The following is a 56,527-nucleotide window of genomic DNA, read 5'->3' as shown; positions in this document are numbered from 1 at the left end:
TTCAAGGCGATCAACGACACCTATGGGCATCCCGTGGGCGACGTGGTGCTGCGCGCCGTGGCGCAGGCCTGCCGCGAGCACCTGCCGCCCGGAGCCTTGATCGGGCGCATCGGCGGCGAGGAGTTCGCCGTGCTCCTGCCGGCCACCTGCCTGGAGGGCGCCTCCGCCCTGGCTGTGGCCGAAGCGCTGCGCGTGAGTCTGGCCGAGCGGCCGATCCGCGAGCTCCCGGCGCCGATCACCGCCAGCTTCGGCGTGGCGCTTGGGTCGGCGTCCATGGAGAGCGCCGAAGCCTGGCTGGCGCGGGCCGACGTGGCGCTCTACGCCGCCAAACGCACGGGTCGCAACCGTAGCATCCTGGCCGAAGCGGCGTGACGGGGGGCGATCCTCGGCTGGCGCCGCTGATGCGGGAGGCGGATCGCGTTCTCCTTCGCCAGCTCACGGTGCGGGCCGACAGCCTGGGGGCGTTGCGCGACAAGCTGCAGGCGCTCGAGGTGGTCTTGGCGACGAGCGGCGAGACGACCGCGGACAGCGGGCTCGTGGCGGAAATCCGGCGTTCGGACGTCTGTGCGCTCATCGTGCGGGAGCTGCGCCGCGACCTCGACCAGCTATCCTGCATGGAGCCGCCGCCCGCCGCGTGAACGCGGCGGCCGCCATCACCGCAGGCTGATCAGTTGGGGACTGCGAAGCGATGATCGGCCAGGCTGCGGGCCTGCGCTTCATCGACGGCGGGGCTGAACAGGAAACCCTGGCCGTCGCTGAAGTTCAGCTGCCGGAGCCAGCGGGCCTGGTCGGCGGTCTCGATGCCTTCCGCGGTTAGCTTCAACCCGAGCCCTTCGCCAAGCGACGCCACCGCCCGCGCGATCGCTTCCGATTGCGGGTCGACGCCGGCGTCGCGCACGAAGCTCTTGTCGAGCTTGATGCGGGCGAAGGGGAAGGCGCGCAGGTGGGAGAGGGAGGAATAGCCCGTCCCGAAATCGTCCAGGACCATGGTGACGCCCAGCCGCTGCAGGGCGCGGAGCTTGCGCAGGTTCTCGGAGTCGGTTCGCAGCGGCAGAGACTCGGTGATCTCAAGCTGCAGCCGCTCCGGCGGGAGGCCGGTCTCCCGCAGCGCGCTCTCCACGTTCTGCACGAGGCCTTCCAGGGCGAACTGGACGGCGGACAGGTTGATGGCCACCGCCACATGCGGTGGCCAGGCCATGGCGGCGCGGCACGCCTCGCGCACCGCCCATTGCCCGATCGGAATCATCAGTCCGCCGGCTTCGGCCCCCTCGATGAGACGGGCGGGAGGCAGGCTCGCGAGCCTTGGATGGTCGCAGCGCAGGAGGGCTTCGAAGCCGGTGACGACCCCTGTGCTCAGGTTCACCAGCGGCTGGTAGGCGAGACGCAGCAGCCCCAGGTCGAGCGCCTGACCCAGATCGGCCTTCAGCGCCCGGGTGGCGGCCAAGGCGGCCGCCATCGCCTGGTCGAACACGCGGCAGACGCCGCCGCCGGCCGCCTTGGCGCGATAGAGCGCCACGTCGGCGGCCTTCAGCAGCGCCTCGCTGCCCACGCCGTGGTCCGGCGCGAGCGCCACCCCGACGCTGCCGGCGATCACCACCCGCCCCCCATCCACCTGCACCGGCTGGTTGAGAAGCTCGATGATCCGCGCCGCCAGGGCCGTGGCCTCGCTGGGCGGGAGGCTCGGGCGGATGACGGCGAACTCGTCTCCGCTGAGGCGGTAGATCGTGGTCTGCGGGTCCAGCATCAGGCGCAGCCGGGCCGAGACCGCCTGCAGCACCTCGTCGCCGGCCGCGTGACCCAGGGTGTCGTTCACCTCCTTGAAGCCGTCCAGGTCGAAGTAGAGCAGGGCCAAGGTCTCGTCGGGCAGGCGATCGCGCAGCGCCTCGGCCATGCGTTCCCCAAACGCCAGTCGGTTGGGGAGGCCCGTAAGGCTGTCATGACGCGCCGCATGCGCCAGCTGCTCGGCGGCGGCCCGCCGCTCGTCTTCCGCCGCCCGACGTTCGCTGACATCGCGGAAGAACAGGGACAGGCCCTCTGCCGAAGGGAAGGCGCGCACCTCGAGCCATTTGCGCAAGGGGCGTACGTAGGTTTCGAACTGCACCGGCTGGACGTTGCGCATGGCGCTCGTGAGCTGCGTCACCAGCTCGCTGATCTCCTCGCTGGCGAACAGGGAGGCGAGCGGCATGCCCAGCCGGATGCGCCGCGGCCGAAGCCGGGCGCTGGCGTTGCTGTTGAAGTAGGAGACCGCGCCCTCACGATCGATGACGATCACCGAGTCGCCGGTGCTCTCCAGGACCTCGCCCAGGCGGTGGGCCGTCTGCGCCAGGCGGGCTTCGACGACCTTGCGCTCGCTGATGTCGATCACGGCGCCCACGTAGCCCAGGAGGGCGCCCTGGGCGTCGCGCCGCGGCTCCCCAACGTCCAGCACCCAGATCCAGTCCCCCTGGCGGGTGCGCAGCCGATACTCCAGCCGGATCTCCCGCTGCCCGCGGATCGCCGAGTGGTAGGCGGCGGTGACCCGGGCCACATCGTCGGGATGGGCCATGTTCCAGAATCCGCCGCCACCCTCGGCGGCTGCGGCCGCATCCTGTCCGGTGATTTCGGTCCAGCGCCGGTTGATAAAGGTGAGCCGGCCCTGGGCGTCCGTCGTCCAGATCACCACGGGCACGTCGTTGGCCAGGCTGCGGATCTCGTCTCGGCGGCGCGCGAGGTCCAGCTCAGGATCGTCCTGCGCCTCGGGCGGCGGCTCGGTCTCGGGTCCGGCGTGAGGGAGCTTCACAGCGCGACTAGGGTTCGCGCCCCCGCGGAAGTCAATGGCTTCACGTCGAGCGGCCCGCGGCGGACGGCCCGGGAGAGGCGTCGCACAGGATGGGAAGCGGGCGCGCTGGGCGCGCCGCCCCGGCCTCACGGCGCAGGATGCGCCCCGGTGCAGGTGAACGCCGCGGCTTGTCGCCACGCGGCGCTCTTCGATGGCTGCCATGGGCGACGCGCGACGCAGCACGCGTCGAGGGCAGGGGGGAAAGAGCCCGGGGACGGCGCGCATTGGACGGCTCCGGCGACGTCTGGCGCCGAGCACGCGCTATGGGGCGGCTTGAGAGGGCCGCCGAACACGGCTACGGCCACCGTGATCCTCACGGGGCCGCTCACCGGGCCAGGATCACCCGGCGACGAATACCGAGGGCTGTTGTGCCGACGCAAACAACCGCATCCGCGACGGGCGGCCGCTCGGGGTGGCGGACCGCGTGACTCGTCTGCCTGGCTTCTACTGGGTTCGCCTCGACCGAGGCGGAACCTGGCAGCCGGCCTTCACGCGTGACGGGCGCTGGTGGGTGATCGGCTCCGACCGCGTGTTCCTGCAGGTTGCGGAGATGGGAGACGCGATCGACGTCTGCGAGCGGCGCTTCGGGCCCCCGGCGGCGGGACTGTCACAGGGGCGTGCCTCGTCGCGGTAGGGTCATCCGAAGCCGGGCTCGCGCGCCTGGCGTGCGGCCAACAGGATAAGGCGCCGCCCCACGACCTCTGCGCGACCTCCGGCCACCCTTCTTCGCCTTGCGCTAAATCAAGGCGCGCCCCGCTGAGCGGGATCATAGGTGCGGACAGGAGGGGCCCATGTCGTCAGAGTCCGTGCACCAGTTGCTTGGCATCGCGATCTTCGTGGTCATCGCCGGCCTGGTCCTGTTCTTCTTCGATCGCCCGCGGCCTCGCGCGATGCTGCCGCAGCCGCCGAGCGACGACGAGGTGCGCCGCTTCGGGCGCGCTCTGGACGTGGAACTCGGCGGGGAACGCCGCAACTCGGGGGACCGCAGCTTCCAGACGATTTCCGACGAGCGCCTGGAGCCGCTGCTGGATGCGTTCGTGCAGCGGGCGCACGAGCACGGCTGTCAGGCCTACTACGACCGGCATACCGACGCCGACGGCGCCGCCTATCGTCTGGAAGTCAGGCGGCCGGATCACCCGGCCGGTCAGCCGCTGCCCTACCTCTCCCTTTCGGCGGGGTCGTCCGGCAAGGTGTCGCTGCTTTACGGCGGCGTGTTTCCAGGGCCCGCGGATCACAACCACCTGGACCCGGAAGTCGGCTGGCGCGAGGTCGCCTGGGCTGATGTGGACGATGAGCTTGTCGCCTTCGCGCGCAAGGTTTTCGCCCGTCCGCACTGAGGCCTTCGCGGACGGGCCTGTGGTCTTCAGTCGTGGCTGGAGCGTTCGCCAGTCCCTGCCGCCGGATGGACCAGGCTGTCGGCGACCAGGTCAGCGAGGAACATCGTCAGCAGGCGCTCGGTCGGACGCTCTTCCTTTGGCTGCGCATCAAGGGCCTCCAGGGCGCGCCGGAGCCGCGCGAGCGATCCCCCGGGCAGCAGGCGCTCGCTCAGCGCCATGGCGGCGTCAAAGGAGGCGGTGAAGCGCTCCACGGCGAAGGTGTTCCACCGGCCGTTCTTGTAGCGGCGTACGGCCATGCCCGGCGCCACGGACGCCTTGAGCGAGGCTTCACCGGGCAAGGGAAAGGCGCAGCGGATCGCCACGTCCAAGGCGCGGTCCGGCCCGCTCGCCTGCCGCAGAGCCGCAGGAAGGTCAGCCAAGGGGGTCATGCGTTACGCCGTTCCAGCCGGTCGGCGCCCACCTTAGCCGCCAACCGGCGCCCGGTGTCGGCGACCGGTGTGGCGGGATTTCCCTCTGGTGCGGACGTCATGGTGTCGCCTCCGGCTGGCGTCCGACCATAGCCGTTGATCGGGCGGGCTGAAACACGTGGAGGCGCGGCGGACCACCGCGGCTGCGAGACCATGCGGGAACCGACCTGTACCCGGCGGGCCTCTGCGCCTGGGGCGCCGCCGGAACGTGGCAGGCCGTCGTCTGCCGCTCCGCCTCACAGCGCGCGGCGTGCGGCGCAGAGCCGGGAGGCTACAGGGGCGCCAGGTGCGACGCCCGCAGCAGGTCGCTCTGGCGGTAGGGATCTTGCCGCTGGGCTGCCAGCGCCGCGCTGGTCCAAACCAGTCCCGAGACTTCCCGCGCCAGGGCGGCGCACGCGCCCCAGTTCAGCACCCGCACCTCGGCGCAGCGCCGAAAGCCGGGTCCCTCTCGGATGTGCGTCGCATTGAGCGCCGGCGCGTGCGCATGGACGAGCAGGATCTCGGCGGCGCTCAGGTCCAACGCCCAACGCTCGCGCGTGATCGTCTCACTCCCCACCATGCGGCCGACGTACACGTCCAGCAGATCGGGGTCGGTGTCCCCCGCATGGCTCCACGGCTGCTGTGAGATGCGCATGGCGAAGGGCTGATCGATCGCCTGGCCGATGAAGACGAGGCTGCGCCCATAGACAGGGTGCTGCGCGTACACCTGGTAGAGGCCGAAGTCGGTCTCCACGCTGCTCAGGTGATCGATCTTGCGGCCGTGCCGATGGCTCCGCGCCAGCTGAAAGGGGCCATCCCATCTGAGGTGCACCAGCCGCTCCGCCACTCACCGCACTCCCCGATCGCAGGCGCGCCAGACTGGCGAGGGCGCGGGTCCGCCCGGCGCATCGTTCCCGCCCATCCCGTTCCGCGCCGCCGCCAGCAACAGCTTGAGCTCGATCTCTGTCTCTTGGCTCGCCGCCTCAATCCAGTCCGACAGCCAGCGACCTTGCGCCAGGACACAGCCGATCACCAGTTGGGAGGTCCGGGGGTCGTCACGTGCGGCGGACAGGGCCGCGAGCAATTCGTCCGCGAACAGCCGGGTTTGCCGCTGGTAAGCGCGGCTGAGCTCGGCCACGAGCCGCTGGCGCGCGAGCAGTTCGGCGGTCTTCTGCAGCGTCTCAAAATCCGCCATGTGGAACGGCTCCTCGCGGGCAGCCATGGCGCGTCAGGGGAGGGCGCACGTCAAGAGGCTCGACGCCATTGCAGGAGGTCGGCGCCGTTGTCGGCGCTTTCACGATCCAACTGCCGGCGGAGCTTCCTCCCGCGCTCGAGCCAGTTGTCGCGGTCTCAGGGCTCTTACTTCGTGATGCGCCCCGCCTTCCCGGTGCAGACGGAGGCCTGGGCGAGCGCCTCGTCTAGCGCTGCGTCGATCTTGCTGAGCAGTTCGTCGCGAATAGCATCCACGTGCGGATCGGATCCGTCCATAGCGGCAATCGCCGCACGCGCCTCCGCCAGCGCCCGTGCGCGTTCCTCATCTGGTGTCTTGGTCCGAAGATCGCTGGCGAGCGCACTGCAAAGAGCAATCAGCTGTGCGTTGGCCCCCCGCTCCCGCAGCTTCTCCCAGCAGTAGGTCAACACATCCTCCAAGCGTTCTCTCTCGGAACCATGTTTTCCGCTTAGAGCAAGTCTAGCAATGTCCTTCGCGATGTCCGCTCGCGATTGGGAGCCCAGCCTGTCAGCCATGCGCGCCTCCAGCGCAAATTCGGTGAGCAGGGCGCCGATGCATTGAGCAGAACTGCCAACGTTTTGGGCGGTGGGCCGTCCTTCGGCGCCTAGCAAGCAGGTTTGTGTCTCCAGCGGGTAGCCCCGGTCTCCCTCTCCGGCGCGCGCCCAATGCCCGCTAGAGTAAGCTTGACAGGGAATCGCAACTTTCGCGAGGGGCAATCGTCTGCGTCGCTGCTGCCGCCCTGCATGGAACGGCTGTTGACGGGCGTGGGTCGAGGCTCCGCCCCTCGCGTCTCGCCAGGTCAGAGGCGGCGTCGACGTTCTTCGATGGCGTGCGGTCGGCGGGGCTGGCGCCCTCTGGAGCCGCGGGCGGTCGCAAGCCGGCGTCAGCAGACGGCGCAGCGCCGTCGCCGCACGTTCCGTTCAGCCGTGCGGCGTCGGGCGACGTCGGGTCTGCGCCGGCGAGCGTCGCGGCGAGGCGCGGGCGGTGATCAGCTCACGGGCGACCAGCGTGGACCGCTCTCGGGGTGGTCCCACTCGCCCATGGGCTCGAGGGCCTCGCCTGAGCCGCGGGCGACCGACACCCGCCAGCCCCGATGCGGAATTCTGCCGGCTTCTGCGATCACCGTTGCATCGTCCGGGCCGTCGAAGCGTACGGGAAGCTCACGGCCCTCGGGGGTGATGATCACGATCGTATAGTCGCCCAAAGCCGCGCCTGCCTTTCCGAGCGCCCCGGCTGTGGCCAAGGGCGAGGGGCGGCTTGTCGCCGCCGGAGGCGTGTTGGGCAAGGGCATGGCTGACGGATTGCGCGATTAAGTCTGCGGCCAATCGGCTCAGACGCCAATACGCTCTCAACCGGCTGTATCTGGCGGTCCTCCTGAGCAGAAGGAGCAGTGACGGCGTGAAGCGCTTGTGCGTGGAGGCCAGACGAGAGGAATGGTTGGGAGGTGGCGGGGAGCGTGCACAGACTGGCCTGCTCGCCCCCCGCTTGAGCCCCCGGTTTGCCCCTGGCGGCTCGGGGTTCACTGTAGCGCGGCGCTGGGTGGTGTCCAGGGGCGGCCGCGGCTCCGGGCCGGTGTATGGTGACATCGGTTCTACTCGACTGCGGACGGCTATGGCGTTGCGCGCCTCCAGAGCCGAGGCTGGCAGCGTGCCTGGTCAAGGCTCTCATGCGTGGCAGATTAGCGGAGGGACCCGGCGGACCCGGCCGCCAGTTGTAGCTAACCCATGAGCCTGCCGCATCGGGAGTTGGCGCTTCGATTGACGATGTGGTCGAGGCGAGCTTGCTCGCGGCCGCCTCGCCACCGTCACCGCGCGCTGCGAAAGGCGGGCGCCGAGGACGCAGACTACGATCGTGGCCTCGATGTGGTGCGCAAGGCGATGCAGAGCTCGTCGCGTAGCAGATCCTCGGCCAGACCGCCCCTCGTGCGCGGCAATGTACAGAGCGTGATGGCGGGCGGGTGCCGCAAAGTGAGCTCGGAGCAAAGGTAACTAGCGCGCAAACTGGCAAGCGCGGACAGTGATCACGGACTCGCGGCGTCCTACGCCTGGATCCAGCCCCGGTGCGCCGAGCACTGTACCGCGTACCGGCGCCGTCGATGCGCTCACCAGGTGAGAGGCGACGCGGTTTGCAGTCCATGGCGCCGGCCAGAGGAGGCAAGCTAAAGCACTTGTGCGCACCCTGACCTCAATCGTGCTGTGGAGCCCAAGCCGCTGTGACGCGCAGCCGCTCGGCAACGCACGTTTCAGAAATCCTCACTCGGCTGTAGCAGCGCCGAGGTGGAGGCCGGCTGTGATGCATTCGAGGCCGCGACGTCTGGCGCCAACAACGAAGCTAAGCTGCAGCCAGAGCCCAACATCGATCGCAGGGTGACCACGGCGAGCTTGACCGGGAGCTGCTTACATCTCGGCCTGAGGCTGCGGCTGCCCTGCGCCGGAGCTAGTCTCCCGGAGCTGCAGCGCTCGGGCTGCGGCTTGGTAAACCCCCGTGGCACGATCCTCGTTGTTTAGTAGCGCCCCGTCGGGTCTGAATATGATCCCTGTAGTTCACTGGCCACGGGTTGCTTGGGCTGTATCAGCCCCGCTTTTGTCCAGCGCGGTAGAAGCCGCTTGATGAGGTAGTGGAAATCCGGCGCTTCCTCGGGACCACAGGTGAAGGGTCGGTGCTCCCACTCGTCTTGGATCAATGTGGCAAGCGCGCGGTAGGAGCGCTGCAAACCCGCGCGTTCCGCCAGCATGGTGTTCAACCAGTCCACGGTCAGCGCGTGCCAGACGCCCGCCTCACGCACGATCTGCGCGCCGCGTCCACCGGATCGAGTGGCCTCGCCGGAAGCGGTGGTACTGAGCTTGCTTGTCTTCACCCGACCCCTCCTGTGATGGTTGCGCGCCGTCGGCAGTGGAGGGGCAACCCAACGCCGATTCCTATAGTACAGGTGGGGCAATGGCCTACGGGGTTGGCGGAGCCACCACCATTGTGTCGCAGCGCCGTCTATAGGGCTTCGACGTCACCTTTTGGCCCCGCAGCCTTTCGGCCAGGCCCGCTGCGAACCGGCCTGGCGCCTTTGTCGAAGAAGGAGCTGCGCGGTTCCTGCCGCTCCTTTCGCTGCAGTCACCCGCACGCGGTATTCACAGACGAGCCGCGCAGGGGATTCCATCAAACGGGGGCAGCAGTTCGATTAGCTATAGACGTGCGCAATTGTGGATTGGATCAAGATGGCAAGACTGACGCAGCAGATACGATGCGCTTCGGGTGCTGCCTGGCGCAAATCTTTCCGCCGTTAGACGCGGGCGCCCACCGCAAGGCAGCCGATGGCCTCCAGACCGAAGATGAGTGAGCCGAGTTGCATCGAGCTCATCATCTTGCCGCTACGGGCAAGCTGCAGCGCTTCGTCGATAGCACACCAGCGGTTGCGGATCGTTTCGGTGGGATCGGGGGCTTGCTCCGCCGTGATCCGGACGTTGCGCAGCACCACAGTGTGCAGCTTGTTGTTGTGCGTTGCCGGGTTTGTGGACCAGGCGGGCAGCACGGCCACGACGTCACCCTCCGCCCCGGTCTCTTCTTTGAGTTCGCGCATGGCCGTGGCTTCTGGCCCGGCATCGCCCGGATCCATTCGGCCGGCGGGCAGTTCAAGGCAGACTTGGGCGAGGCCATGCCGATACTGCTCGATTAGAAGCACTTCGTCCGAGGCGTTGATCGCCACCACGTGCACCCAGTCCGTGTATTCCAGAACGTAATAGGGCGAGACCTCCTCTCCGGTAGCTGTGACGCAGTCATCAGCCCGCAGACTGATCCAGCGATCACGGACGAGGTGGCGCGAGGAGCGGGTCTTCCAGGGCGGTAGGTCAGTCATGGCTATACCCCTCTCACTCGCCGTCCAGCGCGTGGGGCGCGCCACCAGCCGTCGAGCATAGAGGTAGTTGTTGCGGCGCGCACAGAAGGCGTATGTCGAACTGATGGCGAAGCGGACACTGTACTTCCTCCGTCATGGGGAAAGCGACTGGAACGTTGAACGGCTTTGCATCGGGCAATTCGACCGACCGCTTACGGAACGAGGCCGAGCGCAGGCGCTTGCGGCGGGTGCGCGCTGCCGTTCTCTGGGCCTCGAGTTGATCTTTCACAGTCCGCTCTCGCGGGCGGCCGACACCGCACAAGCGATCAGCCAGGCCACAGGCGCCCGGCTACAGGTCGAGCCATCCCTGATCGAGGCAAACTTGGGAGAGAAGCAGGGCGCTCGGGAGGATCTGGAGGGGGATCCCTTCTTCCAACGCTGGTTGGCCGGTACGCAGTTCCAGGGCGCCGAGACGTTCGCCGCCCTGCGCCTCCGCGCGAAGCGATCTATGCTGACCTGCTTGGCGAGGTGTCCGTTGGAGGCTGGCGCCCCTCTGATTGTGGGCCACTCCGCGTTTTTCCGTGCGCTCTGTGTGCAGATGAAGCGTTTACCGATCGCTGCCGAACACTGCGTGCCGTACCAGCTTGAGATCGAAACCGAACAACCATAGCCCGCCAGGTCCCAATGTTTGGCTCCTGCCAGCCGGTTCGGCTGACCTGCCGCGCGGAAACAGCTAAGTCTCTCCCCGCCGCAGCCGGAGTGACGCATGAGCTTGAAGACACCTGTCGCCAGCCGGGCGGAGCTGCTGGCTTGCCGTGTTGTCTATCAGGGCTGGGCCAGCATGCTGGTCGCCACAATCAGGGATGCCAACGGGGCAATCTATGATCGGCATGCCGAGCATCATGGCGAGTCCATTTGCGTGTTGCCTTACGACCCGGAACGGCGGGTGGCGCTCCTCATCACCCAGGCTCGTGCGCCGGTGCTGATAAATGGCCATCCGCCGGTCCTGGAACCCATCGCCGGTCGCATCGAAGGCGACCGGCCCGAAGACTGCGCCAGACGCGAAGCCCTGGAGGAGGCGGGGGTGGCTCTCACCACCCTTGAGCCGATCGTCAACCTATTCACGCTACCTGGCGTCTCAACCGAGCGATCTCACCTGTTCCTGGCGGCCTACAGCGAGGCCGATCGAGCGACGGCGGGTGGAGGCCTCCCTCACGAGGACGAGTTCATCGAGGTACATGAGATGCCGCTGCTGCAGCTGAGGACGATGGCAGCGAGCGGCGAGATTCTCGACGCCAAGGTCCTGATCCTGATCCAGGCGCTTCAGCTACGCCGCCCGGAGCTCTTCAGATAGCTACGCCGCCACACGGCCTATGCTGGTGTAGGCAAACCCCAGTCGCCGCACATCGTCCGGCTTGTAGATGTTGCGCAGGTCCACCAGCACCGGCTTGTTCATCAGCAGCTTGATGCGGTCGAGGTCCAGCGCCCGGAACTGGTCCCACTCGGTGATGATCACCAGGGCGTCGGCGCCTTCCGCCGCCGCATAGGGGTCGTCCTTGAACTCCACGTCCTTCAGCATGTGCCGGGCCTCGTGCCCCTCGGGGTCGAAGGCCTGGACCTGGGCGCCGGCGGCCTGCAGGGCCGGCACGATGTCGAGGCTGGGCGCATCGCGCATGTCGTCGGTGTTCGGCTTGAAGGTGAGCCCCAGCACGCCGATCGTCTTGCCCGAGAGGCTCTCGCCGTTCACCGCCGTGATGACCTTGCGCGCCATCGCCTTCTTGCGGGCGTCGTTCACCCGCACGGTGGTCTCGATCAGCTCGACGGGGGAGCCGGCGTCGCGGGCGGTCCGCACCAGGGCGAGGGTGTCCTTCGGGAAGCAGCTGCCACCGTAACCGGGGCCGGCGTTGAGGAACTTGGAGCCGATGCGGCCATCCAGCCCGATGCCGCGGGCCACCTGCTGCACGTCGGCGCCCACCGCCTCGCAGAGGTCGGCGATCTCGTTGATGAAGGTGATCTTCATCGCCAGGAAGGCGTTGCCCGCGTACTTGATCAGCTCGCTGGTGCGCCGGCCGGTGAACTGGATCGGCGTCTCGTTCAGATACAGCGGCCGGTAGAGCTCGCGCATCACCGCCCGGGCGCGCTCGTCGTCGGTGCCCACGACCACGCGGTCGGGGCGCTTGAAGTCCTCGATCGCCGCGCCTTCGCGCAGGAACTCGGGGTTGGAGACCACCGCCACGTCGGCGTCGGGCCGGACGCGCTTGAAGATGGCCTCGATCTCGTCGCCGGTGCCCACCGGCACGGTGGACTTGGTGACGACCACGGTGAAGCCTTCCACCAGGCCGGCGATCTCCTCGGCGGCGGCGTGGACGTAGGAGAGGTCCGCATGGCCGTCGCCGCGGCGTGACGGGGTGCCGACGGCGATGAACACCGCGTCCGCGGCCTTCACCGCCTCGGCGGCCTCGGTGGTGAAGAACAGGCGGCCGGCCTTCACATTGTTGGCCACCAGCACGTCCAGCCCCGGCTCGTAGATGGGGATGCCGCCGGCCTGCAGCCGCTCGATCTTGCCCGCATCCTTGTCGATGCAGGTCACGATGTGACCGAAGTCTGCGAAACAGGCGCCGCTGACCAGGCCCACATAGCCTGTGCCGATCATCGCCACGTGCATGCTGCAGACCCTCCGAATGAGCCGAGCGCTCATCGAGGGCTCTAGCCCGCCATGAGCCAATTCGGCAAGGTGTATGCTGCGAGTCGGCCGGCTCGTGACGCAGCGGGCAAGCAGCCAGCAGGGGCCTCCTAGATTGTCCGAACTTCCAATAGCCGTTTTCGGCTACAATCGCCCTGAGAGCATGCGCCGGCTCTTGAATAATCTACGACGCTGTGTCGGCTACGAAGAAGCGCGCATCCACGTGTTTCTCGATGGCCCGCGATCCGAAGCGGACCTCGAAGCCGTAGCTCAGACGCGTGCAGAGGTTGAGGCTGTTGCTGAGCGGGACTGGCAAATCGTCCAGAGCCCAGTGAACAAGGGCCTAAAACGCAGCGTTTTCGACGGCGTTAGTCATGTCTGTGATCGCTGGGGCAAAGTTGTTGTTCTGGAAGACGATCTTCAATTAGGTGCGTCTGCGCTCGCCTATTTTAGGCGGGCGCTAGCAGATTTTAGAGATGAGGATCGCGTTAAGAGCATCTGTGGCTACATGTTCGGCGTGCCAAGCTTCGAAAACCGTGAGGACGCTTTTCTGCTGCCCTACACTCACCCCTGGGGTTGGGCCACTTGGGCCCGCGCTTGGCGTGGCTTTGATCCGTTTCAGCCAGTGGACCCAGTTTGGACTAAGGCCGCCAGCTTCCAAAGCGCCTTCGATCTTGATGGCTTCTTCCCGCTGACGGCGATGTTAAAGTTGGACGAAGAAGGTCTGATAAGTAGCTGGTATATCCGATGGTATCTCAAACTATTTGCCGAGGGTGGCCTCTCACTATTCCCGGCCAGATCTCAAATAAGCAATTGGGGTGTGGGAGCTGGAACGCACGGGGGGCCGATGAACCCGATGCGGATGCTGCGTCCGAGGGGCTCTCCACTTAGCGATGCTATTCCGAACCTGCCGAATGTAGTCCGTGCTGACTACGCCGCCCTGGATGCCATGAAGAGTTGCGACGAGTTGAAGGCGCATAGGTTGATCGCTCGCGCTGGCGAGGTTAAGCGCCGCTTGAAAGGCGGCATCCACCGCTACGGAGGGAAAGCGTGATGTTGGGGCTCGCTCGCAAGACGTACCGGCGGCTCATGCAGCTGCAGGCAGTCAGGTCTAATGTCGTGTACCAACGCGATCTAAACGTGGGTCGAGGCAGTGTGCTCAAAGCACCTGATCGCCTTGAGATAGCAGAACGCGTGAAGATTGGGATCCATACGTCAATACTTGTTAACGGTTCTATTGAGGACGGAGTACAGATTTCCAGCTATGTGGCTATCGTTGGGAAGCATGATCATGCGATGAATATCGTTGGTCAGCGTCCATACAACGCGCCCTGGATCTTCGATCCGGATTTCCCGCCACGGGACGAACGCCATTCAGTAGTGCTTGAGCGTGACTGCTGGGTCGGATGGGGTGCCATCATCCTGTCAGGTGTCAGGATTGGCAGGGGTGCTGTCATTGCCGCTGGCTCAGTTGTGAACCGGGACGTCGCCCCCTACGCTATCGTGGCCGGCAACCCGGCTCGTCAAGTGTCCGTTCTCTTCTCGCCGGAACAGATCGAAGAGCATGAAGATCTGCTGACACGGGAGCAACGCTAGAGTAGGTCCCACGCCAAATTCCGCAGAAGCGCCTGTCGCGCAGACTGGTCAACGGGTGAACCTTGCGCGCAAGTGGCAGTCCTCTGGGAACGAACCAGCAGGCGCGCGGCCTACATCAAGACGTTCGGTGACGCGGCGTTGACGTGCCGACAGCCTCAAGCTCCTGCATGTTCGCACGAAGGAAGCGTCGGGTTCTTGGCGCATGCCACATAAGCACTGGCTTGATCCCCATGTGTGCGGCTCGGTTTCTGGCAGTGCGGCAGCGCTGTGCACCAGCAGCTTAAGCTGCTGGCGGTGTCCAAATCTGGATTCAGATTGCGCCCGCGTCGACACAGAGGGCCGGCTCAGGTGACGCCGGCCCTCAAGAGCGCTGGGACCAACGACGAGACCGCAGGCGCATATCTCGCTTAGTCATCTCGCTTGTAGTGCTCTTTCGTGCGAGAGCAGGCGCTTGCATCGATAGAGCATCGAGACGCCAAGCACTGCTCCTGTCGCAAGTTGCACCACAGCAATCAGCACCACATTCTCGCCAAGCATGGCTGTGGTGACCATCGTAGGCAAAGCTGCGATCAACAAGACTCCAGCACCTTCGAGAAAACCGGCACCAGTTATCCGTCTCGCCTCACGCAGTGGGACTGAAAACCGCGCCAGCATGCGCAGGAACACGCGAGTTCCGCCCCATGCGAGAGCTATGCCCCAGCCGAGCGGAACGAGTACGGCGAGGTTGCCGATCGCTGCGCCCACTGAGGTGACAGTATTCAGGATTAACATCTCGATGTGTATCCGGAGAAGCGGCGCGAGCCGAGCGCTACCGGTTTCTGCTTGCACACCGATGAGCCCGAGGGCATTGACCCACGCCGCCAGCGCGAAGATGGTATTGTAGACAACAAACGACGGCTCTACTAAGTGAAGAGCCAGTATGGAAAGTAAGGGGCCAGCGCAGAGCTGGCCTGCTGCCAGGTACGCTGCAAGACGAAACGCCACATTCCAGGCTCTCATTAGATGAGCCCGCGCGTCCTCGGTAAAGCCAGTGGTCCTCTCAACAGACATCGCGCCAAGCGGTTGAACTCCGCTCATCAGCATGGCACGAATCTGCGCAGATACGCGGTTCGCCAGATCAAATACGGCGACGGCACCGTAACCACCCGCCTGCACAATCGCTAATTTGCACAGAGGTTCGAATCCGGCCCGCGTAGCCCCGAGCCAAATACCTTGGAGCACATACGCGGTAGATGTCCGCACTAGCCAGGCGAGGCCAGAGCTGCGGCGCTCTCTGGAGAGCGGCATTCGAGCGCTAAGCATGAGCATGGTCAGCACTGACTGCAATGCCATACCGGCCGGCAATCCAAGAACACCAAAGTGTGCGATGAGTGGCTCTGCGGATAACGCATAGAGAGAGGTGGCAATCAGAATCGCGACGGCACGATCAATCGAGCGCCCGGTGCCGTCGAGAGATCCAACGAGAAGCCCCATGCCTGTATTTAGGACTGCAGCCGCTCCTGTTAGGATGATGAGCAGGAGTGCTGTGGAAGCGGGTAAGCCGCCAAGTTGTACCCCACCGAGCCAGAGCCACAGACCTAGCGCGACCGTCAGCAATACTACCGCCGGTAGCACAACCACTGCGCCAGCTGCGATTACCGTCCAGGGACAATGCGAACCAAACTTCTCCTGCTCGAGCACCTGCAAGCGAAGCATGTTGGCAGATATGCCAGCGTCGGCGAGTCTAGCGAAAGAGAACACGCCTGCGACGAAGCTCCAGACGCCAACAGTCTCCCTGCCAAGATGAGCGATCCCGGTTCTGAAAACCCAAAAAAGTGCCACACCTGAAACAGCTGCGCTCAGAACGCCTATGATCGAGGCGGAATATTTCACTTAGATCAGCCGCTTCCGAGCTGTGGCGGGCACCCCGGCCACAAGCGTGGCTGGTGCAACATCGGCCGTGACTACGGCTCCAGCAGCAACGATTGCGTCGTCGCCGATCGTGACACCAGGAAGAACAACAACTCCAGCGCCAATCCAGACATTCCGACCGATCGTGATCTGGCCGCGCGTACTAGTTTCACGGTAGAGAGAACTTCGACCGGCAGCGGCAGGGTCGTGGGACTCAGACGTGAGGATCACGCCTGGTGCAAGCATACTGTCGTCACCGATCGTGATTCCGCCGGCGCCGCGAAGATGACAGAAGTCATTAATGACGACACGGGTTCCAACCGTGATGCAGCTTGCACGATATACAACCGCCCGTGGATACAGGCGACTGCCGTCTCCCCAATGCTTGAAGCGCAATCGGCATACCAGAAATCGTAGCAGAAGTGAGATGCGCTCGCAGGCAACCAAGAGCCCAACCACTATCCGTCGCGCGAATGATGCGCCACTCAAGGTTTGATCACCCAGGCCAAACGCTGAAGGAGCAACTTCGGAAGAGCGATAGGCGCTAGTAGCGGTGAGTGTTTCAATAAGAAGCGGGCATGATCGCGTGGGGACCGCAGTGGGCCGAATAACAGCCGGTAACGGGCAGAGAGCTTCAGTGCTTGAGCGCGCTGACGGAGCGAAGGGCCTTTGGCGCAGTCGCCCACGTAACCCGGGTACACTAGGAGACGTGCGCCAGCCCGCCCCAGCCGAAAACCGAGATCAACGTCGCCGTAGGCATGGGTGAACGCTGCATCCAGCCCGCCCACCGTCCTGAGTAGCGGTGTGGGAATGACCACGAGATTGCCTTGGAATGTGTCGCATTGTTCGAATTCATCGCTCTTAGGCACGGTGATCAAAGCCGCGGGGCGAAGTCTATTAGGCAGGCGTAGGCCAGAATAGCTCGTGCCACCCAACTCTGGATCAACGAAACGACCGACAAGGACAGTGGGCCGGCCGTCCTGAAGAGTTTCCCAAGTGGAGAGCATCTCTCGCAGCTTGCCTGGCCTTAGATCGATATCATCATTGGCGAGAACGGTCGCGGCACTGTCGAGCGCAAATGACGCCTGGACCAGCTGAGCCATCGCTCCATTCCAGAACAGGGAGCCATCACCTCTCAAAATTCTTGTCGACGGATACCTCTCTTGCACCATGTCGAGTGTGCCGTCGGTGCTGCCGTCATCCAGAAGCCAGATGCGAATGTTTTCGCACAGGCCATCGCTATAGACGCGATCCAGGAATCTGCGAGTTGTCGCGCGCCGGTTGTGAACCGCCACCAAGAGATTGAACATCGCGTTCATCGCTTGCCGTAGCCTCGCCTTTTGATTGGAAGGCGATGCCTACGAGAACTGACAATCCTGCGCTTCAGCGTCCCCTGGGTGAGCAGAATCCACGTCAGTGTCGGCACGGCCATCAGCTGAACGAATGTGAGAAACGTCCAGCCAAGGCTGCCCTGCCGGAAAAGCTGGAACGTAAGTACGATAGCAACCGTGTAAAGGAGCGCCAGCCTTGCGCTCGGCGTGTGCGCGCGATGCAGCGTTCTGTCTGCCAGCGCGGCTACGGCACCGATGCAGGCCATCGCGAGAATCGCTCCGAAGAGGCCGCCCATCACATAGCTGTTGCCGACAGCGGTAGCGGCTAAGCCCGTCCCCGGAGCGACGCCTCCGCCAAACGTATCTGCAAACAATGCGTGGGAGACGTCTAGGTAGACGGAGGGCTTATCAGGCCAGATGGCACGAGGAATGATGTAGGTGAATGGCTCGATTGTGGATACGTAGAATGCGCGTGCGTGGCCCCCCAGGCTGTCGCCAATCGCGTCTCTGTTGTGAATGCAGCGAACGAGCATGTCGAAGCCGGCAAATTCAAGCGAGTAGAAGTAGAAAAGGATGGCCGATCCCCCCGCGGCACCGCCACGCATCTCAACATGACTTCCAGTTGCCTCCGCTGGCAGGAAGATACGTGCGAAGAGGGTCAGCATCCCGCCACCTAGAACGAGCGCTAAAAGTGCTGGAGCGGCGCGAAGAGTGAGAGGACGCCGGAGCATGCTGTATGCCACGATGGGGGCAAGCGCAATCATCACGATGTGCGATCTCTTCGCCAATATAACGTAAGAGAGAAGGAGAACTAAGACGAGTGCCGCAATATGAGGCGCTGCTGCACGGAGACTGCGGCGCAGGCGAAAGGCCGTCATGTAAGCGAGCGCCGCGTCGGCAGCCATAGACAAGCTAGCAATGTTGGCCAAGGAGGCATCCTCTCGCCCCGCCAAAACTGCTGCCCGGCGTGCAGTGCCTGATAGTCGAGTGATCAACTCTGGGCCGAGCCCGAGCGTCGAAAGAATATATAGCTTCAGTGCAAGGCCAGCGATAATGAAGGTGCCGAGCAGTACGGCTGGAGCCTGCATCTCGGCGACATAAGGATCGGGAGCACGAGCTTCGTGTTCGGATTTGGGCCGTCGCCCTGACTCCAGGATGAGCGAATATACCAGCAAGAACGAGCACAATGAGGCAAAGCAAACCGACAATGCGTTGAGGATAGTCGCTTCGTTGGATAAGCTTTGGGCATAAGTTAGCCTCCCGCCACCGAGCGTCAGTTCTAGCCACGTCGCCAGCAGCAGGTTGGCAAAGAAGGCGAGGAGGACAATGTTGCCGCAGGTGAATAGAGGTCGCGCTTTCCCTACACGCGGCCCGAGCCAGAAGCCAGCGAGCAGGATCACTGTGATGAGGCTGAGGAGCGATATAGGCAGCATTCAATGCTATCAGGCCAGGGAAGGCGCGCCCCCACGGAGTTCATGTCCCGCACTGATCTGTTGCAAGAACCATTCATAAACCTGGTGAAGTCCGTCCGGCAGATCTATAGACGGCCGCCAGCCGAGCTCCCGAAGCAGGGTGGCGTCCATCAACTTCCGCGGAGTGCCGTCAGGCTTTGTTCGGTCTAACTCGATGGTGCCATCGAAGCCCACCGCTTCTGCGACCAGGGTCGCCAACTCACGAATTGTGAGATCCTCACCTGATCCGACATTCACATGCTCGTCAGATGAGTAATTCTTCATCAGAAAGACGAGCGCGTCAGCGCAGTCGTCTGCATGCAGAAATTCCCGTCTCGGTTCTCCGCTGCCCCATAAGACGAAAGAAGATGATTGTGTGTGCTTTGCATCGTGTGCCTTTCTGATGAGCGCAGGTAGCACATGACTGTTGGTGAGGTCGAAATTATCGCCGGGGCCGTACAGATTAGTCGGCATCGCTGAGATAAAATCACATCCGTGCTGCTTTCGGTAAGCTTGCGCGAGTTTTATCCCCGCAATCTTCGCGATGGCATACCACTCATTGGTCGGCTCAAGAGGTCCCGTAAGCAGAGCGCTCTCGGGAATAGGTTGTGGGGCGAATTTGGGGTAGATGCAACTGCTCCCGAGCACCATCAACTTTTCAACGCCGCAAGTATGGCTTGCGTGGATAATGTTCGCCTGCATTTGTATGTTCTCGTAGAGAAACGATGCAGGGTAGGTGTTGTTCGCAAGTATGCCACCAACTTTTGCGGCGGCGAGGAAGATCGCATTCGGACGATGCGTCGAAAGCCAATCCTCGACCGCTTGCTGGCGAGTCAGATCAAGCTCACCGCGGGGTGCCACCAGTATCTCGCAATCTTCTGATGCAAGGCGGCGAACGATGGCTGAGCCAACCATCCCCCGATGTCCGGCGACCCAGATACGTTTACCTTTCAGGTCATACATTTCAGGCATATTTCGCAATCGGGTCTGTGAGCATCGATTTCAGGTCTTCCTTCACCATCTCGCGGGCGAGCTCGCGAACATTCGTTTCGTGCTCCCATCCCAACTTGGCTTTCGCCTTCGCGGGGTTCCCCAGGAGGAGGTCGACCTCGGTGGGACGGAAGTACCTTGGATCGATTTCGACGAGGCAACGGCCTGTCCTGGCGCAGTAGCCTTTTTCTTCCACGCCCTGTCCCTCCCAACGCAGGCTGAAGCCAGCGTCTTCGAACGCCCATTCGACAAACTGACGGACCGTGGTCGTCTCACCCGTGGCGAGGACGTAGTCGTCCGGCTCATCCTGCTGCAGCATCATCCACATGCCGCGCACGTATTCTCGTGCATGGCCCCAATCGCGCTTGGCGTCGAGGTTGCCGAGGAAGAGCTTCTCCTGGCGCTTATGAGCGATGGCGGCAGCCGCACGGGTGATCTTGCGGGTAACGAATGTCTCTCCGCGAAGAGGGCTTTCATGGTTAAACAGGATGCCGTTAGAGGCGTGCATGCCGTAGGCTTCTCTGTAATTCACCACAATCCAGTAGCTGTAGAGCTTCGCGACGCCATAAGGGCTGCGCGGATAGAACGGCGTTGTCTCGGACTGAGGGACTTCCTGGACGAGCCCATACAGCTCCGACGTGGAAGCTTGATAGAACCGCGTCTTTTTCTCGAGCCCCAAGATCCGGATCGCCTCCAGGATACGGAGCGTGCCCACCGCGTCTGCGTTCGCCGTATATTCTGGCGTTTCGAAGCTCACCTGCACATGGCTTTGAGCCGCCAAGTTGTAGATCTCATCAGGTTGCACTTCCTGAACAATGCGGATCAGGTTCGTTGAATCGGTCAGATCGCCATAGTGCAGGATCAAGCGAGGATCGTCCTCGTGCGGGTCCTGGTACAGGTGCTCGATTCGGCCTGTGTTGAAGGACGACGAACGTCGCTTCACGCCATGAACGACGTATCCCTTCTCAAGGAGGAGTTCAGTCAGATAGGCGCCATCCTGGCCGGTGATGCCGGTGATCAAGGCGACCTTACGGTCTGCTGTCGTCATAGTGGTTGTTCCGTGGCTAAGCAGCCGCGAGGGCTGAGGTCGTGCGGTTGGTGGGGGAAGGCGGCAAGACAGCTTCAGTGAACGCTCGAATGAGTGTCGATTTCGCGAGCGCCTGAGCGAGCTGGATTCGCCTGGGTTCTTGATGAACGACTGGGTGGCCGCGCTGCAGGCTTTCTAGTGAACGGGCAAGCGCCTGCGCATCCCCCGGCGGCGAGAAGACGCAGGTGTCGCCGAGGAACTCGGCAAGTTCCGTCTGAGCGTCAGCAGTGACGATAACCGGTCGGCCTGATGCGAGCATGCCTCCGAGTTTCGATGGGAGTAGGAGGTCAGCGGCGTCTTTCTCTTGGGGCAGGAGGTGAGCATCCGCGATGCTGAGGAACTCCGAGAACCGGCTCTCCGGCTGGAAGTCGAGGACCTGCAGGTTCGGCAGAATCGCAGCCTGGGCCGCCACTTCAGCTCGCATGGGACCCTGGCCGGCAATAACCACGAGGATGTCGGACCTGTCAGCGAGTTCCCGCGCGGCCTCCAGGACGACCCGCACACCCTGCTTGGCTCCAATGTTTCCTGAGTACAGGGCCACGAACTTGTCCGTTGGGATGCCCAGTTCCTGCCGGTACCCCATAGCGGTCGGCATCGGGCGGACGGCTTCAACGTCTACCCAGTTCCGTACGATAGTGAGCTTGGAGGGGTCCACACCCTTACGCACGATCTTTTCGGCCATGCGATTTGAGATAGTCACCACCTGGTCGAAAGCTGCCGTCGCCTTCCGGTCGAACCAGGACGCCAAGCGCTTCAGAGGTCCGTCTGCGCGGAGATGGCCCATGGCGAAGGCCGCCTCCACCTCGAGGTCTTGCACATGAAGGATGGTTCGTGCGCCCACAAGGCGAGCCGCGAGGACGGCGACGGGAGCGACGAATAGTGTAGGCTCGACCACGATCACGACGTCGGGTCGGCGTTTCAGGATCTGTGCGAAAGCCACCGGCGCCGAGCTGAGAGCAAAACTAAGAGGGGCAAGCAGGCGGCGCAGCCCATGCATCTTCGCTGTCAGGTAAAGAGGGCAGCGGTAGACCCGCACCCCATCCAGCTCTTCCGCTCGCCAGCTTAGCACGCGACTATTCTGCTGGAGCCGCCAGCCCGGGTAGTGCGGCGGCGCTGTGATCGCGCAGACATCATGGCCCTGAGACGCAAGATACGCGCCGATCTCTCCGGTGTAGCGACCCACACCAGCAATCTCGGGCGCATAGTTGATGCCGTATATGACGACGCGTTTTTTCACCTGAACTCGCCAGTGATGTTGTTGGCAGCGCGCTCAGGCGCGGGCGTAGACATCTTCGAAGCGGACGATATCGTCTTCGCCGAGGTAAGGACCCGATTGCACTTCGATGAGATTTAGCGGCACTTTTCCGGGGTTCGACAGCCGGTGAACGGAGCCCAGTGGAATGTAGACAGACTCGTTCTCCGCGAGCAGGCGGTCGACGCCATCCACGTGGACCTCGGCGGTGCCGTTGACCACCACCCAGTGTTCCGCACGATGGAAGTGCTTCTGTAGGGAGAGCTTCTCCCCGGGCTTGACCGTGATCCGCTTCACCTGGAAGCGATCGCCTTCATGAACGCCTTCGTACCAGCCCCAAGGCCGGTACATGCGCCGGTTCAGGGTTGCGGTGCTGTGGTTTCGCGCCTTCAGACGTTCGACGACCGTCTTAACTTCCTGGTCGACGGCGCGGTCAGCGACGAGGACGGCGTCTGGCGTGGCGATGATGATGCAGTTTTTCATGCCGACGCTGGCGACGAGCGGGCCATCTGTGCGCACGTAGCTGCCTGAGGTGTTCTGCAGGAGCACGTCGCCCAGGCTGACGTTCTGGTCCGCGTCACGCGGGGCGATCTCCCAGAGCGCGCCCCAGGCGCCGACGTCGCTCCAGCCGAAGTCCGCCGGAAGCACGGCCGCGCGGCGGGTGTGCTCCATAAGCGCATAATCGACCGAGATCGAGGGGCCGGCGCTGAACGCCTCGGGGTCGAGCCTGAGAAAGGTCAGGTCGCGCGTGGCGGCCGCGTAGGCGTGTTCACAGGCCGAGAGCACGTCTGAAGCATGCTCCCGAAATTCCCTAAGAACGCCGGCTGCGGGAAGCAGAAAGATGCCGCTGTTCCAGAAGTAGGCGCCGCTCGCCACGTAAGCCTCGGCGCTGGCGAGGTCCGGCTTCTCCACGAACGCCGCAACCTGAAGCGCGTCGCCGACCTCGAGGGCGGCGCCTCCTTTGATGTAGCCGTAGCCAGTTGCGGGACAGTCCGGCTGAATGCCGAAGAGCACAAGGTGCCCTGCGGCCGCGGCGGCAGCGCCGCGTTCTACTGACTTGAGGAACTCCACGCTGTCGAGAATCACGTGGTCGGCCGGCATCACCAGGATCAGCGCTTCAGGATCGCGCTCGGCGGCCATTAGAGCGGACAGGGCGACCGGGGGCGCCGTGTTGCGGCCGACAGGCTCCAGCACGATCGTGGCGTCTTCCACCCCAGCCTCGCGCAGCTGTTCAGCGATAACGAACCGATGCTCGGCGTTGCAGATCACCGTGAGCGGCTCAAAGCGACGCCGATCGCTCACCCGAAGGGCGGTCTCCTGCAGCATCGTGCGCTCGCCCACGAGCGGCAGCAGTTGCTTCGGGAAACTTTCTCGCGAAAGCGGCCAAAGTCGCGAGCCGGACCCGCCCGACAACACGACTGGATAGATTCTCGGTGCCATGAGTGTTCCCCGCAGGAGCCCTTGGCGCCTTTAAGGCAGGACCGCTTCGGATTCCACCGTTTCGTTGTGACAGCCGCCTCTGCGCGCGCCTTGGTCGCACTCTGGGCGATCGTGCGCCTTAGCGTTCTTTTTGCGAGCACGTCACGTTGGCCGGAGGCCCCGTGCTTCGGCGAGAAGTGTGTTCAGCCCATTGGTCCTGGTCGATGTGAGTTGATCGTTATGCAGAGCGTGTGAGCTCGCTGATGACCAGGCTGTAAGATGCTCAGTCCGGGCTTTTCAGAGAACGCGCCCGCGAAGTCGATCGGGTCCGAATAGCCATGCCAGGGTTCGATGCAGACGAAGGGTGCGCCGGCTTTGCTCCAGATGGCGAGGTGCGGGAGCTCGTCTGCGGAAACCACGATCTCTGGTCCTACCGCGCCAGAGTAAGTCCATCTGGATCCAGCTTGCTCCAGAAAGATGAGAGCGTCTCGGTTGAATAGCTCATCCTGTAAGGTCAGAGCGTCCTCGCAGATTGGAGCCGGCTCTGTTGCGCTGCTCATGAAGCCGGTGCTGCTGAGCCGTCGCAAGGTCTTCGGCGTGTGCGGCCAAAAACGAACCCTATGTTCGTTGCGTTTCCCGCCCCATGGCAGTGGCCACGGAAAGGCTGGATGAAAACCTACGGAATAAGGCAGAGGAACGCTGTCCAGATTCCTTATGGTGACGATCTGGCGCAGTGAGCTTCCTGCCACGAAGATGTGCACGAGCAATTCGAACTCGAACGGGTAGCTCTCTAGCAAAGAGCCCTCAGAGCGCAGCCGAAAGGCAGCTCGCGCAGGTGCTTGCTCGATGACCTCGAAGCGCTGACGTCGTGCAAAGCCGTGACGGGGAAGCAGAAGGCTGCCTGCAGGCGCTCGCGTTGACCCCACGATTGGGAAAAGGATAGGAGCGCGACCTGACCAAAATTCCGGATCTCCGTGCCAGAGGAAGTTGCTCCCACTCCTATCGCGAAGTTCCCAGAGTTCTGCGCCGAGAGGGTTGATGGCTGCGTGGAGTCCATCCGAGGCGATGCGTACAAGGTCCACCTCCGACATCCTTATGAAAACTGCGGGGAGCTTCGACCCGCCTACACATCCCGCGGCGCTAGGCGTGTGAAGGGAGACTGCCTTCGCGCCATCGGTCAAGCAATCTGCAGCGTGCGCTCTACCTCTCGCCGGGCGGCAGCGGAGAGCGCATAGCCCAGGCGGCCGCCCTGGCGGCGTGCGCCACGAGATCCGGCGCAGCGGACAATCCCTATTCCTGGCAGCCAGCGCGGATTTCAGCCGGCGCCCCTGTCGCCCTGCGGGGGCGCAAAGGCGCGCCGATCACCCTTGCCGCCTTTGCGGGTCGCCCGGTGCTCCTGAACATCTGGGCGACCTGGTGCGCTCCATGCGTCATCGAGCTGCCGGCGCTGGATCGGCTCCAGCGGGATTTCGGCAGGCGGCTGTCCGTGGTCGCGCTATCGGTCGATCGCAAGGGGATGCCGGCGGTGACGGACGCCTTCCGCAAGCTCTCGATCCGCCACCTGCAGCCGTATCTGGACGCCAACGGCTCGGCGATCACCACCCTCAAGATTGTCGGCTTGCCAGCGACGGTGGCTATCGCCGCATCCGGCGAGTTCCTTCAGGTGCGGCGGGGCCGCGTGGACTGGGACGACCCGAACGAGCGCGCCCGCCTGCGCGCGATCCTCGGGGTCTGAGCGCGTCGATGATTCCGCCTGCCGCCGGCCGAGACGAAGCGTTACGCTCGGGTGTCGTCAGGGCGGCGGTCGAGGTCGGAGCAGAGTAGCATGATCGAGGCTCTGGGGCGTTCCCCGAACGAGGCGCATAGGCGCGCGGCGCCTGTCGGCGGGGACTATAGCCTTGTCGATCACCACGGCCGCCGCGTTCGAGCTCAAGACTTCGCGGGCCGCCACGCGCTGTATTTCTTCGGCTTCACCCACTGTCGCATGGTGTGCCCCGAGATGCTCGACAAGCTCTCGGCGGCGATCGGCGCGGCGGGACTGTCGCAGGCGGACCTTCAGCCTCTTTACGTGACGTGGACCCGGAACGCGACACGCCTGAGCGGATGAAATCGTTCCTGGCGCGTTATCCTCGCTTCCTGGGCCTTACGGGTTCGCGCGGGGACGTTGAGGCGATGAAGCGCCTCTTCAAGGTGTTCGCGGTGCGCCAGGAGGATCCTGGTGAGCCCGATGGGTATAGGGTGCCACACTCCGCCTATTCGTTCCTGATGGACGGCGAAGGTCGATGCGTCGCCTACTTCGCGGCCGCGACTCCGGCTGCGGAGATCGCCGAACGCCTGCGCGCGCTGATCATGCGATCACCCAGCAGCGACTGAGCGGCTGCGATCGGCGGTCGCCTCCTGTCCATTGGCGCGCCCCAAGGCGCCGTGCAGGACGAGTTGGGTGTAGTATTCCACCACCCGCTGACGCGAGACGCGGCCGCCGTCCTGGAACCAGTGGCAGACCCCCGTCATCATCGCCAGGAACGCGTAGGTGGCGACCGAGGCGTCCTCCAGCACGAACACGCCCTGGTCCATACCCCGCTGCAGGATGTCGGTGAGGATGCGCTCGTAGCCTTTGAGCAGGTCAGACATCCGCTTGTAGTCTTCGGGGGGCAGACTGCGCAGCTCCCGGTCGGCGACGAAGATTTCCTTCTCCCGGCCGGCGTGCATCTTGACGTGGAAGCTCACAAAGGCGCGCAGCTGGGCCTCCGGGTCATCCGTCTTGGGACAGGCCTTGGCCCAGCCCTGCTGCAGCTCCTGGATGTGATCCTCAATGAGGGCGCAAAGGAGATGGGTCTTGCTGGGGAAGTAGCGGTAGATGGCGGCCGGCAGGATGCCCACCTCGGCCGCAAGGTGCCGAAGGCTCGTGAGCTCATACCCCTGCGCTGAAATGAGCTTCAGCGCAGCCGCGCGGATCGCGGCTTCCGTCTTGACGCCACTTGACCCTACGGTCCTGGACATTGCACCTCCACCTCGTCGCCTGACCGCAGCGACTTACCATGGCGCCCGGCTCTAGCCGGAGTCAGCTCCCGAATAAAACCGCCAAGTCGGCGCGGCGCGCCAGAGGGGCGGAGATGCACAGGCCGCTTGCTGTTTCCTCGACGCGGAGTTCGGCATGGCCGTCGTAAGCGCCGCTTTCCGCCACGACGACGCCGTCCCACAGCAAGGTCCAGGGCCGTTCTCGGTGGAATCCAGCCAGGTCCACTCGCAGCTGTGTCGCGCCTTCGCTTGGTTGCACGGAGATGGCCAGCAGGTCGCGGGCGGAGTCCCACCAGGCTCGGAGGATGTCCACGGTCGCGGACATGGACGCGATGTGCGGCTCGTTGGCCCCAGCCGAGAGGCTGGGGCGCTCATACAGGGCGCGCAGCCCATGCGGTACGTTGATCCGGGCGTAGCCGAGCAGCACATTGCCTGTCAGCGGTTCCACGAAGCTCGGTTCGCCATCCTCGGAGACGGCGGCGTCGTTGCGCGGGTAGTACAGGCCGCCGCGCTCCCACGTGGGGCCGAGCCGTGTATCGGCATATCGAAGCAGGTGCGCGAGGGCTTCGGTGTGGCCGCGTTCCGACAGAAAGGCTGCGTAGAAGCCGAGGTCAGGCCTCATCTCCTCGAGCTCAAGGCGCGGCGGAGTCTCGCCCGGCGCACCAAGCGAGCGGACGCCTCTCCACAGGCGCGCTGCTAGCGCGCCATCGCCCAGGCGCTCCAGCCCACGCATCACCGGCGCGACGCCGACGCTGTCGACGAACTCACGGTTCCAGGCGTTCATCACAGAGAGCGTCCACGCATCCATGCCGGGGTTGCCCGAGATTAGCGTGTCCTGCCGCTGCCTCAGGAAGAGCGTCAGATGACCGTCGGGTCCCAGGAGGCCCTTGCGAGACCAGGCGTCGTGGTACGCCGTCGCCGCCTCTTCGGCATAGGCCGTGCCATGCGTCACGTCATGGAACCGGAAACCCAGCATCGGAAACTGATTGCAGACGAGGAAAATGCAGTTCGGCTCACATGCGACACCGAGCCAGCCATTCTCCACCATCTGCCAATAGATCGTTTCGTTCAGCTTGTGGGCGTCGTAGGCGAAGGTCTCGGGGCCGAGCCCGTAATAGAGGGGGCTGTAATGGAAGGTGAGCGCGCCTGGCCGCGTATACCGGTCGTCTCCGAACAGAGCTGAGTACATGCCGATCATGGCGTGCAGGTGGCCGCTGTACATAATGTTCTCCCGGCCGACGGGGTCGGTGACGGGCGGCAGAAGTCGCCGGAGGGCGGGGTCCAGGCGAGGGCTCGACTGGCTCATGTCGCGCCAGTACCCCCAGACGTCCCGTCGCAGCATCTTGGCGATCAGCTCGCGGAAGATGGCGGCCAGCGGGCCCGGTGCGGCTGGCAGCCAATGATGGTGCGCCAGCCCCAAGGTGTAGGCCATGTAGGCCAGCTGGTAACGATAGGCGGACAAGGTCTCCTGACCGGGGTCCGCGGAGCCCATCAGTGACCAGTCGCCGCCAGGCCGCTGCGCCAGGTTGTAGATGTGCCGAAGGTGGCCGGCCTGCGCCCGGTCCAGCGCCGGATAGGCGTCGAAATCAAGCCGAGGCGCCACCCTCCGAACCTGTGCGCGCGTCATCTGCCGCTCCGACCCCCGATCTAGTCTTATGCGCTGGCGTCTTGGCGTCCAGACCCATCACGCCCGGTCAGGTCTGCGCCAGGGCGAGGACGGGTTTCGTCCGATGCGCCGCATCGGCGGCGCACCTTGCCTAAGATAAGAAACGGTGGTTCATTTCTTTTCACGATGCCGAAGGCGCCGCTGAACGGCCGCCCGCGCGATTGGAGGCGCAGTTGAACCGCAAATCCCGGCATGGCCGCGGGAGGCGCCCTTGATCCGGCCTGACCCTTGCCGAACCCGGCGTGCTGCGGCGCGTCTGGCCTGCGGCGTTGCGGCAGCCGCCTTGCTGATGATGGGGCGGCCCGCCTTTGCTCAGGAACACCACCATCAGGAGGCGGGCCCGGCCGCTGCGCCCAGCTATGGGTTGACGCGAGAGACCTCGCCGTTCGCTGCCGGTTTCAAGGTCCTTCGCTCGGATGGAGTGGTTGTCGACCTCGCGTCTCTGAGGGGCCCCGCCATCGTGACCATGTTCTTCGCGACTTGCCCCGACGTCTGCCCTCTCATGACTGAGCACATCCTGCAGATCGAACGGCGACTTGCGCCGGCGGAACGCGACCGCCTGCAGGTCGTGCTCGTTTCGTTCGACGATCGCGACCAACCCGGCGTGCTGGAATCCTACCGCAAGGCGCATGGGATCGATTCGCCGCGCTGGACCGTGGCGCTTGCGCCCGCCGGCGTGCGCGAGCGCCTTGCGGGGGTCCTCGGCGTCCGCTTCCAGAAGCTGCCGGATGGATCGTTCAGCCACACTGCGATGGTCGACCTGGTGGACGAGCACGGGCGCATCGCCGCCCAGGCGCCCGCCACCGCGCTGGATGACCCTGAATTCCGCGCCGCCGTCGGCGCGATGCTCGCCCCTGAAGAATAGGAAATGGCCATGGTCCGCACCTCGCGCCTGGGATTGCTCGTCACCACCTGCCTCTGCCTTCTGGGAGGGGCGGCTCACGCGGCGGCCGCGGATCCGGCTTACCCGGTCCTGGACGACAAGGAGATGGGTCAGGTCCGAAACATCGTGGAGCTGGCGCGACAGCCCGACGGCGAGTGGCGCGACATGGAAGTCGGCGTGCGGAACGCCTTCGACGCGTATCAGTTTCAGATCGCCTGGATGTACTACGCCCTGGCGGTCGCGCAGAGCCAGCAGACCCCCGCCTACCGCGAGCTCTATCAGGCGAGTTCGAACGACCTCATCCGCAAGATGACCCGCAATGATGTGTGGGGCTGGTGGCAGAAGGTCATCGATGCGCCGAGGTTCAAGAAGTACCTCGACCAGACCAAGGACTGGCGCGATCCAGTCCGCGAGAAGAACATCATGTACAGCGGTCATCTGCTCCAGATGATCGGACTCTACGAACTTCTGTACCGAGATCAGCGCTATGACGCTCCCGGGTTCCTGACGTTCGCGATCACGGACGCCAACCCGTTCGTGCATAAGTACAATCACGAGGATCTCGCCCAGATCATCCATCGGCAGTTCGTCGACAGCCAATTCACCGGCGTCGAGTGCGAGCCGAACCTGGTGTTCGCCGAATGTAATCAGCACCCCGTGCTTGGCTTGATGAACTACGATCAGGTCCACGGTGGGAACCTGGCCGACATCCGGCAGGCGTTCTGGGACAAGGCCATGGCCCTGGGGTTCCTGGACCAGAAGAAGACCCAGCGCTTCACTGGGCCGTACCTGCTGGCCGAGCAGACGCTGATCTCAAACCCGAGCGGCTGGAACGACGGCTGGACGGGGGTCACGCTGCACGCGTGGAACAAGGACCTTGTGAAGCAGGTCTATCCTGCTCAGCGGGACGCCACGGTGCCGGCGCTCCTCGACACGAACCCAGACGCCTTCAAGGTCCGCTGGAACCAGGCCTCGGTGTCCTCAGACTACGGGTTCATGGCGGCGCTGGCGGCTGAGGTGGGAGACCACGCCACGGCGCAAAGAATGCTCGACTTCGCCGATGCGAAGTTCAGGCCGCAATGGCGCAATGGACGCTACGTCTACCCTACGAACGACGTGAAGGTTCCTGGCGGCCCGATGTTCGTCACCGGCGACGAGCTCCCGGGCGACAAGAAGGATCCGCCGAAGCCGCTCAGCGACGATCAGATCGGTGAGTATCAGGTGGGTCCCCTCAACGGGAATGCGCTCCTCGCCTTCGCGCGGCTCAACCCGGGCGAAGGTCTGTGGCGACTGAACAACGACCTCGCGTCCACCTACGTCGTGGACGGACCTGAAGTGGTGGGGGTCGACTATCCCAAGGTGCTCGTTTCTCAGGCCTATTTCGATCAGGCGCGCGGCGTGCTGGCCGTCGCCGTGAAGCCGGGAACCGAATATCGCGGCGAGGTCTCCTTCCGGGTCCGCAACCTGCCACGGAGCGGTGTCTATGCGGTGCTGCTGGACGGCGAACCGGTCGCGACCGTGAAGGGGCGCCGCATCGACGTCACGCGCCCCGGCGCCATCTCCGCCGCTTGGGCTCAGGCGAGCCAGTTGAGCTTGGCGTTCCAGCTCCAGGAGGGCCGGCGTCTCAGGATCGAGGGGCTGACGTCGCGGCGGGTGGCGTCCCGCTGATCCCCAGGACCCGGCGGCGGCTCACCACCGCCGGCCGCCCGTCGGCGTGGCGGTCGAGCGCCTGCCACCCGGCGGGATGCGGCTCTGCGTCGCCCTGCCGACGGCTCGCCCTCGCCATCGCGGTCCTTACCGCCAGCCTCCCGCGGCGTTCTAGCAGCCCCAGGAAACGAACGACCATTTTATTCTTGACCGGCCTAGCGGCCGCGGTAATGTCGGCTCGAAAGTGATCCGGGTCGCGAGCAACGACGATCCTGGCGTGGAATTAGGGAAGGATAGCTGCGGGCCTCTCCGCAGCGGGCCGTGTAACGTCCAGTGATCCTGAAGTTCACCGTCAGGTGGAATGCGTTCGCCCATGCCCGACGTGGTTGTGACGTCTTGTCTCAGACAAACATGATCCGCGAATGCGGAATCGGGGGAAGCATGAAGTTTAAAAGTTTCCTGTTGGCCACGATCGCCGGGGCCGGAATGGCTGCCGGAGGTGGCGTGGCTTCGGCGTACGCACAGGACGCAGCAGTCGCCGGCGTTGATCCGACCGCTGACCTTGAAGGCGTCGTCGTCACCGGCTCGCGGGTTGTGACCAACGGGAATGCGGCGCCGACCCCCGTCACCGTCGTCACGGCTGAGGCGCTCATGTCCCAGACGCCGTCCAATCTCCCCGACGCCCTCAACAAGCTTCCCCAGTTCGCGCAATCCACCCGGTCGGGGCAGGGCGGGCCCAGCTCAGCCGGCGGCGTCGGCACTGCCAACACCCTGAACCTTCGGAACTTCGGCGCACAACGGAACCTGATCCTGTTCAACGGCCTCCGCGTCCCCTCCACGACGACGGCGGGGGAAGTGGACATCAACGTGCTCCCGCAGATGCTGATCCAGAAGGTGGATGTGGTGACCGGCGGCGCCTCCGCCGTCTATGGCTCGGACGCGGTCACCGGTGTGGTCAACTTTGTCGTCGACCGCCGGTTCACCGGCCTGAAAGTCAATGCTCACGTGGGCACGTCATCCCGAAGCGACAACGAGCAATGGAAGTTCGGGATCGCAGGCGGGGCGGATCTCACGGGCGATGGACGCGCCCATGTGATGGCCTCGTACGAGCACTTTGACTCGGAAGGGATCCCGACAGTCCGCGACCGCCCGAATGGCGCCGACTTCTGGACCGCGACAGGTTCAGGGAGCGCAGCCAATCCCTTCACCCTGACGCGCAACGGTCGAGCCGCAATCTATACCTACGGTGGCTTGATCACGGTGGGCCCCGCCGGGCTGGTGGGTCGGGACTTCGTCGAGAATGGCGTGCTCATGCCGTTCGTCCCCGGCGAGCGAACGGGCAGTAACGGCCTGCAGAGCGGCGGCGGCGGTCTCATTTTCGACAATACGCTCTATGCCCCCCTCGCCACGGATCAGGCCTATGGCCGCTTCGACTACGAGTTCAGCGACACGTTCTCCGCCTACGCCGACGTGGCCTACGCGCGATCCGAGAGCGCGAACAAGTTTCTACCGCTCGGCACCAACGGCTTGCCCGGCGCTAACGGTCTAAGCGACGCCGTGATCCTCAGTGGGAACGCCTTCCTGCCGCCGTCGGTCCAATCGGTGCTGACCCAGTCCGGCGCGCCGTCGTTCGTGCTCTCCAGGTATGAGCGGAGCGACTCGGTGATCGGCAACGTCGGCAACCGAAACAGGACTGAGAACGTCCTGGGTACGGTCGGTTTCGCCGGCAAGCTCGCTTCGAAGTTCGACTGGGACCTTACGCGGTGATCAATCCCGCGACCGGTCAGGCGGTCTGCCAGGTGTCCCTCACACCCTTCGCATCTCGCTTCCCGGGGTGCGTCCCGATCAACATGTTCGGGCCCACGGCTGTCACCCGTGAAGCCGCCGACTATGTCTCGGACGATACGACCCAGGATCTGATCACCAAGCAATGGATCATCAACGGGGGCATCTCCGGCGAGGTCTTCACGCTTCCCGCGGGGCCTGTGGTGGTCTCGCTCAGCGGCGAGTATCGTGATCTCTCGACGAAGATGGTGAGCGACACCGATCCGCTGACCCGTGCGGATTGCACCGGGCTGCGGGCGAATTGTCTGCCATCCACGCCTGCCTACTTTGGCTACACGAACGGCGCCTTCAGCGCCGAGCAGACGGTCAAAGAGGCCGCCGTGGAGGTCCTGGCGCCGCTGCTCGCCGATCTTCCGCTGATCCGGCGGCTCGAGTTCAACGGCGCGGCGCGCTACACCGACTACAGCACGAGCGGTAGCGTGGAGACCTGGAAGCTAGGTCTGAGCTGGGAAGTCACCGACGAAGTGCGCGTGCGGGCGACCCGTTCCCGTGACATCCGCGCGCCGAACCTCTGGGATCTCTACCGTCCCGGGAGCGCGACTCTGTTTGGCTTTGCCGACCTTCATACGGGTGTCACGCGCACGGTGGTCTCCCGCTCGCAAGGCAACCCCGACCTGGTCCCCGAGATCGGCGACACGCTGACTGTGGGGGTGGTCTATCGGCCCTCGTGGCTGAACGGCCTCAGCGTCTCCCTGGACTACTATGACATCGAACTCGAGAAGGCGATCACCAACGTGGCTGGCACGTCGGCCGCCATCCAGCGCCTGTGCGAAGACTCCAACGGGACGTCGCCATACTGCGCGCTCTAACGTGCGACCGTTCCCGTTTGAGAACCGGACCCCGGAGAACACCGCCACGACAGTGCTCAGCCAGTCTCTCAACGTGGGTAAGCTGTCCACCTGGGGCGCCGATCTCGAGGTGAACTACGGGTTCGAGGCGACAGACCTGTTTGGAGCCGTCCCCGGCCGCGTCGACCTCCGCTTCCTCGGCTCCTACCAGCCCAAGCTGCTGACACAGCCCATTCTCGGGGGCGCGATCACCAACGGCGCCGGCGTGAACGGCGTGTCGAAGCTGCGGCTGAACCTTACGGTCGCGTACTCCAACGATGTGTGGAGCCTCGCCGTCAATCAGCGCTGGAAATCCAAGCAGCGCGCCTTTGCCGAGCCGATTGTATCGATCATCCCCGATGCTGACGCTTACGCCTACACGGACGTGTCCGTTGACTACAAGCTCCGCGGCGTCGCCGACGATCTGGTGCTGTTCGCCAACGTGCAGAACCTGTTCGACAAGAACCCGCCGATCTTCGGAACGGTGGCCGGCGCGCCAGGTCTCGTGTCCCCCTATGGCGTCGGATACGACGTGGTGGGCCGCTATTACACCGTCGGCGTCCGGGCAAAGTTCTGAGGCGTCGAATGAATGGCGACCGGCAGTCCGAAGCTTCGGACTGCCGGCGCTGCTTGTTCTTCGCCGCCTTGCTACAGCACCATCCCACCGGACACCTCGATCCGCTGAGCGTTCACCCAGCGACTGTCATTGGACAACAGCGACGCGATCACTGGCCCGATGTCGTCCGGCTCGCCGGCGCGGCCCAGCGCGGTCATGTCGGCCACCCGCCGGTTCACCTCCGGGTTGTCCCGAACCATCCCGCCACTGAAGTCCGTGGCCACAGCGCCTGGGGCGACGACATTGACGGCGATCCGCCGCGGGCCGAGCTCCTTGGCCAGATAGCGGGTCAAGACCTCCACCGCACCCTTCATGGAGGCATAGGCGGCGCTGCCTGGATACGCGAAGCGGGTGAGGCCTGTGGAGATGTTGACGATGCGGCCTCCGTCGCGAATCAGCGGCAGCAGCGCCTGCGTCAGAAGAAGTACGCCCTTGAAGTGGACGGCGTAGAGAAGGTCGAGGTCCTCCTCCGAAATGGCGCCGATCAGTGCATGGTGCGAGCCGCCGGCGTTGTTGACCAGGTAGTCGAAGCGCTCTCGACCGAGCGCGTCAAGCGTCTGGGTCACTTGCTGGGCGAAGTTGTCGAATTGGCCGGCCCGGCCCGTGTCGAGCTGCAGGGCGAACGCACGGCGCCCCAACGCCGCGGCCTCAGAGACAACCGCCTCGGCTGCGTCGCGGTTGGTCCGGAAAGTGAATATGGCGTCAACGCCGCGACGAGCGAGGTTGATGACGGTGTTACGGCCAAGTCCGCGGCTGCCGCCAGTGACGATGGCGACGGGCGCGGCAGGGCCGCCAATGGGTTCGTTGGGCATGTTGGACCTCTGTTGTGGAGCGCCCACAGAGTCCGTCGGCGGTGGCTCTGTTTGAATGACAGAACGAAGCTGCTTCTTGCCCAATCCTGCTCCCGGCTGGAGCGGTCGGTAAGAGCGAGGGGAACCGCGCATGTCAGGTGATCTTATGGCCGCCGTCGAACAGCAGCTCACGATTCCAGCCGTTGACGGGGCTCACGCTACAGGCCTCAGCGGTCTTCAGATTCTGCGTTCGTCTACGCCTCGGTCCATGGCTCATCGAGTCCAGAAGCCGGCGCTCTGCGCAGTCCTGCAAGGCGCGAAGTGGGCGGCCTTCGGGGTGCAGGAGATGGAGTACCGCGCGGGCCAGGCCTTGTTCGTGAGCGTCGACATGCCCACCGCCGGCGGAGTGACGGAAGCCGATCGGGCCAAGCCCTTTCTGGGCTTAGTGATTGAACTCGATCTCGCGATTGCGCGCGACGTCCTGGAGGCGCTGCCTGCGCCACCGCCTTCGAGCAAGGTCGATCGTGCGGCGTTCATTGTCGACTTCGACGGACCGCTGGCGGAATGCGCGTATCGCCTGGTCCGATTGCTTGCACAGCCCGACGCGATCTCTATCGTCGCGCCCTCCATCATGCGGGAGCTCTGCTACTGGCTCTTAACGGGGCCGCAGGGGGGCGCAGTCGCTCGCCTTGCCCTCGGCGATGGCCAATCTCGCGGCCTCATCGCCGCCATCCATGAGCTCCGACACCGATTTGCCCGTCCGTTGCCCATCGGAGAACTCGCCCGGACGGCCGGGCTCAGCGTATCGGCGTTCCACCGACGCTTCAAAGCGTGCACGGGCATGACGCCGCTGCAATACCAGAAGAAGCTCCGCCTTCTGGAAGCACGGCGCCTCCTCGCCGCCGGAGCCCATGCGGAGAGCGCGGCCTATCAGGTGGGCTACGAGAGCCCTTCCCAGTTCTCGCGGGAGTATTCACGCCTGTTTGGCGCCCCACCGCGGCAGGACGTCGCCGCCCTGCGCCGTGGTGCCGCATGAGGGCGTCGCGGGTAGCATCGCCAAGCCATCCGGCATGCCTGGGGCTGTTCTCTCGGGGCCGTTCGTCGTCGATTGGTCGGCTTCCCCAGCCCGATTGAGGGCCTGGACGGCAATGACCGCCTGATCCTGTCGCAGGAACCGGCCTTAGTAAGCGGCCACCGTCCCTCGTGTCGTGAATGGCGTAGCTGGCCTGCTCTTATGAGCCGTTTGAAATGTGGTTGGCCAAGACGGCGCGTTCGTCGTGCGGCCCGAGGGGCGGAAGGCCTCGGATGGCGCTGCGGATACCGTAGCGCTGGAGGATTTAACGTCAGGCTTCGTAGAAGGTCATCTGGTCGTAGGCGGCGACTGCGCTGGTCGCCTGAGCCGTTCTCAGGAAGAAGATGCCGGGATCAGTGCTGCTCCGCAGCAGCGCTGGGCGATAACAGTGATGTGTGCTGATCTCTTCGTAGAGCCCGGCCGCGTCGGGCAGCAGAAGTTCAACGGACGACGCGAGACGGAAGAAACGTCGGCGTTTTTGAAGGCGATCTTTACACCGGGTCCTCAACGTGATCTCCGGGGTGACGGGTCCCGCGGGCCGCGAGCCATCCCGCCCAACGGCGGGCTTACGGGCCTAAGGTCGCCGGCAGGCGGTTGTAGGCCGCGCATTTCGGACATCGCAGGAGCAGCTGAAAAGGCGTCTGGAACTGGTTGGCGAACCACTCCACCGTCAGCCCCTGCGCCAGGACCACCTGGCAGGAGCCACAGGCCAGGTTCACGTCGGCGTTGCCTTTCATCACCGGCGTCGTCGACTTGTCGGACTGCAGGATCGCCGCCTGCGGATGGGGCTTCTCGACCACGCTCATGTAGAGTGTTCGGCTCATTGCGGACCTCCCGACCGCTGAGGCTACCCCGTCGCTTGTGGCGGCGCCTAGACGCCCCGGAGGCTTCGCGCTCAGGCGACGCCACGCGTGTGCTGTGGCCGGCGTCGCGCGCAAGCCGTCAACGCCGCTTTACGGATCACCCGGCGGAGCGGCGCCCCGCACTTGGCGCTGGCCGCCTCGGCCACCTGAGCCTCACCGTCGTCCCCGCCGCCGCCATTCACAAGCCCGGAGACCGGCGCGCCGCCGAAGCGGCCGCCGGACGGGCGGAATTCAAGTAACGGGTCTCAAGCGACTTCCCACTGTTCGCTAACGACGTGCGAGAGCTTAGATCTCCATGACGAACCCAGCCTTACACCTCGCCGCGAACCTCCGCAGCTGGCGCGCTTGTGCGGCGACGCCTGCACCCTCGCAGCGGGCATATGGCGCCGATCCATCGTCATCGGCAGCGCGTCGCGCGCAGCCGCTTCAGATGGCCCAAACGTTCCCACCATATCAGATCGGTGAAGAAGGGGCGTCGGACCCGGCGCTGCCAGGGCGGGGCTGCAGAGCTGTCATCGCCCGCATCAGGTCCCCTTCCGCGAAAGGCTTATGAAGCACCGGTGCGCCGGCATCCTGTGGATGCAGGGCATGCTCTCCGGACCCGCTGGCGAACAGAAAGGGGATCTTGCGACGTCTGAGTTCCGCCGCCACCGGGTGGCAGCTGCGGCCTGCGAGATCAACGTCCAGTACGGCCATGTCGAACGGTTGCAGATCCATCTTGGCGAGGGCGTCCACAACGCTCTGGGCCGTTGCGGCCACTTCGCCGCCGCTGTCTACAACCATGTCCTGCAGGACGACCGCAACCAGCGGCTCATCCTCGACGATGAAAACACGCAAGCCCCGCAACGACGTCTCCCGACCGAAGGTGAGACACGACAACGTAAGGCGGCGCTTGCGGTTGCGCCCCGCGGTTCGCGAATGGCCAAGCCACGCCGCGACACGTCTCGCGCCGGCGGTTCGCTGAGGCGGCGCCGCCAAGGAGCGCGCCTTGACCTCGCCCCGATCTCGCGGGGAGACATAATGCGGGCGCCGTCCGTCTCGCCCGCGGAGCAAGGACGCCGCGGCCCGTTCCTGGGCGTCGCCGGACGTTTCGCTGCGCCGCGTGGATCGGCTGCCCTCTGCGGCGAGGCATCGGCGCGCTCCCCGCGTGAATTGGATCGGCGAGGTTCACCACCGCACTGCGACGCGGTTCGCGGCCGGCCGAGGGTGTGGCGGCCTTGTCCTGGCTTCAGCGGTGGCGTGACGCGCCCGGCGCGGCCCAGGTGGCCCCGGCCGGCGGGCTGACGGCGTCCGTCAGCGCCGCCTGGATGGCGCAGCTGAACCCCTCGGGCGAGAAGTACATCTCCACGGCGCCGCCGAGTTCGGCCGCGAGGCCGCGCTTCAGCAGCCGCGTGCCGAAACCGTGCGAGGCCGGCGCCGCCACCGGCGGTCCGCCGCGCTCAGTCCAGTCCAGCGTGAGCGTCGCCGGGTCGCCGGCGACGCGCCACGCCAGCCGCACCTCGCCCTCAGGTCGGCTGAGCGCGCCGTACTTGAGGGCGTTGGTGCCGAGTTCGTGGAAAGCCATGGCCAGAGCCAGCGCCGCCTTGGTGTTTAGCCTCAGCGCGGGTCCTTCCACTCGAACCCGCGCGCCGGCCTCATCAAGGGCGGTAAGCACTCCCGCGGCGATCTCCGCCACGTCCGCGCCGTCCCACTTCTCCCGCGTCAGGATGTCGTGGGCGGCGGCGAGGGCGGTGATCCGGCGCAGCAGCGCCTCGCGCATCGCCCCGGGATCCTGGTCGCCGCGCAGGGTCTGGCTGATGATGGCCTGGACGGTCGCCAGGTTGTTCTTCACCCGGTGATTGAGCTCCAGCGCCACCAGGCGCAGATGCTCCTCGGCCGCCTTGGTCTTCCGCTCGGCGCGGACCCGCTCCGTCACGTCCCGCAAGGCGACCGCCACGCCGCCGGCTCGCAACGGCCCGATCCTCAGTTCCACGAAGCGGCCGACGCGAAACGCGGAGGGCGCCTCGATCTGCGAGACCTCGCCGCGCTCCATGGCCGCCATACAGGCTTGGCCGAAGGGCCGCTCCCGGCCCTCGGGGAAGATGTCCCACAAGTCTCGCCCGAGCACAGTCTCGCGTCCAAAGCCGAAGAAGGCTTCAGCAGCCCGGTTGCAGATCACCACCCGCCACTGCCGATCCACCGCATAGAAGGCGTCGGAGACGCTCTCGATGAGGTCGTCCAGCCGCTGGCCGGCCGTATCGGAGCTGCTGGGATCACCGTTCACGGCGCACAGTGTCGCAGGCCGGGGGCCAAAGCGGAAGCCGGCAGCCCAGGCGCGTGGCGGCCGATCCGGACGGCGGGCGGCGCCCCGCGCGTGTTGGGACTGGGGGGCGGGTCAGGCGTCCAGCGGAAGGCCGGCGCCGCTCTGCCGCAGCGATGCGGCGGATGGAGGCGGGGGGAAGGGCGCGGGCGGGCGGCCCCGCTGGTGGGGTCGTCGAGCCCATGGAGGGCGTCATGCGTCCCAAGTCCTACTCCGCTCCGGAAGCGCCGGCCGGCGCCGAGACCCTTGAAAGCGCCGAACTCCGGGCGCGCGCGCTGTCCGACGGCCTTGCGGGGCTGGACGACGCACAAGCCCTGCAGCTGGCGCTCAGCCGTGTGGCGGGCGCGCGGGCGGCGGAACTGGCGGCGGCCCTGCTGGCGCGGTTTGGATCTCTCCCGGAGGTGCTGGGCGCGCCGGCGCCGGAGCTGCGGCAGGTGGCGCCGGCCGCCGTGGCCGCCGAGCTACGCCTCTGGGGTGAGCTGCAGGCCCGCGCCCTGCGGGCGCCCTTCCGCAGCCGGGAGGTGCTGAGTTCCTGGCCGCAGGTCCGCGACTACCTGCGCGCCGTCATGGCCGCGGCTCCCCGCGAGCAGTTCCGCGTGCTCTTCCTGGATCGCAAGAACCGGCTGATCGCCGATGAGGTGATGGGCTGGGGCAGCGTCGACCATGCCCCGGTCTACCCGCGCGAGGTGGTGCGTCGAGCGCTCGAGCTGAACGCCTCCGCCCTCGTGCTGGCGCATAACCACCCGAGCGGCGATCCCACGCCGTCGAGCGCGGACATTGACATGACACGGCAGGTGGTTGAGGCCGCCCGTGCGCTCGGCCTGCAGGTCCACGACCACCTTGTGGTGGGCGCGGCCTCGGTGGCCAGCCTGCGCGCCCTGGGGGTGATGTGATGTCACTGGCGCACATCGTTCGCGTTCTCGGCGGAGATCTGTGGGACGGCGGCCGGCGGGCCAACGTGCCGGGGCCGGGGCACGGCCCGGCGGACCGTTCGGCGTCGCTGCTCCTCGTGGACGGGCGGGTGATCGCCCACAGTTTTGCGGGCCAGGACTGGCGCGAGATCCTCCAGGACTTGCGGCGTCGGGGCCTGATCAACGCGGCCGGCCGACCGGGCGGCGGGGAGACCACGACGACGTCGCCGCCGCTGTCGCTCCGCGAGCGCCTTGCGCGGGCGCGGGCGCTCTGGGCCGAGGGCGTCGAGCTGGGTGGAACGCCGGCCGCGCGTCACCTGCAGCGTCGCGCCGTCACCGGGGGCGGCCCCGCTCTTCGCGCCCACCCCGCGGTCGCGGCCGCCGTCTACGCCGACCAGGGGCCGTGTCGGCCAGCGCTACTGGCGGGTGTCCGCGCGCCTGACGGCGCGATCTGCGCCGTGGAGGTGACCTACCTCGCCGCCAATGGGCTGACAGCCCGGGTCCGGTCGCCGCGCAAGACCATTGGCGTGCTGCCGCCCGGCTGCGCCGTGCGCCTCGACGACGCGGCGTCGGAGCTCGTCGTAGGGGAGGGTGTGTTCACCTGCCTCTCCGCCGCCGAGCACCTGCAGCGACCGGCCTGGGCCCTGCTGTCCGCCGGCGGCCTGTCCCGCTGGTCGCCGCCGCCCAGCGTGCGACGGGTGCTGGTGGCGGCGGACCGGGACCGCACGGGGCTGCGGGCGGCGCGCCGGCTGGCCGTGCGGCTGCGCGCCTGCGGCCTGGCGGTGGCGCTCCGCCTGCCGCCGCGAGGGTTCTCGGACTGGAACGCCTTCGCCCAGGCGATCCGCGGGCCGGTCGGAGGGTCACCTGGCCAGCCTGGCCGATCTCGCCCCGGCACGTGAGGCGTGGTTCCGCCTGCGGCGACACCGCAGATGCGCAGGCGCGACGCGGGCGCTGCGGGCTCCTGGGCGGAGCTGCCCGCAGCGCCACCCGTCTGGGCCGCCTGCGTCGACCGCTGTTCGCGAGCGTCTCGGACCCGCAGGTCGACACAGGTTCAGCGGCTGGGCCGCGCCAGAGATGGCGAAAACGCCGTGAGGCGCTGACGGGTCAGGCGCCGAAGATCCACCCTGCCGGCAGGCTCGACGCGGAGACTCCGACGAGCACCATCCGGTCGCCGCCGCCCAGATCGATCACGGTATCGGCCCCCGCCTGACTGACCGAATAGGTCGTGCCCGGAAGCACGAACACGCGGTCACCCTCGCCGGCGTTGAAATCCAGCACCCGGTCGAGCTCGGCGCCTTGGAAGGTGTGGAAGATGTCTGCGCCAGCGCCGCCGACAAGGGTGTCGTCGCCCCGATCGCCGGACAGCCAGTCGTTCCCGTCGCCGCCGCTCAGGCTGTCATTGTCCCTGCCGCCCCGGAGAATGTCGTCGCCGGCGCCGCCGGAAAGCGTGTCGTCGCCGAGATTGCCCAGCACGAGATCCGCGCCATCCTCCCCGTATAGCCGGTCGGCGCCCTTGCCGCCGACCACCCAGTCGGCGCCGTCGCCGCCGAAGAGCACGTCGTCGCCTGCGTTGCCATGGATGTCGTCATCTCCGGCCCCCGCGTGGATCACATCATCGCCGTCCAAGCCGCGGATGTAGTCCGACTGGGGGGAGCCGCTGAGCTGGTCGTTGGACGAGCCGCCAATAATCAGGCGCTGCAGCTCGGCCGAGGCGCCGGCGGCGGTTCCGGAGCCTTTGGCCGCGGCCATGAGATCGGCGGCCGACCAAGCCTGACCGTTGTCGAAGTAGATGAGCGGCGCGCTGCTCGACGCATTGGGGAAGTCGTTGAACACGATCGCATCCCCGGTGCCGAGAAGAACCGCGATCTTCTGGTGGCCGTAGGTGGCGATCTGGTTGGTCACCGCGCCGACCAGGACGACCTTGGCGTCAGCAAGCGTGTAGCCGGAGACCCGAATGGCGTCGGCGCCCGGTTGCACGTCCCAGATCAAGTCCACCCCGTCGCCGCGGCGGAACAGGAAGGTGTCGGCGCCATCATTGCCGTAGAGGTTGTCGCCAATGGTGATCTCGGAGCCGGCCGCATTGCGCGAGCCATTGTCCGAGCCGCCGACGATCACGTCATCGCCGCCCTCGCCCTGGATCTCGTCGTTGCCCTGGCCGCCGTCGATCGTGTCGTTGCCGGCGCCGCCCTCGATGAGATCGTCATGGCCGCTCGTCGATCCCGGGGGAAAAGGCGGGGGCGGGGGCGGGGGCGTCGGCGGCGCGAGCGCGCCGGCGAACGGCGAGACCCCGGTCAGCTTCAGGCTCCCTGAGCGATCCCCGTGATCGCCGTTGATGCTGACGCTCGTCAGGCGGACGCCGAAGTTCTGCTTTTCGACCCACTCCAAGGTGAGCGGCTTCGAAGCGTGGCTGAGGGTGAAGGACGTGGACTGGATGTCGTCCTTGCCCCTGCCTTGAGAGCCGAACTCCACCGCCGCATCGTAGGTGTCCGGCCCAGGACCGTTCATGGTCACATCGTTGCCGAGCGTGTTCACCGCATTGGCCAGGAACTTGAAACCGGTGACCGCGTCGCCGGCCACCGTGAGCCCCGACAGCAGTGAGGCGTCGGCCACATCGAAGAACAGGCCGCGCAGATCGGCGATGTCAGCAAGGTCGCCGACACCGTCCACGACGTCGCTCACCTGCAGCTGGAAGAGCAGCTTCCCGCCAGACGCTTCCGTGACGGTCACCTGCAGGCCCGGCTCCCCGGGGATGAAGAAGACGATGGCGGGCGTGCTGCTCGCACCGTGCGCCGCGATCGAGGCGGGGCGGGGGCGGGGGCGGGGGCGGCGCTGTCCGGCTCCTCGCCCGGCGTGTCGCCATAGATCAGGTCGTCGCCGCCCGCGCCATAGAGCTTGTCCTGGCCAGCGCCCCCGACGAGGCTGTCAGCGCCTTCGTTCCCATAGAGAACATCGTGGCCGCCTTGTCCCAGCATGAGGTCGGCTTGGTTGCCGCCGTAGAGCGAGTCGGAGCCAGCGCCGCCGACCAAGGTGTCATTGCCGCCGTTGCTATAGAGCCTGTCATCGCCATCCAGGCCGTAGATCTCTTCCGCCTCGGCGGCGCCTGCGAGCTGATCGTCGCCGTCGGTGCCGCTCAGAATCTTGGCGTTGCTGATGGTCGCGCCACCAAGGATGCGAGCAAAGAAGCCTTGCTCTAGAGTCAAAGCAAAATCTCCACAGGGTTTAGACGAGCAGAATATCCAGTGCCTGCCCTGACGTTGATTGTACGAATAGGTTCAAGTGACCGGCGCGCGCGTTCCGCACAATCGTGGGCCGCTCCAGGGAAAGGGGTCGTCCGCCGCACTGCCGGCCGGCAACCCCAAGTTATGGCGGCTACCGCGTCAGTTGTTCCGGCGCAATCGCCAAGATCGCGGCGGTTGAGGCGGTGTTGGCAGACATCTCCACACTTTGAACATCGCAGCGCATCCTGCTTAGCAGGAATTCCGCGGATCGCTATGGTGACCCGGCCTGGGTGACGAGACGTCGCACCTTGTGTCCACTTGGACGAAGCTTGCCGGGTTGAGATGTGTCGTGCGCACCACCTATGCAGGCGCATGCGCTTTATTTCCATAGCTTGCTAACAGGTGGCGAGCGCAGCGCGGCGGCGAACGCCGCGTCCGCCGGATTTTGCGTGCGAGGCGCGAAGCGAGAACGCGCGCAGACGCGCCGGCGGTGGGGGCGTTCTGCGGCCCACAGCTGGGGCCGGCGCCCTCAGGAGCGACGGGCGACGTCAGGTTCGAGGCCGACTGAACCGCTCATGAGGCGCGTCTTGCGGAGAGCCGGCGCAGATCGCGCCGCAGGCTGCGCGTCGGTGCTATTCCCCCTCCTCGCGCAGCATCAGCGGCTCACCGACGTCGGCCAGAGGGACGCCCACAACCAGGCCCATGATGAGCGCATCCATATCGAAGCTCTCGTCGTCGCGCGCGGGCGTGAGCCGGCCGTCCGGCTGGACCCGCAATCCGGCCTTGGCCTGGAACAGGTAGTGCAAGGACGCGGGGATCGACGCCCACCTTCCGGAGTTCTCGGTGATGATCGCACGGGCGGGGAGACGCCGGCACGGATCCCGGACGGTGAGGGTGACGGGCTCCAGGGTGACCAGACCATAGGCGCGCTGGTCGCTGTGTTTCTCGTCGAGGCTTGTGCCTTGCGGGTTGTGGCCGCCTCCGGCCAGGAGGCTGTCCGTGATCTGCCCCCAAGAGGTGAAGAGCAGACCAGCCGGGAGCCTTAGCTCGGAAATCCCCTCTTCGCGCGCGTCAACGACGCAGACCTGGAAGTTCCCGTCGCCGGACGCCGGCGGAATCCACTCCGGCCTGAACGCGGGCACGGGCTCTTCTGAGCACGCGGCCAGCGCAAGCCATGTGAAGCTCAGCAACACAAGCCGCATCTCTGCCCCTATCTCTCCGCCGGCGGAATGACGCGCAGGGAAGATCAGGGTTCCGCCACCCACCGGAACGCAGCTGAAGCGCGCCGGAGGGCGTTCGGCGCGGACGCGCGCGCGCGACGCCACGGCCCTGGGCGGCGAGGACGGCGCGGGAGGCCGGCGCCCCGAGGTGATCTTGCATCGGCGCCGCCTTTCCCCGGCCAGATCCTAGGCCGACCCGCCCGCACCTGCGCCTCAGGGCGTGCGATCGAGGACGGGCGTCGTCACCGGGCGTCACCAGCCTGGCGCGCCGCCCAGGGGAGCCCCACGTCCGTCATCAGCCTCGCGACGCCGAGCGACCTTCTGCTGTTCACCAGGCCTTTGGGCTCCAGGCCATGGGGTTCCAGGTCAGGGGCTCCCAGGTCAGGGGCTACAGGCGTTGGCGAGGCTCCCCTGGGCCGGCGCCGCGGGCGCGTCCCGGCGCGGAAAGCGCGATCCCGGCCGCTTCGGCGCTGGCCCAGCCGGGCCTCGGCCGCACGCGCTTCACGCGGGGCGGGCCTCCCGTTGCTCGCCCTGGTCCGCGCGACGGGGCTCTGGCCCCAGCAGCCGGGCGGGTTCGCCGGCGGACGAGGTCGGGCGCGGAGGGTGAACCTTCGGAGCGCGCCGCCGGCCGGATAGCCGCCTCGGCCGGCGTGGGAAGGACGTCATCGGGCGCCGGGACCGCGGGGCGGGCCGAAGCTGCGGTGAGCGGCCGGATCGCGCCACGGCCCACCAGGGTGCGCGTCGCCGCCTGCGGCGCCCTGGTCCGCCGCATCGCGCTCCGGCGGGCGCGGCCGCGAGCTTCGGCTCCAGCCCCGCTTTCCAGGAGCGTCCCATGGCCATCCGCCGCCACCCCGTTCTCGACACCGCTGACCTCGGCGCCTTCGATGCCCGCACCTGCGCCCTTGAGGATCCTCGGCCGCATCCGACGCAGGACGCCCTGGTTCAGCTCGGGACCGCTCTGATGACAGAGCTGCTGGACACCCTGCTCGGCACGGCCCTGGAAGATCAGGCGGAGGTGATCGCCGAAACCTTCATCGGCGGCCTGCACGCCGGCGCGCAGCGTCTCGAGCGGGCCGCTGATCGCCAGCGCGACACCATGGCGCGGCGGCTCCGGGAGTTCGACGGCAGCGAGGTCGCTGATCACGATCTGCAGGACGCCAAGCGCGCGGCCGACGCCGGTGACGTGGCGGTTCTGGCCGTGGAGCTGGTCCGCGACGCCGCGGCCGCCGCCTATGGCGCCGCCACCGGCGCGGTGTGGAGTCCCTGGCGCGGCGGGGTTGCGGCGAACGGCGTCACGGCGGCCCAGGTGGACGCCGAGGCGGCGCTGCGGGCCGCCGAGCAGCGCCGCCTCAGGGTCGCTGGGCCGGAGGGACCTGTGGTCGTGTTCCGCGCCAGTCCGCAGGCTGACAGCCCCACCGACGCGAGCCGCATCTACGACGCCTTGAACTGGGCGCGGGCGCAGTGGCCGGACCTGGCTCTAGGGATCACCGGCGCCCCCGGCGGCGAGCGCATCGCCAAGCGCTGGGCCCAGCAGAAACAGGTCACCCTGGTGCTTGCGCGGCCGGACTTCGCCCGACACGGTCGCGCCGCCCCCTTCCGCGCCAACGACCAGCTGCTGGCGCTGGACCCGGTCTGCGTCCTGACGCTGGCCCGTTCCCTGGAGCGGCCGGACGCGGCGGGGTCCGGCTTTGGCCCGGCGTTGAGCCTGGCGCAGGCCGCCCAGTCGCGTGGCCTGCGCTGCGTGCGGATCGCGGCGCGCCAGGCTCCGCCGCCGCCCCTGCCCGGCTGAGGGGCGAGAGGGTGTCCGACCGCTCCGCGATGCGCCATCGAGCGCCCCCGGCAGGCGGTGGCGGGGCCGGAGCGGCGGGCGCTGGGCCGGCGGCGGCCTGCTGGACGGCCGCCGCCTGCGGGCCGTGCGGGCTGGGACAGGCCGTCGGCTGCGGAGCCTCTGGCGGGCGGCGCAGAGCCTCGCGGGCGATCTGGCGCCTGATGGTTGTTCACTCTGCGCGCGCCATGGTCATCGGCGCTCGTTGTGCCGGGTTCGCCGCCGATCACGCTCGCGCTCCGGCGAGCTTCACCGCCTGATCCTGTGTGACAGCGGGATGACGGGGGTCAGACATGGATGTTGACACGAGACGGGAGCGTCGCGCCGGAAATCTGCGGCGCGCGCTGATGGCGGCGAGCGTGCTCGGCGCCGCCACGCCGGCCCTCGCCCAGAGGGCGCCGGACCTGGAAGAGGTGGTCGTCACCGGCAGTCGCGTGTCCGAGGCGACCCTGGCCATCGGCACGGATCAGCCAACCGCGACGGTTTCGATCACCAGTGACGCCCTGCTCTCTGCGCCGGCGGGGATCACCGGCCTGAAGATGCTGGAGAGTTTGCCCGGGTTCAACGTGCAGGCCAACGACGCGCTTGGAATGTACGAGTTTGGCAATTCCGTCTCGGTGCGCGCGTTCAATTTCCAGCAAATCGGCTTCCTGCTGGACAATGTGCCCATGGGCCGATCGGACCAGTTCGGCGGCAGCCCGATCTACCGCTATGTGGACAACGAGAACCTGGCCCGCGTCACCGCCTCGTCCGGGGCCGGGGACGTATCCCTGGCGAGCTATGCGTCCCTGGGCCCCATCGTCTCCTACATCGGCCAGGATCCCAGCGAAACCGCCGGGGGCTTCGCAAGTCTGACCCTCGGGTCCGACGCGCTGAAGCGCGGGTTCCTGCGGCTGGAGACCGGTGAGCATGCGGGCCTGGCGGCCTTCGTCAGCGGCTCCATGATCCGCGGCGACCTGTGGCGGGGCCCCGGCTATATCGACCGTGAGCACTACGAGGCCAAGATCCGCTACCGGTTCGGCGCTTCGGAGCTGATGTTCCAGACGGTGCACAACCAGTACTTCGACTACGACAGCCCGGCCATCACCCTGGCCCAGTATCGGGGAACGGCCGGCGATATCTTCCGCCGCCGTGGTCGCAACTTCGCCTATCTGGGCTATGTTCCCCTGCCCGGGCCGGCAGGCTCGCCTGCCACCCCGGAGCAGCTGCCCATAACCGCGGCGGGGATCCCGTATTCCAACGCCGCCTTCAACCAGTACTACAAGTTCGCCGTCAACGCCCGGCGCGACCACCTCTACGCCCTGACCCTCAACAGCGCGCTGACGGAGACGCTGCGCGTCACCGCCACCGGCTACTACGAGGACAAGGGAGGCTACGGGGTGTCGCCGGAGGCCTACGCCACCTCGCTCGCCAGCCACAACGCCCAGCGCCTGGTGGTTCCGGGGCTGACCGCGCCGCGGGGCCTGCAGTACGGCCTTTCCGTTCCGAACGGGATCCGCAAGGGGGTCAACGCCCGGGCCGAGTGGCGCCTTGGCGCCCATGCCATCAGCGGCGGCGTCTGGTTGGAGAAGGACGACTACCACCGCACCCAGGCGCGCTACAACGTGGAGAACGGCGATCCGGATGGCGCGCCGCTGCTCAACGAGCCGGTGCACCTGCAGCGCAATTACGTCTCCACCCGCGACACCGTCCAGCTGTTCCTGAAGGACACCCTCAGCCTGCTGGAGAACCGGCTCAGCCTGGATGTGGGCTTCAAGGCGCTGAACATCGATTACCAGATTTCCGGGTACCGGAACCCGGCGGACTACATCGCCCGGCGTCAGCCGGTGATCGCCAAGACCTGGAAGGACAGCTTCCTGCCGCAGGTGGGGCTGGTCTGGTCCCTCACAGGGTGGGATCAGGTGTTTGCGTCCTACTCGGAGAACATGGCCCTGCCCCGCGGGGCCGACGACGTGTTCTCCGCCGCCAGTCCCAACCCGCCGCCGCCAGACGCCGAGACGGCGAAGAACTGGGAGATCGGCGTCCGCACGAACCGGCCGACGTTCAACGCCTCTCTCGTGGCGTATATGACATCGTTCGACAATCGACTGCAGTCGTTCGCCTCGGTGGTCCCAGGCTCGACCACCACGGAGACGTTTTTCCAGAACGTGGGTTCGGTGGAAGCCCACGGCGGCGAATTCAGCGGGCAGTGGAAGCCGAACGTCCTTGGCGGCAAGGTCTATTTCAAGGCCAACGCGTCGTACAATATCGCCGAGTTCCAGGACAATTTCGCGACCTTTGCGATCGCCGGCAATCGCGTCCCGGATTTCCCGAAGTGGCTGCTGCAAGGCGGCGTGACCTTTGAGCCCACGGAAGGCTTCATTCTCAACCTTTCGGCTCGCCACATCTCGAAGCGCTACACGAACTTCACCAATACCGAGACCACCGCAGGCTACACTGTATGGAGCGCCTATCTGGACCTCGGCGACGGGTTTATGGCGGGCCCGTTCGAGGGGGTGAAGGCGCGGGTGAACGTCGATAACATCTTCGACGAAGACTACCTCGGCACCATCTCGCCCACGATCAACACGCCGGCCACCTTCCGGCCTGGACCTCGGCGGACGGTGCAGTTCAGCCTGTCTGCGGCGTTCTGATCGGTCCTCGCCGTCCAGGACCCACTTGGGGCCCTGGGCTGGCGGCCCTGCCCGCGCCTGCACTGGCGGGCTGCGCGCCACCTTACAGTCCATAGGGCGAGCCGCGCGCCCCAGCGCCGCGGCTTCGACGGGGAGGGCGGCCTGTGGGTCAGATCAGCTTGCAGCGTCTGGAGGCGGGACGGCGCGGCCGCGGGACGACCGGTCTGGAGGCCTGGACGCACGCCGCCGGCCCGGTGCAAGCCTGGCGCGGGATCTGCACGCCCGGCGCGGCGGTCCGCTGTTGCGCCGCCGCCTCTGCTTGCGGCCCTTGAAGGCCCCAGCCTCACCCCACCCGAGCTGAAGCCGAGACCCGAGCCGAGCGGTTTCAGGCCAGCGTTGGCGAGCGTCGTCCTCTGGGGTCGCCTGCTCCGCCGAGAGGCCGCTTACGCTACTGCGCCGTCTTCCACCGCGCATGGCCGTCAACCAGGTTCCAGGCGCCCAGCCAACACATGTCGGCTGCGCCCTCGCCGCCGCGCGCGAGCAGGGCGGAGGGATAGCGCGCGCTGACCATGTCCCGGGCGTCCAGGACCGCGCCCTCATCGTCGGCCGCCCAGGTCGTCCCTGTGATCCGGCGCCCGTCGTCGCGAATGATCACCACCGTATAGGTCCGCATAATCCCTCCCCCCGCGCCTCGCGGCCTCAAGCGGCCGGTGAGCTTTCGCTGCGCCGCCCGCGCAGCCGGACGCTGCAGGCGTCTGCCTGGCGTCAGAGGTGCGCCGTCCATGTTAGAGCGCCTCCCTTCATTTCCCAGGCCCCGAGCCAGGCCACGTCGTCACCGGTCCCGCGGCCTACGGCGGCGGAGGTGTTGTCGACGCAAAGCACCTGCCGCACCTCCTGGATGGCGGCGGCGTCGTCGCGCCACGCGGAGCGGGTCTTCACCTGTGCGCCAGATGCATGATCCGTGATCACCAAGGTGTAGGCGGGCATGTTTTTACCGATCCCCCGCGATGAGCTTCCCCCGAGGCTGACTCGGTCATCTCGGCGCGATGTCCGCCGTCAACAGGGTTAGATCATGAAGCGGCTGCGGGGGGAACCGCGTCCGGCACAGGCTTCGGCGACTCACCGGCGCCTTCGCGCGGCCTGGGCGCAAGATGAAAGGCCGCCGGCAACGCCATGCGGATGCGTCAAAAGACGGCGCTCGCCGTTCGATCCCCGCCAGACTCGCTCCATGAGCGAGCAAGACCCTGCCGCCCATCGCGCGGCCAATGACAACCCGGCGCCCCAGAGATCCCCGGGCTGGGTGCCATCCCACCCCGATGCGGCGCCCGCGCCGGGCGCCGGCGCGGAGCGCACGGCCCTGGCCATGCTCCGCTGCGGGCGCAGCTTCGCCGAAGCTTGCGAGAGTAGCGGCGTCGGGCTCCCGCGGCTGCTGGCGCTCTGGCTGACCCGACCGACGCATTAAGCGAACCGGCGCCGTGTCGAAGGCTCGGGCGTGACGGAGCCACCCTTGGAGCCGGATCTGGGTGGCCGGCGACCGCCGTGGCGGCGGTGCTCAGGTTCCGTTCGCTACGCCGGCTCAGGGGAGGGGGTCTTGCTGGCGAGCTCGCCATCGTCGTCGCACGAGCGCGACACCCCTGTGGTGCTGGTGGCGGTCGCTCGGCCCTGTGCGGATGTCCGCAGGGCGGCCCGTGGTGGTGCTGAATGGATCACTCACGGCTGCAGAGGGCTGCGGGCTGCGACGCGCTGTCGCCGCCCCTTGCGCAGGTCCGCGACGTCGCATAACAGCGAAATGCGGGATGAGCGAGTCGTCCCGTGACCAGGGGCGGGGCGATGCCGAGCAGGATCATGGTTGAACCAACCGACGGAGGCGTGGACGTTTCGATCGCCACCCTCTCCGGCTACCGTCACCAGATAGCGCTCTCCTGCGCCGAAGCCGCGGCGCTGGCCTGCGCCCTGCAGGACGCCAGCTCGACGGCGGCGTCCGGCGGGCGACGCGAGCCCGCCCCGGACGGCGGCAGGGCGACGGTCCCCGATCCGAGCTGACGCCGACCGGCCGATGATGCGCCGGCGCCGCGAGGCGCTCCGCAGGCGCGCCGTCGGGCAGCGCGGATGGCTGCGGGCTGCCGACTTTGCAAGGCGAGCCGTCGGCGCTAGCACGTCCTCATGAAGGTGCGCGACATGATCCAGGCGCTGGCCGCCTTTGACCCGGACGCCGAGGTGCTGATCCTCGCAGACACCCTGGAGCTCCGGCCGGTGGAACTGGTGCTTCTGGACTGGGCCTCGCAGCGCCGAGGCGAGCTGCAGCTGGCCTATCCCGATGAGCCGGGGCAGCCGATTGTGCGCATCGTCGGTCCGGAAGGCCCCGGCGAGAGCTATTTCGTCAACGCCACCCCCGCGTAGCGGAGCGCACCCACCGTACATCGCTTGGGCAGGGCTAGCGGCCCACAAGCGGGTCGAAGCGGCGAGCGGTCAGCAGGCCTTCCCGGAGGGCTCGCCAGGGGGTCCGTTGCGGCTCGGGGCCAGGCGTCGCGCATCTTAAAGGAAAAACAAGAAGCTCCAGCGCAAGGTCGGTTCGCGCCAGGCGCCGCAAGCGCCTGGGGCCGCGACCTTCTAAAGCACGAGACAACGCCGATGCCGCCGCCGCCCCTCCAGCCGCCCCTCGTGGTGCAGGAGTTGAACTCTTCCTACCGCGTGATCGACGCGACAGGCGTGGCGCTGGCCTACTGTTACTGGAACGACAACCCAGCGTCGGTGGGCCGGCATATGTCCAAGGCGCAGGCCTGCCGCCTCGCTTTCCAGATCGCCAAATTGCCGGCTCTGATCGCGGCCAGCGAGCGCTGAACTCTGGCGGCTTTCGGGGGGAAGCGCCTCCGCAGCAGCGCCGGTTGGGAGAGTGATGTGGCGATCACCCTCCCGGCCCGGTCGCCGCAGCTTCGCCGCGCGACCGCGCCGCGCGAACCCCCTGCACGACCTTGACTAATGGGCGCGCCCAAGCTTCGCCATGCGTCAAATTGGCGGTCCCGTCAGTCTTGAGCAGCGCTCCCCGCGACGCCGCCGCGGCTTCATCCCGATGCGACGAAACGACGCGACACGGTGGGATCTGGCAGGGTCCGCGGCGCTGGCGCGGTGGCCGGTGGACGTCGAGCGGACCGGAAGCTCGGCGGCGTCGGGAGGGGCCGTTCCATCAGTCCTTGGCAGCACACCGTCGGCAGCGTCGCCGTGGCCTGAGCGCCGCCGCCGAGGGCGCGGCGCACGGCCAGGCGCGCGTCCGTTCGCGCCGGATCAAAGCCGGTTCGGCCGCCGAAGACGCCCGTTCACAGGCCTGGGCGTGCTTCGCTGCGCAGGCAGGCGCCGGCCGTGCTCTCCAGCAACGCCCTTGACCATCAGGGCGCCGCCGCAATGCAGCCGAAGGCCCCGGACGTGCAAGCAGGCCCGTCGTCGAGGCTGAGGCGCCGCCGGGAACGCCGCCGAGCCGTCCGGCGCAGCGTCTCGCGGACACGGCGCGCGCTCGGCGGCGGCCCATCGCGCCACCGGCCCAGGGCTGGGTCGGCCTATGAGCCGAGCCGGCGGCCGCCGTCAGCATGCCGGCGCGTGCAGAGCGCCCGCTTCCGCTCTTCGGCGGGGTGAGCGGGCGTGATCGCTCCTGCCGACCGCGCTGGTCGCGCAGGTTCTCACGCGTCATCTCGACAGCGCGGCCGTGGAGCGGGGCCGCCCCTTCCTGACCGGCGTGAGCGCGCCATTCGCTGGCGTGCATTGTGAATATTGGCCGGCGCTCGCCGCGGTGCGCCAGGACAGTGCAAAATATCGCCCTTGCCTTCGGCCCAGCCAGGTCCGCCTCCTTTCGCTTTGCGCCTGTCGAGGCCAGCGGAGCGAGCGATGGCCGAGAACCAGGCCGAACCTTTCCACCTGGCGTTAGCTCATCTCCGCGAGCGCCTGCAGTCCGGCGGCTTCCGCCCCGGCGCGCGCATCACCGCCCTCGATATGGCTGACGCCCTGGGCCTCAGCACGACCCCGGTTCGCGAGGCGCTCTCCCGACTGGCTGGCGAGGGGCTGGTGGAGGATCGGCGCGGGCAGGGCTACTTCGTGCGCCCGTTGAGCGCCGCCGATATCGCGGACCTCTATCGATTGAGCCTGGCTCATCTGCTGATCGCGCATGAGCCGCGGCGCGCCATGCGCACGATCGGGTCAAGGTCAGACCTGGAGGCGGAGGCTCTGCGGGCGCCCGTGCCCGCTGTCGAAGCGCTGTTCCGGCGCTGGGTGCTGCTCACAGGCAGTCGTTCCCTGGTCTCGGCCTTCGGCGTGCAGCAAGTCCAGCTCGGGCCGGTGCGGCGGCTGGAGCCTGAGGTGCTCGGGGACCTGGCCGAAGAGGCGGCGCGGCTGGCTGCAGCCGACGGCGCCGCCCGAAGCGACCGCCTGCCGCTGCTGCGACGGTTCCACGCCGCGCGGATCCGGGAAGCCGAACGGCTGGCCACCCTCCTGGAGGCGGGCGGCCGGCAGGGCGCGGAATAGATCAGATATAGGTTGAATGTACACATCCAGGGTTGTGAACTTCTTCCACCGCCATCCGGCGGTAGAACGATGGAGATGACCATGATCAAGCTGCTCGGCCTGCGCATCCTGCGTCTCGGCGGCGCCAAGGCGTCGACCAACGGCAATGACGACGGCAACGCCGTCGAGATCGACGAGCGCCTGTACTTCAAGCCCTGACGACGAGGCGGCGCCGGCCCTGGCCGGCGCCGCCGTTCCTGCGATGCGCCTGCAACTTCGACCTGATGTTCGCGCCGCCGTCCTTGGGGAGGATGTGGTCCTGCTGGACGTGGCGGCGGACGCCTACCTCTGCCTGCCGGGGGTCGGCGAGGCCTGGCGGACCTCCGTGATGGCCGATGGCGAGGTGACCTGCGAAGCGCTGTGCGGAGGTCTCGCCGAGGCGGGCCTTCTGCGACCGATGACGGACGCCGCGCCCCGGATCGTCCCCCAGAAGCCGACGCACACCGCCCTTGGAGCCGGGGGCCCTGCCCTGTCGTGGCGACACCGCCGGGCGTTGGCGGCCGCACTCTGGGACGTGGCCTGGCGCTATCGGGGGCGAAGCCTTGCCCAGATGCTCGAGCATGTGGCGCAGAACCGCCGGGGGCGTCAGCTCTCGCGAGACGAAGCCTGCGTCGTGCGGCTGAGCCGCGCCTTCGAGCACGCGGTCGTCTGGGCTCCGCTCCCGGCGAAGTGCCTCGTGCGCAGCTTCTTCCTTCTCAACTTCCTTCACCGGTGCGGCTTCGACGCCACCTGGTGCTTCGGCGTGAGCACCTGGCCGTTCTCGGCCCACTGCTGGCTGCAGGTCGGCGCGGTCGCGCTCGACGAGTTCGCCGAACACCTCGACGGCTACGCGACCATCCATGCGGTCTGAGGGGTTCCAGTATCTCGTCCTGGCCTGGCCGACGCAGAGCGAGCCGGCTGCGCAGCAAGCCGCCGTCTTGCGCCAGCGCCTCGCCGCCACTCAGACATGGCGATGCGCCGCCGCCGAACCCGGGTTGGACGTCTGGACGCGCGGAGCCGGGCGAGCGACGCTCGTGCGTCTGCGGCCTGGCGTCCTGGTGCTTGGCGACCTCTTCGCCGCCCCGGGCTCCAGCGGCGTGAGCCGCGCAGCGTCGCCGGCCACGGCGGCGGCGGCGGCCCGAGATCTGGCCGCCAGCGGCTGGGGTCGCTATGTGGCCCTGCTCGCGGGCGCGGAGGACGATCTCCCCTCCATCTTCCGCGACCCTTCTGGCGCGGTCGACGCGATCACCTGGACCGCCGGACGGGTGGCCGCGGCGAGCAATGACATCCGGGGCCTGCCGGCCGGCTTCGCCCCCGACGCCCTCGCCCTGGACTGGGACGTCATCACCGACTTCATCCGGCGGCCGCTGTCGGCGACCTATCGCCTGGGCCTGACGGGCTATCACACGGTGACCCCTGGGGATTTGCAGCCGCTTGGCGCCCCTGGGTCCTGCGCCACGCCCATCTGGCGGCCGCAGGATCATGCCGCCAACGTCGAGGCGCCGGACGCAGCCCATCAGCTGCCGCAGGTCCTTCGCCACTGTGTGCAGGCGATGGCGGACGCCGAACCGGCTCTCGTGGAAGTCTCCGGCGGCCTCGATTCCGCCGTCGTCGCCGCGGCCCTGGGCGAGGCAGGCCGTGGGACCTTGCTGGGGCTCAACTACTATGGCGACCGCGCGGAGGGCGACGAGCGGCGGTGGGCGAGGATGGTCTGCGAGCGGGCTGGGTTCCCGCTGCTCGAACACCCCAAGCCTGTCACGCCGGTCGTCGAAGCCGATTTCGCGGCGTTCGCCGCCTGCGCGCGACCGGCGCTCAACGCCCTCGACCCGGACCGCGACCGCCACACCGCCGCCCTGGCCGAGGCCACGGGCGCATCGGCGATCTTTACCGGAAACGGCGGGGACGCCCTGTTCTTCCAGCACCCGACGCCGCTTGTGGCGGCCGACTATCGCCGATGGCGGGGCCGCACGGGTCCCAAGGATCCGGTGTTGCAGGAAATGGCCCGCTGGCTGCGCCGCTCCGTCTGGTCCGTGCAGCGCCATTCGCGCCAGGGGTTCGCCGAGCCTGCGGCCTCGCCGCTGTGGGGCGCTCGGGCGCGGGACGCGGTGGCGGCCCCGGCTCATGGTTGGCTGGCGGGAGGCCATGACCTGCCGCCCGCCAAGAGCCTGCAGGTCCAGCTCATCGCCGCCAGCCAGGCGGCGTTTGGCGTCTGCCGGCGCGGGGCCGCCGCGGACCTGCGGCACCCGCTCTTGTCGCAGCCGGTGATGGAGCTCTGCCTGGCGATCCCCACCTGGCAGCACGTGGCCGGCGGTCAGGATCGCGCCCTCGTTCGCCGAGCCTTCTCCGGCGCCCTGCCGGACGAGGTCCTCCAGCGTCGTTCGAAAGGGGCGCTGACCTCGCTCTACACCCGCAGGGCGGCCGCCAGCCTGGAGTTCCTGCGCGCCCATCTTCTGGACGGCGTGCTCGTGGAGGCGGAGGTGCTCGACCGACGCGCCCTGGACGAGGCCTTGCAGGCGGACCGGCTCATCTGGCGCGCCGACGGCGCCCGAGTGATGGGCGCCGCCATGGTGGAGTCCTGGGTGCGGCGCTGGCAGGGCGTGGCCCCGGACCTGGCGCGGGCGGCGCGTCACCCACCGCGATCGGTGCTGGTTTAAGGTGGCTGTCGAGCCAGTCGAAGGCGCGACGGTAGTAGTCGCGGATCGTCCCGGGGCTCGTCAGTCGATGCTCCTCACCCCAGTAGGTGACGAGAACGGCGTCCTTGTTCTGGCGGAAGAGGCTGGAGAACAGCTGTTGCGCCTCCCCGATGGGGATGGTGTCGAGCTCGCCGTGAACAATAAGCAAGGGCGTCTTGATCTTGTCGGCCTGCAGAACAGGGCTGTTGCGCACGTACCGGTCAACGGCGGTCCAAGGAGGGCCGCGCATGTCGCCCTGCAGGTCCTCCGTCCACCCGGCTGACGGGGCCGAGCCCAGGCCGGCTTCGGGCAGAGCCAGCCGGCGAAGCCCGAAGTCGCCATGCATGCTGAGGAGGCTGCTGGGCGCGCCCTGGACGATGGCCGCCGCGAAGCGATCGGTCTGGGTCAGCATGGCGATGGCCCCGTAGCCGCCGAAGCTCGCGCCCCAGACGGCAAGCCTTTGAGGATCGAAGGCGTCCCGCAGCGCGGGGTCGCCGCGGGCGGCGTCGATGATGTCGAGCACCTGCTGCGCCAAGCCTGCCGCAGGGCCGGCCTGGGCATGGTCGAGCGGCAGGCTGGGCACGAGCACCGCATAGCCGCGGCCCGCCAGCAGGGCGGGGGTCTCGAGCTCGCCACCGGTCAGCACCTGCATGTAGGC

55 protein-coding genes and 2 pseudogenes (1 of these 57 running past the window's edge) are annotated in these 56,527 nt (G+C 66.8%); 26 read left to right on the top strand and 31 right to left on the bottom strand.

Annotated features, from left to right (window positions below):
* A protein-coding gene (locus ACE3Q8_RS07735) for a sensor domain-containing diguanylate cyclase (protein WP_374469682.1) crosses the window boundary here: on the top strand, positions 1-372 show its end. It extends 612 nt beyond the left edge of the window; the window shows 372 of its 984 coding nt (coding positions 613-984); the start codon falls outside the window, past its left edge; the stop codon is at positions 370-372.
* A 29-nt stretch (positions 373-401) separates the two neighbouring features.
* Positions 402-638, top strand: a complete 237-nt coding sequence (locus ACE3Q8_RS07730) for a hypothetical protein (RefSeq protein ID WP_374469681.1) — start codon at positions 402-404, stop codon at positions 636-638.
* Positions 639-667: 29 nt separating this feature from the next.
* On the opposite strand, the gene ACE3Q8_RS07725 is transcribed toward ACE3Q8_RS07730, so the two are convergent.
* Entirely contained in the window at positions 668-2,779 is a 2,112-nt protein-coding gene (locus ACE3Q8_RS07725; protein ID WP_374469680.1) for a putative bifunctional diguanylate cyclase/phosphodiesterase, read from the bottom strand.
* Positions 2,780-3,242: 463 nt separating this feature from the next.
* Between ACE3Q8_RS07725 and ACE3Q8_RS07720 the strand changes: the two genes are divergently transcribed.
* Both ACE3Q8_RS07720 and ACE3Q8_RS07715 read left to right on the top strand, forming a co-directional pair.
* Complete coding sequence (locus tag ACE3Q8_RS07720) at positions 3,243-3,452, top strand: hypothetical protein (protein ID WP_374469679.1); 210 nt, start codon at positions 3,243-3,245, stop codon at positions 3,450-3,452.
* A gap of 157 nt (positions 3,453-3,609) precedes the next feature.
* Positions 3,610-4,155, top strand: coding sequence for a hypothetical protein (locus ACE3Q8_RS07715; RefSeq protein WP_374469678.1), 546 nt, complete (start codon positions 3,610-3,612; stop codon positions 4,153-4,155).
* Positions 4,156-4,181: 26 nt separating this feature from the next.
* Here the strand turns inward: ACE3Q8_RS07715 and ACE3Q8_RS07710 are convergent, their stop codons facing one another.
* The 7 genes from ACE3Q8_RS07710 to ACE3Q8_RS07680 all read right to left on the bottom strand — a co-directional run bounded on the left by ACE3Q8_RS07710 (position 4,182) and on the right by ACE3Q8_RS07680 (position 9,679).
* Positions 4,182-4,523 carry a hypothetical protein gene (locus tag ACE3Q8_RS07710; protein ID WP_374469677.1) on the bottom strand — a complete coding sequence of 114 codons (342 nt, stop codon included), beginning with the start codon at positions 4,521-4,523 and terminating at the stop codon, positions 4,182-4,184.
* Positions 4,524-4,893: 370 nt separating this feature from the next.
* Positions 4,894-5,433, bottom strand: coding sequence for a hypothetical protein (locus tag ACE3Q8_RS07705; protein ID WP_374469676.1), 540 nt, complete (start codon positions 5,431-5,433; stop codon positions 4,894-4,896).
* Between the two features lie 15 nt (positions 5,434-5,448).
* Complete coding sequence (locus ACE3Q8_RS07700) at positions 5,449-5,823, bottom strand: hypothetical protein (RefSeq protein WP_374469675.1); 375 nt, start codon at positions 5,821-5,823, stop codon at positions 5,449-5,451.
* 137 nt (positions 5,824-5,960) lie between these two features.
* Positions 5,961-6,347 carry a hypothetical protein gene (locus ACE3Q8_RS07695; protein ID WP_374469674.1) on the bottom strand — a complete coding sequence of 129 codons (387 nt, stop codon included), beginning with the start codon at positions 6,345-6,347 and terminating at the stop codon, positions 5,961-5,963.
* Positions 6,348-6,820: 473 nt separating this feature from the next.
* On the bottom strand, positions 6,821-7,036 hold the full coding sequence (locus ACE3Q8_RS07690) for a hypothetical protein (protein ID WP_374469673.1): 216 nt from the start codon (positions 7,034-7,036) through the stop codon (positions 6,821-6,823).
* A gap of 1,299 nt (positions 7,037-8,335) precedes the next feature.
* A complete protein-coding gene (locus tag ACE3Q8_RS07685; RefSeq protein WP_374469672.1) occupies positions 8,336-8,689 on the bottom strand; it encodes a hypothetical protein in 354 nt (117 codons plus the stop codon).
* 417 nt (positions 8,690-9,106) lie between these two features.
* Complete coding sequence (locus ACE3Q8_RS07680) at positions 9,107-9,679, bottom strand: NUDIX hydrolase (RefSeq protein WP_374469671.1); 573 nt, start codon at positions 9,677-9,679, stop codon at positions 9,107-9,109.
* A 70-nt stretch (positions 9,680-9,749) separates the two neighbouring features.
* Here ACE3Q8_RS07680 and ACE3Q8_RS07675 point away from each other — a divergent pair, with 70 nt between their 5' ends.
* Complete coding sequence (locus ACE3Q8_RS07675) at positions 9,750-10,328, top strand: histidine phosphatase family protein (RefSeq protein WP_374469670.1); 579 nt, start codon at positions 9,750-9,752, stop codon at positions 10,326-10,328.
* A gap of 96 nt (positions 10,329-10,424) precedes the next feature.
* Complete coding sequence (locus ACE3Q8_RS07670; RefSeq protein ID WP_374469669.1) at positions 10,425-11,012, top strand: NUDIX domain-containing protein; 588 nt, start codon at positions 10,425-10,427, stop codon at positions 11,010-11,012.
* Here the strand turns inward: ACE3Q8_RS07670 and ACE3Q8_RS07665 are convergent, their stop codons facing one another.
* Positions 11,013-12,323, bottom strand: a complete 1,311-nt coding sequence (locus tag ACE3Q8_RS07665; RefSeq protein ID WP_374469668.1) for a UDP-glucose/GDP-mannose dehydrogenase family protein — start codon at positions 12,321-12,323, stop codon at positions 11,013-11,015.
* A gap of 133 nt (positions 12,324-12,456) precedes the next feature.
* On the opposite strand from ACE3Q8_RS07665, the gene ACE3Q8_RS07660 reads away from it, so the two are divergent.
* The gene (locus ACE3Q8_RS07660; RefSeq protein WP_374469667.1) at positions 12,457-13,395 is read left to right on the top strand and encodes a hypothetical protein; all 939 of its coding nucleotides are present in this window, start codon (positions 12,457-12,459) and stop codon (positions 13,393-13,395) included.
* A gap of 140 nt (positions 13,396-13,535) precedes the next feature.
* Entirely contained in the window at positions 13,536-13,937 is a 402-nt protein-coding gene (locus ACE3Q8_RS07655) for a DapH/DapD/GlmU-related protein (protein ID WP_374469666.1), read from the top strand.
* 411 nt (positions 13,938-14,348) lie between these two features.
* Here ACE3Q8_RS07655 and ACE3Q8_RS07650 read toward each other — a convergent pair whose 3' ends face one another.
* The 9 genes from ACE3Q8_RS07650 to ACE3Q8_RS07610 all read right to left on the bottom strand — a co-directional run bounded on the left by ACE3Q8_RS07650 (position 14,349) and on the right by ACE3Q8_RS07610 (position 24,448).
* Entirely contained in the window at positions 14,349-15,809 is a 1,461-nt protein-coding gene (locus ACE3Q8_RS07650; protein ID WP_374469665.1) for a hypothetical protein, read from the bottom strand.
* The gene (locus ACE3Q8_RS07645; RefSeq protein ID WP_374469712.1) at positions 15,810-16,073 is read right to left on the bottom strand and encodes a DapH/DapD/GlmU-related protein; all 264 of its coding nucleotides are present in this window, start codon (positions 16,071-16,073) and stop codon (positions 15,810-15,812) included. It lies immediately after the preceding gene.
* Positions 16,074-16,312: 239 nt separating this feature from the next.
* On the bottom strand, positions 16,313-17,146 hold the full coding sequence (locus tag ACE3Q8_RS07640) for a glycosyltransferase family 2 protein (RefSeq protein ID WP_374469664.1): 834 nt from the start codon (positions 17,144-17,146) through the stop codon (positions 16,313-16,315).
* Positions 17,143-18,591, bottom strand: a complete 1,449-nt coding sequence (locus tag ACE3Q8_RS07635; protein WP_374469663.1) for a hypothetical protein — start codon at positions 18,589-18,591, stop codon at positions 17,143-17,145. The genes ACE3Q8_RS07640 and ACE3Q8_RS07635 overlap by 4 nt, the downstream gene beginning before the upstream one ends.
* A 9-nt stretch (positions 18,592-18,600) precedes the next feature.
* Entirely contained in the window at positions 18,601-19,572 is a 972-nt protein-coding gene (locus ACE3Q8_RS07630; RefSeq protein WP_374469662.1) for a GDP-L-fucose synthase family protein, read from the bottom strand.
* 1 nt (position 19,573) lies between these two features.
* A complete protein-coding gene (gmd, locus tag ACE3Q8_RS07625) occupies positions 19,574-20,647 on the bottom strand; it encodes a GDP-mannose 4,6-dehydratase (protein ID WP_374469661.1) in 1,074 nt (357 codons plus the stop codon).
* A gap of 16 nt (positions 20,648-20,663) precedes the next feature.
* Positions 20,664-21,923 carry a WcaI family glycosyltransferase gene (locus tag ACE3Q8_RS07620; RefSeq protein WP_374469660.1) on the bottom strand — a complete coding sequence of 420 codons (1,260 nt, stop codon included), beginning with the start codon at positions 21,921-21,923 and terminating at the stop codon, positions 20,664-20,666.
* A 33-nt stretch (positions 21,924-21,956) separates the two neighbouring features.
* Positions 21,957-23,378, bottom strand: coding sequence for a mannose-1-phosphate guanylyltransferase/mannose-6-phosphate isomerase (locus tag ACE3Q8_RS07615; RefSeq protein ID WP_374469659.1), 1,422 nt, complete (start codon positions 23,376-23,378; stop codon positions 21,957-21,959).
* A 182-nt stretch (positions 23,379-23,560) separates the two neighbouring features.
* Entirely contained in the window at positions 23,561-24,448 is an 888-nt protein-coding gene (locus tag ACE3Q8_RS07610) for an aldose 1-epimerase family protein (RefSeq protein WP_374469658.1), read from the bottom strand.
* Positions 24,449-24,516: 68 nt separating this feature from the next.
* Between ACE3Q8_RS07610 and ACE3Q8_RS07605 the strand changes: the two genes are divergently transcribed.
* A complete protein-coding gene (locus ACE3Q8_RS07605) occupies positions 24,517-25,092 on the top strand; it encodes a TlpA family protein disulfide reductase (protein ID WP_374469711.1) in 576 nt (191 codons plus the stop codon).
* 90 nt (positions 25,093-25,182) lie between these two features.
* A pseudogene (locus ACE3Q8_RS07600) lies at positions 25,183-25,730 on the top strand (SCO family protein).
* Here the strand turns inward: ACE3Q8_RS07600 and ACE3Q8_RS07595 are convergent.
* The gene (locus ACE3Q8_RS07595) at positions 25,713-26,357 is read right to left on the bottom strand and encodes a TetR/AcrR family transcriptional regulator (RefSeq protein WP_374469657.1); all 645 of its coding nucleotides are present in this window, start codon (positions 26,355-26,357) and stop codon (positions 25,713-25,715) included. The pseudogene ACE3Q8_RS07600 and the gene ACE3Q8_RS07595 sit on opposite strands and share 18 nt — an antisense overlap.
* Before the next feature lie 61 nt (positions 26,358-26,418).
* The gene (locus ACE3Q8_RS07590) at positions 26,419-28,002 is read right to left on the bottom strand and encodes a hypothetical protein (RefSeq protein ID WP_374469656.1); all 1,584 of its coding nucleotides are present in this window, start codon (positions 28,000-28,002) and stop codon (positions 26,419-26,421) included.
* Between the two features lie 250 nt (positions 28,003-28,252).
* Between ACE3Q8_RS07590 and ACE3Q8_RS07585 the strand changes: the two genes are divergently transcribed.
* The 5 genes from ACE3Q8_RS07585 (at position 28,253) to ACE3Q8_RS07565 (ending at position 33,820) form a co-directional block, all read left to right on the top strand.
* Entirely contained in the window at positions 28,253-28,906 is a 654-nt protein-coding gene (locus ACE3Q8_RS07585; protein ID WP_374469655.1) for an SCO family protein, read from the top strand.
* Between the two features lie 9 nt (positions 28,907-28,915).
* Positions 28,916-30,592, top strand: coding sequence for a hypothetical protein (locus ACE3Q8_RS07580; RefSeq protein ID WP_374469654.1), 1,677 nt, complete (start codon positions 28,916-28,918; stop codon positions 30,590-30,592).
* Positions 30,593-30,904: 312 nt separating this feature from the next.
* Positions 30,905-32,338 carry a TonB-dependent receptor plug domain-containing protein gene (locus ACE3Q8_RS07575; RefSeq protein WP_374469653.1) on the top strand — a complete coding sequence of 478 codons (1,434 nt, stop codon included), beginning with the start codon at positions 30,905-30,907 and terminating at the stop codon, positions 32,336-32,338.
* Positions 32,335-33,225 (top strand): TonB-dependent receptor, encoded by an 891-nt coding sequence (locus tag ACE3Q8_RS07570; RefSeq protein WP_374469652.1) that lies wholly within the window; start codon positions 32,335-32,337, stop codon positions 33,223-33,225. The genes ACE3Q8_RS07575 and ACE3Q8_RS07570 overlap by 4 nt, the downstream gene beginning before the upstream one ends.
* 1 nt (position 33,226) lies before the next feature.
* Positions 33,227-33,820, top strand: a complete 594-nt coding sequence (locus tag ACE3Q8_RS07565; RefSeq protein WP_374469651.1) for a TonB-dependent receptor domain-containing protein — start codon at positions 33,227-33,229, stop codon at positions 33,818-33,820.
* Between the two features lie 71 nt (positions 33,821-33,891).
* On the opposite strand, the gene ACE3Q8_RS07560 is transcribed toward ACE3Q8_RS07565, so the two are convergent.
* Positions 33,892-34,671, bottom strand: coding sequence for an SDR family NAD(P)-dependent oxidoreductase (locus ACE3Q8_RS07560; RefSeq protein WP_374469650.1), 780 nt, complete (start codon positions 34,669-34,671; stop codon positions 33,892-33,894).
* A 130-nt stretch (positions 34,672-34,801) separates the two neighbouring features.
* Here ACE3Q8_RS07560 and ACE3Q8_RS07555 point away from each other — a divergent pair, with 130 nt between their 5' ends.
* Positions 34,802-35,686 carry an AraC family transcriptional regulator N-terminal domain-containing protein gene (locus ACE3Q8_RS07555; RefSeq protein WP_374469649.1) on the top strand — a complete coding sequence of 295 codons (885 nt, stop codon included), beginning with the start codon at positions 34,802-34,804 and terminating at the stop codon, positions 35,684-35,686.
* Between the two features lie 307 nt (positions 35,687-35,993).
* On the opposite strand, the gene ACE3Q8_RS07550 is transcribed toward ACE3Q8_RS07555, so the two are convergent.
* The 4 genes from ACE3Q8_RS07550 to ACE3Q8_RS07535 all read right to left on the bottom strand — a co-directional run bounded on the left by ACE3Q8_RS07550 (position 35,994) and on the right by ACE3Q8_RS07535 (position 38,848).
* Positions 35,994-36,230: a hypothetical protein gene (locus ACE3Q8_RS07550; protein ID WP_374469648.1), complete on the bottom strand. Its 237-nt coding sequence runs from the start codon at positions 36,228-36,230 to the stop codon at positions 35,994-35,996.
* Positions 36,231-36,288: 58 nt separating this feature from the next.
* Positions 36,289-36,546 carry a hypothetical protein gene (locus ACE3Q8_RS07545; protein WP_374469647.1) on the bottom strand — a complete coding sequence of 86 codons (258 nt, stop codon included), beginning with the start codon at positions 36,544-36,546 and terminating at the stop codon, positions 36,289-36,291.
* Between the two features lie 492 nt (positions 36,547-37,038).
* The gene (locus ACE3Q8_RS07540; RefSeq protein WP_374469646.1) at positions 37,039-37,431 is read right to left on the bottom strand and encodes a response regulator; all 393 of its coding nucleotides are present in this window, start codon (positions 37,429-37,431) and stop codon (positions 37,039-37,041) included.
* Positions 37,432-37,813: 382 nt separating this feature from the next.
* Complete coding sequence (locus ACE3Q8_RS07535; protein WP_374469645.1) at positions 37,814-38,848, bottom strand: sensor histidine kinase; 1,035 nt, start codon at positions 38,846-38,848, stop codon at positions 37,814-37,816.
* 230 nt (positions 38,849-39,078) lie between these two features.
* On the opposite strand from ACE3Q8_RS07535, the gene radC reads away from it, so the two are divergent.
* Together radC and ACE3Q8_RS07525 are read left to right on the top strand one after the other, a co-directional pair.
* Complete coding sequence (gene radC, locus ACE3Q8_RS07530; RefSeq protein WP_374469644.1) at positions 39,079-39,777, top strand: DNA repair protein RadC; 699 nt, start codon at positions 39,079-39,081, stop codon at positions 39,775-39,777.
* Positions 39,777-40,694 (top strand): toprim domain-containing protein, encoded by a 918-nt coding sequence (locus tag ACE3Q8_RS07525; RefSeq protein WP_374469643.1) that lies wholly within the window; start codon positions 39,777-39,779, stop codon positions 40,692-40,694. The genes radC and ACE3Q8_RS07525 overlap by 1 nt, the downstream gene beginning before the upstream one ends.
* A gap of 205 nt (positions 40,695-40,899) precedes the next feature.
* Here the strand turns inward: ACE3Q8_RS07525 and ACE3Q8_RS07520 are convergent, their stop codons facing one another.
* The 3 genes from ACE3Q8_RS07520 to ACE3Q8_RS07510 all read right to left on the bottom strand — a co-directional run bounded on the left by ACE3Q8_RS07520 (position 40,900) and on the right by ACE3Q8_RS07510 (position 44,215).
* Positions 40,900-42,522 carry a hypothetical protein gene (locus tag ACE3Q8_RS07520; protein WP_374469642.1) on the bottom strand — a complete coding sequence of 541 codons (1,623 nt, stop codon included), beginning with the start codon at positions 42,520-42,522 and terminating at the stop codon, positions 40,900-40,902.
* Positions 42,519-42,995, bottom strand: a complete 477-nt coding sequence (locus ACE3Q8_RS07515) for a calcium-binding protein (protein ID WP_374469641.1) — start codon at positions 42,993-42,995, stop codon at positions 42,519-42,521. Before ACE3Q8_RS07515 ends, ACE3Q8_RS07520 begins: the two co-directional genes overlap by 4 nt.
* A gap of 650 nt (positions 42,996-43,645) precedes the next feature.
* Positions 43,646-44,215 carry a hypothetical protein gene (locus tag ACE3Q8_RS07510; protein WP_374469640.1) on the bottom strand — a complete coding sequence of 190 codons (570 nt, stop codon included), beginning with the start codon at positions 44,213-44,215 and terminating at the stop codon, positions 43,646-43,648.
* Between the two features lie 850 nt (positions 44,216-45,065).
* Here ACE3Q8_RS07510 and ACE3Q8_RS07505 point away from each other — a divergent pair.
* Positions 45,066-46,022, top strand: a complete 957-nt coding sequence (locus tag ACE3Q8_RS07505) for a DUF2493 domain-containing protein (RefSeq protein WP_374469639.1) — start codon at positions 45,066-45,068, stop codon at positions 46,020-46,022.
* Positions 46,023-46,405: 383 nt separating this feature from the next.
* Entirely contained in the window at positions 46,406-48,691 is a 2,286-nt protein-coding gene (locus ACE3Q8_RS07500; protein ID WP_374469638.1) for a TonB-dependent receptor domain-containing protein, read from the top strand.
* A 427-nt stretch (positions 48,692-49,118) separates the two neighbouring features.
* Here the strand turns inward: ACE3Q8_RS07500 and ACE3Q8_RS07495 are convergent, their stop codons facing one another.
* Positions 49,119-49,343, bottom strand: a complete 225-nt coding sequence (locus tag ACE3Q8_RS07495) for a hypothetical protein (RefSeq protein WP_374469637.1) — start codon at positions 49,341-49,343, stop codon at positions 49,119-49,121.
* A gap of 92 nt (positions 49,344-49,435) precedes the next feature.
* Positions 49,436-49,657 carry a hypothetical protein gene (locus tag ACE3Q8_RS07490; protein ID WP_374469636.1) on the bottom strand — a complete coding sequence of 74 codons (222 nt, stop codon included), beginning with the start codon at positions 49,655-49,657 and terminating at the stop codon, positions 49,436-49,438.
* 882 nt (positions 49,658-50,539) lie between these two features.
* Here ACE3Q8_RS07490 and ACE3Q8_RS07485 point away from each other — a divergent pair.
* From ACE3Q8_RS07485 to ACE3Q8_RS07460, 6 genes are all read left to right on the top strand, one after another.
* Entirely contained in the window at positions 50,540-50,713 is a 174-nt protein-coding gene (locus ACE3Q8_RS07485) for a hypothetical protein (protein ID WP_374469635.1), read from the top strand.
* Between the two features lie 120 nt (positions 50,714-50,833).
* On the top strand, positions 50,834-51,070 hold the full coding sequence (locus ACE3Q8_RS07480; RefSeq protein ID WP_374469634.1) for a hypothetical protein: 237 nt from the start codon (positions 50,834-50,836) through the stop codon (positions 51,068-51,070).
* Positions 51,071-51,301: 231 nt separating this feature from the next.
* Positions 51,302-51,511, top strand: coding sequence for a hypothetical protein (locus tag ACE3Q8_RS07475; protein ID WP_374469633.1), 210 nt, complete (start codon positions 51,302-51,304; stop codon positions 51,509-51,511).
* 1,035 nt (positions 51,512-52,546) lie between these two features.
* On the top strand, positions 52,547-53,179 hold the full coding sequence (locus tag ACE3Q8_RS07470; protein WP_374469632.1) for a GntR family transcriptional regulator: 633 nt from the start codon (positions 52,547-52,549) through the stop codon (positions 53,177-53,179).
* A 292-nt stretch (positions 53,180-53,471) separates the two neighbouring features.
* Positions 53,472-54,068, top strand: coding sequence for a lasso peptide biosynthesis B2 protein (locus ACE3Q8_RS07465; RefSeq protein WP_374469631.1), 597 nt, complete (start codon positions 53,472-53,474; stop codon positions 54,066-54,068).
* Between the two features lie 163 nt (positions 54,069-54,231).
* Positions 54,232-55,851, top strand: coding sequence for an asparagine synthase-related protein (locus ACE3Q8_RS07460; protein ID WP_374469630.1), 1,620 nt, complete (start codon positions 54,232-54,234; stop codon positions 55,849-55,851).
* A gap of 55 nt (positions 55,852-55,906) precedes the next feature.
* Here the strand turns inward: ACE3Q8_RS07460 and ACE3Q8_RS07455 are convergent.
* Positions 55,907-56,521 (bottom strand): annotated as a pseudogene (locus ACE3Q8_RS07455) (alpha/beta hydrolase family protein); the annotation flags it as partial.
* Positions 56,522-56,527 lie beyond the last annotated feature (6 nt).

This window comes from Phenylobacterium sp. (assembly GCF_041913825.1).
Classification (GTDB): domain Bacteria; phylum Pseudomonadota; class Alphaproteobacteria; order Caulobacterales; family Caulobacteraceae; genus Phenylobacterium.
Note: the sequence above shows the minus strand (reverse complement) of the source record. Positions and strands in the feature narration are given on the sequence as shown.

Coding starts and splice junctions, on each gene's coding strand:
- ACE3Q8_RS07580 (WP_374469654.1), top strand. CDS start 28,916: ATGGTCCGCACCTCGCGCCTGGGATTGCTCGTCACCACCTGCCTCTGC.
- ACE3Q8_RS07525 (WP_374469643.1), top strand. CDS start 39,777: ATGTCACTGGCGCACATCGTTCGCGTTCTCGGCGGAGATCTGTGGGAC.
- ACE3Q8_RS07545 (WP_374469647.1), bottom strand. CDS start 36,546: ATGAGCCGAACACTCTACATGAGCGTGGTCGAGAAGCCCCATCCGCAG.
- ACE3Q8_RS07610 (WP_374469658.1), bottom strand. CDS start 24,448: ATGTCGGAGGTGGACCTTGTACGCATCGCCTCGGATGGACTCCACGCA.
- ACE3Q8_RS07640 (WP_374469664.1), bottom strand. CDS start 17,146: ATGAACGCGATGTTCAATCTCTTGGTGGCGGTTCACAACCGGCGCGCG.
- ACE3Q8_RS07510 (WP_374469640.1), bottom strand. CDS start 44,215: ATGCGGCTTGTGTTGCTGAGCTTCACATGGCTTGCGCTGGCCGCGTGC.
- ACE3Q8_RS07715 (WP_374469678.1), top strand. CDS start 3,610: ATGTCGTCAGAGTCCGTGCACCAGTTGCTTGGCATCGCGATCTTCGTG.
- ACE3Q8_RS07500 (WP_374469638.1), top strand. CDS start 46,406: ATGGCGGCGAGCGTGCTCGGCGCCGCCACGCCGGCCCTCGCCCAGAGG.
- gmd (WP_374469661.1), bottom strand. CDS start 20,647: ATGACGACAGCAGACCGTAAGGTCGCCTTGATCACCGGCATCACCGGC.
- ACE3Q8_RS07595 (WP_374469657.1), bottom strand. CDS start 26,357: ATGTCCAGGACCGTAGGGTCAAGTGGCGTCAAGACGGAAGCCGCGATC.
- ACE3Q8_RS07635 (WP_374469663.1), bottom strand. CDS start 18,591: ATGCTGCCTATATCGCTCCTCAGCCTCATCACAGTGATCCTGCTCGCT.
- ACE3Q8_RS07615 (WP_374469659.1), bottom strand. CDS start 23,378: ATGGCACCGAGAATCTATCCAGTCGTGTTGTCGGGCGGGTCCGGCTCG.
- ACE3Q8_RS07665 (WP_374469668.1), bottom strand. CDS start 12,323: ATGCACGTGGCGATGATCGGCACAGGCTATGTGGGCCTGGTCAGCGGC.
- ACE3Q8_RS07560 (WP_374469650.1), bottom strand. CDS start 34,671: ATGCCCAACGAACCCATTGGCGGCCCTGCCGCGCCCGTCGCCATCGTC.
- ACE3Q8_RS07645 (WP_374469712.1), bottom strand. CDS start 16,073: ATGCTTGCACCAGGCGTGATCCTCACGTCTGAGTCCCACGACCCTGCC.
- radC (WP_374469644.1), top strand. CDS start 39,079: ATGCGTCCCAAGTCCTACTCCGCTCCGGAAGCGCCGGCCGGCGCCGAG.
- ACE3Q8_RS07695 (WP_374469674.1), bottom strand. CDS start 6,347: ATGGCTGACAGGCTGGGCTCCCAATCGCGAGCGGACATCGCGAAGGAC.
- ACE3Q8_RS07495 (WP_374469637.1), bottom strand. CDS start 49,343: ATGCGGACCTATACGGTGGTGATCATTCGCGACGACGGGCGCCGGATC.
- ACE3Q8_RS07555 (WP_374469649.1), top strand. CDS start 34,802: ATGTCAGGTGATCTTATGGCCGCCGTCGAACAGCAGCTCACGATTCCA.
- ACE3Q8_RS07505 (WP_374469639.1), top strand. CDS start 45,066: ATGGCCATCCGCCGCCACCCCGTTCTCGACACCGCTGACCTCGGCGCC.
- ACE3Q8_RS07470 (WP_374469632.1), top strand. CDS start 52,547: ATGGCCGAGAACCAGGCCGAACCTTTCCACCTGGCGTTAGCTCATCTC.
- ACE3Q8_RS07730 (WP_374469681.1), top strand. CDS start 402: ATGCGGGAGGCGGATCGCGTTCTCCTTCGCCAGCTCACGGTGCGGGCC.
- ACE3Q8_RS07480 (WP_374469634.1), top strand. CDS start 50,834: ATGAAGGTGCGCGACATGATCCAGGCGCTGGCCGCCTTTGACCCGGAC.
- ACE3Q8_RS07700 (WP_374469675.1), bottom strand. CDS start 5,823: ATGGCTGCCCGCGAGGAGCCGTTCCACATGGCGGATTTTGAGACGCTG.
- ACE3Q8_RS07630 (WP_374469662.1), bottom strand. CDS start 19,572: ATGTATGACCTGAAAGGTAAACGTATCTGGGTCGCCGGACATCGGGGG.
- ACE3Q8_RS07670 (WP_374469669.1), top strand. CDS start 10,425: ATGAGCTTGAAGACACCTGTCGCCAGCCGGGCGGAGCTGCTGGCTTGC.
- ACE3Q8_RS07590 (WP_374469656.1), bottom strand. CDS start 28,002: ATGACGCGCGCACAGGTTCGGAGGGTGGCGCCTCGGCTTGATTTCGAC.
- ACE3Q8_RS07475 (WP_374469633.1), top strand. CDS start 51,302: ATGCCGCCGCCGCCCCTCCAGCCGCCCCTCGTGGTGCAGGAGTTGAAC.
- ACE3Q8_RS07680 (WP_374469671.1), bottom strand. CDS start 9,679: ATGACTGACCTACCGCCCTGGAAGACCCGCTCCTCGCGCCACCTCGTC.
- ACE3Q8_RS07490 (WP_374469636.1), bottom strand. CDS start 49,657: ATGCCCGCCTACACCTTGGTGATCACGGATCATGCATCTGGCGCACAG.